This is a genomic window from Micromonospora sp. IBHARD003 (assembly GCF_056106285.1).
On record NZ_JBWBBX010000001.1, the window covers coordinates 3846262 to 3902766 of the forward strand.

Annotated in this window: 53 protein-coding genes, 1 tRNA gene, 1 pseudogene and 1 riboswitch (2 of these 56 cut by a window edge); of the genes and pseudogenes, 25 read left to right on the forward strand and 30 right to left on the reverse strand. The window is 70.7% G+C overall.

Going from position 1 to position 56505, the window contains the following annotated elements:
• The 3 genes in view from ACTWOL_RS17025 to ACTWOL_RS17035 are tightly spaced (at most 52 nt apart) and all read left to right on the forward strand, a layout consistent with a single transcriptional unit that may run on beyond the window.
• Positions 1–525: the 3' portion of a hypothetical protein gene (locus ACTWOL_RS17025; RefSeq protein WP_474297581.1), read on the forward strand. The gene continues 282 nt to the left of window position 1, outside the view; only the last 525 of its 807 coding nucleotides appear in the window; the start codon falls outside the window, past its left edge; its stop codon occupies positions 523–525.
• Positions 526–577: 52 nt separating this feature from the next.
• Positions 578–904, forward strand: coding sequence for a Uma2 family endonuclease (locus ACTWOL_RS17030; protein ID WP_474297582.1), 327 nt, complete (start codon positions 578–580; stop codon positions 902–904).
• Between the two features lie 11 nt (positions 905–915).
• Entirely contained in the window at positions 916–1161 is a 246-nt protein-coding gene (locus ACTWOL_RS17035) for a Uma2 family endonuclease (RefSeq protein WP_474297583.1), read from the forward strand.
• Here the strand turns inward: ACTWOL_RS17035 and ACTWOL_RS17040 are convergent.
• Positions 1142–2155 carry a winged helix-turn-helix domain-containing protein gene (locus ACTWOL_RS17040; RefSeq protein ID WP_474297584.1) on the reverse strand — a complete coding sequence of 338 codons (1014 nt, stop codon included), beginning with the start codon at positions 2153–2155 and terminating at the stop codon, positions 1142–1144. The genes ACTWOL_RS17035 and ACTWOL_RS17040 overlap by 20 nt on opposite strands.
• A gap of 86 nt (positions 2156–2241) precedes the next feature.
• Here ACTWOL_RS17040 and ACTWOL_RS17045 point away from each other — a divergent pair, with 86 nt between their 5' ends.
• From ACTWOL_RS17045 to ACTWOL_RS17060, 4 genes are all read left to right on the forward strand, one after another.
• Positions 2242–3543, forward strand: a complete 1302-nt coding sequence (locus ACTWOL_RS17045; RefSeq protein WP_474297585.1) for an alpha/beta hydrolase family protein — start codon at positions 2242–2244, stop codon at positions 3541–3543.
• A gap of 290 nt (positions 3544–3833) precedes the next feature.
• The gene (locus tag ACTWOL_RS17050) at positions 3834–5807 is read left to right on the forward strand and encodes a PAS domain S-box protein (protein WP_474297586.1); all 1974 of its coding nucleotides are present in this window, start codon (positions 3834–3836) and stop codon (positions 5805–5807) included.
• A 492-nt stretch (positions 5808–6299) separates the two neighbouring features.
• Complete coding sequence (locus tag ACTWOL_RS17055) at positions 6300–7865, forward strand: hypothetical protein (RefSeq protein WP_474297587.1); 1566 nt, start codon at positions 6300–6302, stop codon at positions 7863–7865.
• Positions 7855–9552, forward strand: a complete 1698-nt coding sequence (locus ACTWOL_RS17060) for a hypothetical protein (protein ID WP_474297588.1) — start codon at positions 7855–7857, stop codon at positions 9550–9552. The genes ACTWOL_RS17055 and ACTWOL_RS17060 overlap by 11 nt, the downstream gene beginning before the upstream one ends.
• A 179-nt stretch (positions 9553–9731) precedes the next feature.
• Here the strand turns inward: ACTWOL_RS17060 and groL are convergent, their stop codons facing one another.
• The 4 genes from groL to thrC all read right to left on the reverse strand — a co-directional run bounded on the left by groL (position 9732) and on the right by thrC (position 14022).
• Positions 9732–11354 carry a chaperonin GroEL gene (gene groL, locus ACTWOL_RS17065; protein WP_474297589.1) on the reverse strand — a complete coding sequence of 541 codons (1623 nt, stop codon included), beginning with the start codon at positions 11352–11354 and terminating at the stop codon, positions 9732–9734.
• A 416-nt stretch (positions 11355–11770) separates the two neighbouring features.
• The gene (locus ACTWOL_RS17070) at positions 11771–11974 is read right to left on the reverse strand and encodes a cold-shock protein (RefSeq protein WP_003986833.1); all 204 of its coding nucleotides are present in this window, start codon (positions 11972–11974) and stop codon (positions 11771–11773) included.
• Between the two features lie 495 nt (positions 11975–12469).
• On the reverse strand, positions 12470–12745 hold the full coding sequence (locus ACTWOL_RS17075) for a MoaD/ThiS family protein (RefSeq protein WP_058924632.1): 276 nt from the start codon (positions 12743–12745) through the stop codon (positions 12470–12472).
• Positions 12742–14022: a threonine synthase gene (gene thrC / locus ACTWOL_RS17080; RefSeq protein ID WP_474297590.1), complete on the reverse strand. Its 1281-nt coding sequence runs from the start codon at positions 14020–14022 to the stop codon at positions 12742–12744. Before thrC ends, ACTWOL_RS17075 begins: the two co-directional genes overlap by 4 nt.
• Positions 14023–14039: 17 nt before the next feature.
• Positions 14040–14218, reverse strand: a riboswitch (SAM riboswitch).
• A 120-nt stretch (positions 14219–14338) separates the two neighbouring features.
• Here thrC and ACTWOL_RS17085 point away from each other — a divergent pair.
• The 3 genes from ACTWOL_RS17085 (at position 14339) to ACTWOL_RS17095 (ending at position 17555) form a co-directional block, all read left to right on the forward strand.
• Complete coding sequence (locus ACTWOL_RS17085; protein ID WP_474297591.1) at positions 14339–15292, forward strand: glucosyl-3-phosphoglycerate synthase; 954 nt, start codon at positions 14339–14341, stop codon at positions 15290–15292.
• Positions 15293–15410: 118 nt separating this feature from the next.
• The gene (locus ACTWOL_RS17090) at positions 15411–15971 is read left to right on the forward strand and encodes a hypothetical protein (RefSeq protein ID WP_474297592.1); all 561 of its coding nucleotides are present in this window, start codon (positions 15411–15413) and stop codon (positions 15969–15971) included.
• 81 nt (positions 15972–16052) lie between these two features.
• Entirely contained in the window at positions 16053–17555 is a 1503-nt protein-coding gene (locus ACTWOL_RS17095; protein WP_474297593.1) for an alpha,alpha-trehalose-phosphate synthase (UDP-forming), read from the forward strand.
• Here ACTWOL_RS17095 and otsB read toward each other — a convergent pair.
• Positions 17493–18353, reverse strand: a complete 861-nt coding sequence (gene otsB / locus ACTWOL_RS17100) for a trehalose-phosphatase (protein WP_474297594.1) — start codon at positions 18351–18353, stop codon at positions 17493–17495. The genes ACTWOL_RS17095 and otsB overlap by 63 nt on opposite strands.
• A 9-nt stretch (positions 18354–18362) precedes the next feature.
• Entirely contained in the window at positions 18363–18608 is a 246-nt protein-coding gene (locus ACTWOL_RS17105; RefSeq protein WP_474297595.1) for a DUF3263 domain-containing protein, read from the reverse strand.
• A gap of 151 nt (positions 18609–18759) precedes the next feature.
• Between ACTWOL_RS17105 and ACTWOL_RS17110 the strand changes: the two genes are divergently transcribed.
• The 3 genes from ACTWOL_RS17110 to ACTWOL_RS17120 all read left to right on the forward strand — a co-directional run bounded on the left by ACTWOL_RS17110 (position 18760) and on the right by ACTWOL_RS17120 (position 21941).
• Entirely contained in the window at positions 18760–19752 is a 993-nt protein-coding gene (locus tag ACTWOL_RS17110; protein ID WP_474297596.1) for an ROK family protein, read from the forward strand.
• Positions 19752–20897: an N-acetylglucosamine-6-phosphate deacetylase gene (nagA, locus tag ACTWOL_RS17115; protein ID WP_474297597.1), complete on the forward strand. Its 1146-nt coding sequence runs from the start codon at positions 19752–19754 to the stop codon at positions 20895–20897. The genes ACTWOL_RS17110 and nagA overlap by 1 nt, the downstream gene beginning before the upstream one ends.
• Before the next feature lie 108 nt (positions 20898–21005).
• Positions 21006–21941 (forward strand): 1-phosphofructokinase family hexose kinase, encoded by a 936-nt coding sequence (locus ACTWOL_RS17120; RefSeq protein ID WP_474297598.1) that lies wholly within the window; start codon positions 21006–21008, stop codon positions 21939–21941.
• Between the two features lie 91 nt (positions 21942–22032).
• On the opposite strand, the gene ACTWOL_RS17125 is transcribed toward ACTWOL_RS17120, so the two are convergent.
• Together ACTWOL_RS17125 and cdgB are read right to left on the reverse strand one after the other, a co-directional pair.
• Entirely contained in the window at positions 22033–22995 is a 963-nt protein-coding gene (locus tag ACTWOL_RS17125; protein ID WP_474297599.1) for a carbohydrate-binding protein, read from the reverse strand.
• Between the two features lie 166 nt (positions 22996–23161).
• Positions 23162–24868 carry a diguanylate cyclase CdgB gene (gene cdgB, locus ACTWOL_RS17130; protein WP_474297600.1) on the reverse strand — a complete coding sequence of 569 codons (1707 nt, stop codon included), beginning with the start codon at positions 24866–24868 and terminating at the stop codon, positions 23162–23164.
• A 353-nt stretch (positions 24869–25221) separates the two neighbouring features.
• Between cdgB and ACTWOL_RS17135 the strand changes: the two genes are divergently transcribed.
• Positions 25222–25731 carry a flavin reductase family protein gene (locus ACTWOL_RS17135; RefSeq protein ID WP_474297601.1) on the forward strand — a complete coding sequence of 170 codons (510 nt, stop codon included), beginning with the start codon at positions 25222–25224 and terminating at the stop codon, positions 25729–25731.
• A 70-nt stretch (positions 25732–25801) separates the two neighbouring features.
• Here ACTWOL_RS17135 and arfB read toward each other — a convergent pair whose 3' ends face one another.
• Positions 25802–26227: an alternative ribosome rescue aminoacyl-tRNA hydrolase ArfB gene (gene arfB, locus ACTWOL_RS17140; RefSeq protein WP_474297602.1), complete on the reverse strand. Its 426-nt coding sequence runs from the start codon at positions 26225–26227 to the stop codon at positions 25802–25804.
• A gap of 166 nt (positions 26228–26393) precedes the next feature.
• Here arfB and ACTWOL_RS17145 point away from each other — a divergent pair, with 166 nt between their 5' ends.
• Positions 26394–26969: a TerD family protein gene (locus ACTWOL_RS17145; RefSeq protein WP_474297603.1), complete on the forward strand. Its 576-nt coding sequence runs from the start codon at positions 26394–26396 to the stop codon at positions 26967–26969.
• A 126-nt stretch (positions 26970–27095) separates the two neighbouring features.
• On the opposite strand, the gene ACTWOL_RS17150 is transcribed toward ACTWOL_RS17145, so the two are convergent.
• From ACTWOL_RS17150 to ACTWOL_RS17165, 4 genes are read right to left on the reverse strand one after another with little or no spacing between them, the layout of a single operon-like run.
• On the reverse strand, positions 27096–28514 hold the full coding sequence (locus ACTWOL_RS17150) for a M1 family metallopeptidase (RefSeq protein WP_474297604.1): 1419 nt from the start codon (positions 28512–28514) through the stop codon (positions 27096–27098).
• A gap of 38 nt (positions 28515–28552) precedes the next feature.
• Positions 28553–29665: a 2Fe-2S iron-sulfur cluster-binding protein gene (locus tag ACTWOL_RS17155; RefSeq protein WP_474297605.1), complete on the reverse strand. Its 1113-nt coding sequence runs from the start codon at positions 29663–29665 to the stop codon at positions 28553–28555.
• The gene (locus ACTWOL_RS17160) at positions 29662–31203 is read right to left on the reverse strand and encodes a phytoene desaturase family protein (RefSeq protein ID WP_474297606.1); all 1542 of its coding nucleotides are present in this window, start codon (positions 31201–31203) and stop codon (positions 29662–29664) included. Before ACTWOL_RS17160 ends, ACTWOL_RS17155 begins: the two co-directional genes overlap by 4 nt.
• On the reverse strand, positions 31200–31598 hold the full coding sequence (locus tag ACTWOL_RS17165) for a nuclear transport factor 2 family protein (RefSeq protein WP_474297607.1): 399 nt from the start codon (positions 31596–31598) through the stop codon (positions 31200–31202). The genes ACTWOL_RS17160 and ACTWOL_RS17165 overlap by 4 nt, the downstream gene beginning before the upstream one ends.
• A 157-nt stretch (positions 31599–31755) precedes the next feature.
• Here ACTWOL_RS17165 and ACTWOL_RS17170 point away from each other — a divergent pair, with 157 nt between their 5' ends.
• Positions 31756–32331 (forward strand): PadR family transcriptional regulator, encoded by a 576-nt coding sequence (locus ACTWOL_RS17170; protein ID WP_474297608.1) that lies wholly within the window; start codon positions 31756–31758, stop codon positions 32329–32331.
• Between the two features lie 70 nt (positions 32332–32401).
• Positions 32402–32917 carry a hypothetical protein gene (locus tag ACTWOL_RS17175; RefSeq protein WP_474297609.1) on the forward strand — a complete coding sequence of 172 codons (516 nt, stop codon included), beginning with the start codon at positions 32402–32404 and terminating at the stop codon, positions 32915–32917.
• Between the two features lie 50 nt (positions 32918–32967).
• Here ACTWOL_RS17175 and ACTWOL_RS17180 read toward each other — a convergent pair whose 3' ends face one another.
• A complete protein-coding gene (locus tag ACTWOL_RS17180) occupies positions 32968–33639 on the reverse strand; it encodes a pentapeptide repeat-containing protein (protein WP_474297610.1) in 672 nt (223 codons plus the stop codon).
• Positions 33640–34285: 646 nt separating this feature from the next.
• On the opposite strand from ACTWOL_RS17180, the gene ACTWOL_RS17185 reads away from it, so the two are divergent.
• A complete protein-coding gene (locus tag ACTWOL_RS17185; protein ID WP_474297611.1) occupies positions 34286–35677 on the forward strand; it encodes an NAD(P)/FAD-dependent oxidoreductase in 1392 nt (463 codons plus the stop codon).
• A gap of 39 nt (positions 35678–35716) precedes the next feature.
• Here ACTWOL_RS17185 and ACTWOL_RS17190 read toward each other — a convergent pair whose 3' ends face one another.
• The 6 genes from ACTWOL_RS17190 to ACTWOL_RS17215 all read right to left on the reverse strand — a co-directional run bounded on the left by ACTWOL_RS17190 (position 35717) and on the right by ACTWOL_RS17215 (position 40357).
• Complete coding sequence (locus tag ACTWOL_RS17190; RefSeq protein WP_474297612.1) at positions 35717–36112, reverse strand: GntR family transcriptional regulator; 396 nt, start codon at positions 36110–36112, stop codon at positions 35717–35719.
• Between the two features lie 54 nt (positions 36113–36166).
• A complete protein-coding gene (locus tag ACTWOL_RS17195) occupies positions 36167–37138 on the reverse strand; it encodes a hypothetical protein (RefSeq protein WP_474297613.1) in 972 nt (323 codons plus the stop codon).
• Positions 37135–38079, reverse strand: coding sequence for an ABC transporter ATP-binding protein (locus tag ACTWOL_RS17200; protein WP_474297614.1), 945 nt, complete (start codon positions 38077–38079; stop codon positions 37135–37137). The genes ACTWOL_RS17195 and ACTWOL_RS17200 overlap by 4 nt, the downstream gene beginning before the upstream one ends.
• A gap of 367 nt (positions 38080–38446) precedes the next feature.
• Positions 38447–38520: transfer RNA gene (locus ACTWOL_RS17205), tRNA-Thr, on the reverse strand.
• A 182-nt stretch (positions 38521–38702) separates the two neighbouring features.
• Positions 38703–39941, reverse strand: coding sequence for an RNA polymerase sigma factor (locus ACTWOL_RS17210; protein WP_474301180.1), 1239 nt, complete (start codon positions 39939–39941; stop codon positions 38703–38705).
• A complete protein-coding gene (locus ACTWOL_RS17215; protein ID WP_474297615.1) occupies positions 39941–40357 on the reverse strand; it encodes a YciI family protein in 417 nt (138 codons plus the stop codon). Before ACTWOL_RS17215 ends, ACTWOL_RS17210 begins: the two co-directional genes overlap by 1 nt.
• Before the next feature lie 304 nt (positions 40358–40661).
• Here ACTWOL_RS17215 and ACTWOL_RS17220 point away from each other — a divergent pair, with 304 nt between their 5' ends.
• The 3 genes from ACTWOL_RS17220 (at position 40662) to ACTWOL_RS17230 (ending at position 43228) form a co-directional block, all read left to right on the forward strand.
• Positions 40662–41798 (forward strand): ABC transporter ATP-binding protein, encoded by a 1137-nt coding sequence (locus ACTWOL_RS17220; RefSeq protein ID WP_474297616.1) that lies wholly within the window; start codon positions 40662–40664, stop codon positions 41796–41798.
• A 223-nt stretch (positions 41799–42021) separates the two neighbouring features.
• A complete protein-coding gene (locus ACTWOL_RS17225) occupies positions 42022–42444 on the forward strand; it encodes a hypothetical protein (RefSeq protein ID WP_474297617.1) in 423 nt (140 codons plus the stop codon).
• Positions 42445–42511: 67 nt separating this feature from the next.
• Positions 42512–43228, forward strand: a complete 717-nt coding sequence (locus ACTWOL_RS17230; protein WP_474297618.1) for a nucleotidyltransferase family protein — start codon at positions 42512–42514, stop codon at positions 43226–43228.
• A 209-nt stretch (positions 43229–43437) separates the two neighbouring features.
• Here the strand turns inward: ACTWOL_RS17230 and ACTWOL_RS17235 are convergent, their stop codons facing one another.
• The 7 genes from ACTWOL_RS17235 to ACTWOL_RS17265 form a co-directional block, all read right to left on the reverse strand.
• The gene (locus tag ACTWOL_RS17235) at positions 43438–45357 is read right to left on the reverse strand and encodes a DoxX family membrane protein (protein WP_474297619.1); all 1920 of its coding nucleotides are present in this window, start codon (positions 45355–45357) and stop codon (positions 43438–43440) included.
• Between the two features lie 166 nt (positions 45358–45523).
• On the reverse strand, positions 45524–46474 hold the full coding sequence (rlmB, locus tag ACTWOL_RS17240) for a 23S rRNA (guanosine(2251)-2'-O)-methyltransferase RlmB (RefSeq protein WP_474297620.1): 951 nt from the start codon (positions 46472–46474) through the stop codon (positions 45524–45526).
• A 160-nt stretch (positions 46475–46634) separates the two neighbouring features.
• On the reverse strand, positions 46635–48035 hold the full coding sequence (cysS, locus tag ACTWOL_RS17245; RefSeq protein ID WP_474297621.1) for a cysteine--tRNA ligase: 1401 nt from the start codon (positions 48033–48035) through the stop codon (positions 46635–46637).
• An 84-nt stretch (positions 48036–48119) separates the two neighbouring features.
• Positions 48120–48527 (reverse strand): PPOX class F420-dependent oxidoreductase, encoded by a 408-nt coding sequence (locus tag ACTWOL_RS17250; protein WP_474297622.1) that lies wholly within the window; start codon positions 48525–48527, stop codon positions 48120–48122.
• A 91-nt stretch (positions 48528–48618) separates the two neighbouring features.
• The gene (gene ispF, locus ACTWOL_RS17255; protein ID WP_474301181.1) at positions 48619–49089 is read right to left on the reverse strand and encodes a 2-C-methyl-D-erythritol 2,4-cyclodiphosphate synthase; all 471 of its coding nucleotides are present in this window, start codon (positions 49087–49089) and stop codon (positions 48619–48621) included.
• Between the two features lie 43 nt (positions 49090–49132).
• Positions 49133–49879, reverse strand: a complete 747-nt coding sequence (gene ispD, locus ACTWOL_RS17260; RefSeq protein WP_474297623.1) for a 2-C-methyl-D-erythritol 4-phosphate cytidylyltransferase — start codon at positions 49877–49879, stop codon at positions 49133–49135.
• A gap of 463 nt (positions 49880–50342) precedes the next feature.
• A complete protein-coding gene (locus ACTWOL_RS17265; RefSeq protein WP_017945956.1) occupies positions 50343–50825 on the reverse strand; it encodes a CarD family transcriptional regulator in 483 nt (160 codons plus the stop codon).
• Between the two features lie 741 nt (positions 50826–51566).
• Between ACTWOL_RS17265 and ACTWOL_RS17270 the strand changes: the two genes are divergently transcribed.
• The gene (locus ACTWOL_RS17270) at positions 51567–52268 is read left to right on the forward strand and encodes a hypothetical protein (RefSeq protein WP_474297624.1); all 702 of its coding nucleotides are present in this window, start codon (positions 51567–51569) and stop codon (positions 52266–52268) included.
• 138 nt (positions 52269–52406) lie between these two features.
• On the opposite strand, the gene phoP is transcribed toward ACTWOL_RS17270, so the two are convergent.
• Both phoP and ACTWOL_RS17280 read right to left on the reverse strand, forming a co-directional pair.
• On the reverse strand, positions 52407–53078 hold the full coding sequence (gene phoP / locus ACTWOL_RS17275) for a two-component system response regulator PhoP (RefSeq protein ID WP_472926734.1): 672 nt from the start codon (positions 53076–53078) through the stop codon (positions 52407–52409).
• 119 nt (positions 53079–53197) lie between these two features.
• Positions 53198–54484: pseudogene (locus ACTWOL_RS17280) on the reverse strand (sensor histidine kinase); the annotation flags it as partial.
• Between the two features lie 198 nt (positions 54485–54682).
• On the opposite strand from ACTWOL_RS17280, the gene phoU reads away from it, so the two are divergent.
• The 3 genes from phoU to ACTWOL_RS17295 form a co-directional block, all read left to right on the forward strand.
• Positions 54683–55360 (forward strand): phosphate signaling complex protein PhoU, encoded by a 678-nt coding sequence (phoU, locus tag ACTWOL_RS17285; RefSeq protein WP_474297625.1) that lies wholly within the window; start codon positions 54683–54685, stop codon positions 55358–55360.
• Positions 55361–55666: 306 nt separating this feature from the next.
• The gene (locus ACTWOL_RS17290; protein ID WP_474297626.1) at positions 55667–55837 is read left to right on the forward strand and encodes a hypothetical protein; all 171 of its coding nucleotides are present in this window, start codon (positions 55667–55669) and stop codon (positions 55835–55837) included.
• 411 nt (positions 55838–56248) lie between these two features.
• On the forward strand, positions 56249–56505 hold the 5' portion of the coding sequence (locus ACTWOL_RS17295; RefSeq protein ID WP_474297627.1) for a WxL domain-containing protein. The gene runs 271 nt beyond the window's last position; 257 of the gene's 528 nt are visible here — the first part of the coding sequence; its start codon is at positions 56249–56251; its stop codon lies off the right edge, out of view.

Sequence of the window (56505 nt, forward strand, 5' to 3'; positions counted from 1 at the left end):
TGGTGGTCGCGTACGCCGCGCGACGACGACTGGTGGGCCGCCTTCCGCCGCGGCGACGTTCCCGAGGACCGGCCGCGGCCGACCCGCTCCCGAGCGATGATCCTGCTGGCAGCACTGGGACGCGAGGCACCGGTGATGTCGCTGTCGGCCGTCGAGTGCGCCCGGCTCGCACCGCTGGTCGAGGAGTGGTTCGCGCGGGGCGCCGGTGATCGGGACGTACTGCGCGCCCTGACCGGCGGACTTCCCTCCCCCGTCCACCACCCGGCCGGTCTGGCCCGCCGCCGCCTCATCGACAAGCTTCCGCCCGAACCGGTCCGCACCCCACCGCCGCTGCGCCTCCTGGAATGCGGCAAGTGCGGCGCCCCGGCCCGCGCCGAAACCCTGCGCGGCGGCGACTGCGGGCCCTGCCGCGGCGAGACGGCACCGATACGGCCCGCTGCGCCGCTCTCCCCCACCGAGGTCCACGCCCACATGGCGGAGGTCCGTGCGGCGGCGGGCCGACCACGCGAAGGGAGCTTCACATGAGCGTGCAGGTCATCCGTACGGCAGCAGAGGCCCGATGGAAGCAGGCGGCGCCATGACCCCCAGCACCGCGGACCGACCGGACATGACCGTTGAGGAGTTCGAGGAGCTCGCCCGCAGGGCGCCGGAGACGGTGAGGCTCGAGTTCATCAACGGAAAGCTGAAGGTCAAGCCCGGGCCGGACGGCGACCATGGGTCGATCGTCATGTGGCTACTCCGGCAGTGCATGCATCAGCGCCCCGAGCTCGACCTGTACCCGGGGGTAGGCATCAAAGTACCGACCTGTCGTGCGAGCCGTGCCAGGACGGACGGTGCCCTCGCGCCGTTCGACCACTTCGTGGGCCAGCCCGGGGAGTGGGCGCCTCCCCTGACGGCGTACTGATGGTCGTGGCGGTGACCTCGTTCGATGCCGACGCGGATGCTCGCGACCGCACTGAGAAACGCGACGGTTACGCGGCTGCCGGCATCCCCGTCTACCTCCTCGTGGACCGTGACAACGACACCCTCGTCGTCCACAGCGAGCCGCGGCACGGGACGTACCAGAGCCGGTCCACGTACAAGTACGGCGACACCGTCGCACTCCCCGCGCCCGTCGCCGTCACCCTCGACACCGAGAAGCTCAAGGACTACTCCCGCTGAGGCTCGCCGGCCGCCCGCGCCCCGTACGGCCTTGCACCAGCAGGCTCCCCATCGCCGTGCGGCGGTGCAGGACCGCACGGCCGGCGCGGACCGTGGTGATCAGGCCGGCGCCGCGCAGGGCGGCGGCGTGGGCCGAGGCGGTGGCGTTGCCGACCCCGACACGTCGGGCGATGTCACTGGTCGTGTGCTCATCGGCGAGCAGGAGCAGCATCTCGGCGCGGGTGCGCCCGAGGACCCCGGCCAGCGCGTCGTCGCTTTCGCCGTTGACGTCGGCGGTGTGGGGGGCGAGCGGTAGTCCCGGGCCCGCCGGGTAGGTCAGGGCCACGGTACCGCCCGGCGGGGCGGCGAGGACAGGATGGCCCGTCCGGTGGAAGGTCGGCAGGAGCAGCAGACCCCGGCCCCGGAGGGCGATGTCCTGAGCGACGGGCGTGTCGATCTCCCAGACGCTCCCCCGCACCCGGGTGCCGGGGACGAGCGCGGTGAGCGCATGAGCGATGCCGTGCTCGGCAGCGGTGACGGCGTGCTGGGTGAACTCCCGCTGGTGCAGGTCCTGCACCAGCGACCAGGTGGGTGCCAGGACCGTGTCGAAGGCCGCGCGCTGTGCGCGGCGCAGAAGCCGCCAGGCACCCGGGTGCCCCTGGTGCAGATCGCGGATCCACGGTGGGGGTGGCGCGGTGTGCGGGGCGTACGCCCGCTCGATCTCATGGCGCACCAGGTCCTGGGAGGAGCTCCGGACGGTGTCCAGCCCCTCGGTGAGGTCATCGCTGAAGACATCGAGGAAGACGGGTGCGACCCCGGCCGGGACCAGGTCCCCGAGCGGCCCGGCGGCACCGGGCAACGCGGCGAGGAGCCGTCGTCTCCAGCGGCCGAACAGCAGCTCGTCACCCGGGATGCACAGCTGCGTCAGGGCCGAGTTCAGCTCCTGCAGCGGAGCCGGCCGGGGTGCGAAGCGCACCCGGGCGAAATCATCGGCCGTGAAGTGGATCCGGAGCACTACCCTCCCTGTCGGCGTGGCGCCAGCGTTTCGGGCAGGGCCGAACAGATCGCCGGCGCCCCTTGCCGAACAGCAGCATGCGGGACATGTCCTCTTCATTCATTCAAGAGCCGTCCGGGCCCGCAAGGGGCGAGGGAACCACCGCACATGCCGGAGTCGGGCGGCGCACGGTCGCCAAGTCCGCCGCGCTGGCCGGCGCGTTGCTCGTCACCGGTGGCGTCGGCGGCGCGCACGCGAGGTCGAGCGGCCCGGCACGGGCGGTGCCTCCGGCCGGTGGGATCACCCTGCGGCTTCCTGGTCCGACCGGGCCGCACCGGACCGGTGTCACCGCGCTGTATCTGGTCGACGACACACGACGCGACCCCTGGGACAGCACCCTGCCCGTCCGTGAAGTGATGGTCACGGTGTTCTACCCGGCCCGGTCCGTACGCGGCCGCGCCATCGCGCCGCAGATGACGGCCGGGGCCGCCGCGCTCTTCCCGGACCTCGACGCCGCGTACATCCGCGACCAGTTGCCGAAGGGCGGCGTGAACTGGGCGGCCACCGCGACCCATTCCTTCGTGGATGCGCCCGCGGAGCCCGTACGGCGGCCGGTGCTGCTGTACAGCCCCGGGGCGGGCGATGCCCGGACCATGGGTACGCATCTGGCCGAGGACCTGGCGAGCCACGGGTTCGTGGTGGTGACCGTCGACCATCCCGGTGATGCGGGCGAGGTCGAGTTCCCGGTGCCCCGGAAGGGACGTGAGGAGATCCGTGAGACGGCACTGCGCCCGGATGCGGCCACGGACCCCGGGCTGTTCCGCACCGTGGTCGGGACCCGGATCGCGGACACCCGGTTCGTGCTGGACCAGTTGGAACGGCTGGTCCGGGGGCACGGTGCCGACGCGGCCGGCCGTCCGCTGCCCCAGGACCTCGGGTGTGCGCTGGACCTGCGGAGGGTCGGTATGTACGGCCACTCCGCGGGTGGCACGACGACGGCCCAGGCGATGTACGAGGACCGGCGCATCCGCGCCGCGGTCGATCTGGAGGGCTATCTGGACCTCCCGCCTCAACGCCCTGGTGGTGAGGGGGAGTTGTTTCCGGTCGCCCGGCACGGGGTGGACCGGCCCCTGCTCCTCCTGGGGACCGACGGCTTCCGTGACGCGCGGTTCGACCGGTCCTGGTCGGCCGTGCAGAGGCACTCCGGGGGCTGCGTCCGCCGTCGGCGGCTCGACCGTGCGTCGCACTGGGTGTTCACCGACTACGCCGCTCTGGTGCCCCAGTTGGAGGCGGCGGGGCTGATGACCGCGGATGGCCGGAAGGGCATGGTCGGCACGATCGGTCCGGAGGTGTCGGTGCCGAGGGTGCGTGGCGAGATCCGTGCGTTCCTCGGCAGGGCTCTGATGTGAAGCAGTCCAAGCGATTGCGGCGAGCGCGCTGACGCATCCGCAGCGCGCGACGCGATGTCGACGGCCCTTCCTGCAGCACGTCCCGCACATGCTGGCGTTTTCCGGCCACGCGGACCGGTCGGCCCCCTGAGGTCTCACTCACTGTGCACCCTTCGGCACCTTCTCGGCCAGTGCCGATCAGATTCGGACTCACGGGGGTACGCCCGGACGAAGTGCGCTGAGATGTCCGGATACCGCAGTTCTGGAGTTCTGGACACCGCAGTGGGCAGTATCCGTCGCTGGAGGCACGCATGGAAGGCTTCACCGCCGCAGTCTCATTGGAGTCCGACCTAGGGTCACCGGTGCCCTGCAGGTGCGGCGCGGCGGGGCTCGAGGCTCCGCCGGGATCGGCCGAAGAGCGGTTCCGGGGGCTGCTGGAAGCGGCGCCCGACGCCATGGTGATCGTCGACGACAGCGGAACCATCCGCCTCGTCAACGCCCAGACCGAAGCCCTCTTCGGCTACCAGCGCGAAGAACTCCTCGGCCGCCCCGTCGAAATCCTCGTCCCCCACCGCTTCCGCGACCACCACGCCCACCACCGCAACGGCTACACCGACAACCGCCAGGTCCGCCCCATGGGCGCCGGACTCGAACTCCACGGACTGCGCAAGAACGGCAGCGAGTTCCCCGTCGAGATCAGCCTCAGCCCCCTCGAGACCACCGACGGACTCCTCGTCTCCGCAGCCGTACGCGACGTCAGCGAACGCAAAGCGGCCGAAGAGCGGTTCCGGGGGCTGCTGGAAGCGGCGCCCGACGCCATGGTGATCGTCGACGACAGCGGAACCATCCGCCTCGTCAACGCCCAGACCGAAGCCCTCTTCGGCTACCAGCGCGAAGAACTCCTCGGCCGCCCCGTCGAAATCCTCGTCCCCCACCGCTTCCGCGACCACCACGCCCACCACCGCAACGGCTACACCGACAACCGCCAGGTCCGCCCCATGGGCGCCGGACTCGAACTCCACGGACTGCGCAAGAACGGCAGCGAGTTCCCCGTCGAGATCAGCCTCAGCCCCCTCGAGACCACCGACGGACTCCTCGTCTCCGCAGCCGTACGCGACGTCAGCGAACGCAAAGCGGCGGAGACCCAGTTGACGGCTCTGTACGAGCAGCAGCGGCATGTCGCACTGACCCTCCAGCGCAGTCTCATGGGCACGCCCCCTGCCGTCCCCGGGCTGACGACGGCCAGCCGTTATCTGCCCGCCACCCAGGGCGCGGGCGTCGGCGGTGACTGGTTCGACCTCGTGCCGCTGGGTGCCGGACGGGTCGGGATCCTCATCGGTGATGTGATGGGACGCGGTCTGGAAGCGGCCGCCATCATGGGGCAGTTGCGCTCCGCCGCCCATGCGCTGGCGAAGACGGGTATGCAGCCGCGCCAGCTGATGCAGTCGCTCGACGCGATCGTCGCCGAGCTCGACGGTCCCGACCAACTGGTGACCTGCTGCTATCTGATCGTGGCCCCGGACGCGGGCGAGGTCACCGTGTGCTCGGCCGGCCATCTGCCCGCCCTGGTCGCGGCTCCCGGCGAACCGGTGCGGCTGCTCGACGCGCCGGTGAGCGTCCCGCTGGGTGTCGGGGACCACATCCACCAGCAGACCACCCTCGGGGTCGCCCCCGGATCCAGCCTGGTCCTGTTCACGGACGGGCTGATAGAGACACCGGACGGCGATATCGAGGAGCAGCTCGACGCTCTGATCGCCGCGCTCGACAAGGCCTTCGCGGACACCACCGGCCTGGAGGCGGCCGTCGACGAGGTGCTCGCGTCCGTCCTTCCCTCGACCGAGCACCACCACGACGACGTGACGCTGCTCATCGCCCAGCTGCCCGCCGCCCCGCTCGCCACGGCCGCCACCGATCTCCCGGCGGCACCCGCCTCGGTGGCACAGGCGCGCGCGTTCCTCGCCGCCGCCCTCACTTCGTGGGGCTGTTCCCAATTCGTCGACGACGCACAACTGCTGGTGTCCGAGGTGGTCACCAACGCCATCCGGCACGGTCAGGGGCCGGTGCGCCTGTGTATGCGCCGCAACCGCACCGAGCTCACCGTCGAGGTGAGCGACCACAGCCACCATCTGCCGCAGCCGCGGCTGGCCGCCGCCGACGACGAGTCGGGGCGGGGACTCAGCCTGGTGGACACCCTGGCCGGCAGCTGGGGTGTGCGCCCCAACGAGGAGGGCAAGACGACCTGGTTCACGCTCTCCCTGACCCCCACGGCCCACGCCGCCCGCTGAGAACCGTGCCCGTGCCCCGGCCGGTCCGGCCACCCGCACCCGGTCGGTCCCCCGGCCCGCTCCCGGCCGGGGTCCTGTCCGAACCCTGACCGGACCCTCGGCAGGCCGGCGACCGTCCCTAAGCACTGTGACCGGACCCTCGCCGGTTCACGCCCGAATGTGGCCGGCGCGCATCCGGACCCTTACCGGCCCTCGCCCGGACCCTGACCGATTCACGGTGGCCATCGAACGGTTACCGAACGGTTCATGAACGGCCCCCGACGACGCCCCTGTCGGCGCACCCGTCTATCGTGCGCATCACGCGGTTCGCTTACGACCGCCTTCGACTGCCGTACACCGGCGTCGAACTCTGACCTGTGGGGGGTCCATTCGATGCGCTCTACGCGCACGCTGCCGCATGCCCTGGTGCGTGCGGCGGCCGTTTTCGCATTGTCGGCGGGGGTCTTGGCGCCCGTTTTGACGGCGGCGCCCGCCGCATATGCCGCGGATCCGGTGACCGTCACCCGTACCACCACCACCGACACCGGACAGCTCGACATCGGTCTGCCGTACAACGCGCTGTGGGTGAAGGTGAGCGTCCTCGCCTCCAAGGCGCCGGGGGCGGCCGTGCTCGCGTCCACCGACGAGTTGGCGTGGCACGAGTACGACAGCACCACCCAGAAGCCGGGGGGCTGGCTGACGGATGACGGGATCCGGCTGCCCGAGGGCACGGCGTTCGGGGACTACCCGGTGGCCGTGGACTACCGGATGCCCGGCGGGACCGTGCAGCACTGGACCGGCGGCACGCTCGGCTACCGGCTGCACACGGGCGTCACGAAGCTCGCCTTCGACCGTGAGCAGACGGACTTCGAGCACCGAAGCGCCGTGCTGGCCGGCGCGGCCACCACGTACGACCCGTCGACCGGCGCCCGTACGCCCGCCCGTGCCGGTACCAAGGTGAAGGTCGCGCTCAGGCTCTTCGGCCCGTCCTGGACGGACTCCGAGGCCAACGCGGTCACCGGAGCCGACGGGACGTTCTCGCTGTCCCTGACCCCGAACGCATCGGTCCACAGCGGCACGGCCACCGTGGTCGAGCCGGCCGCCGACACCGATCCGGACGACGGCTTCGCGGTGCCCGAACTTCCCGTCTCCAAGCAGGCGTACCGGATCAGCGCGGACCTGGACAAGCGACGGGTGCACGAGGGCGACTTCGTCACCGTGAAGGGCCGGGCCGAGCGTCTGACCGCGGACGGCTGGAAGCCGTTCGAGGGCGCCGAGGTCGTGTCCACTCCTGACGAGCCGGACAGCTGGAACCACACCGTCAGGCGGCTGATGGGCAGTGGGAAGGTCGCCGCCGACGGCACCTTCTCCTACCGGGCCAAGGCCGCGTTCACGACGCAGGTGTTCACGTATCTGCGGCCGTCCGTGTATCTGGCGGACCTGAAGTCCGACGTCGGCAGCATCGTCGTGCCGAGGAAGTTCACCTTCACCGGGGTGAAGATCGCGCTCGACCCGTACGGGCAGGTCACGGCCACCGGGCGGCTCACGGCCGACTGGTGCTGGGACGAGCGGGTGTATCTGCAGTACTCGGGGGACGGCCGGACCTGGAACACCCTGCGTGCCGGTACCGCCGAGGGCGGCACGGCGGGCTACTGCCCGTTCAGCATCCAAGCCCCCGGCTTCGTCAGCGCGTACTACCGGATCTACCACCCGGAGACGGACACCTTCGTGACACTGGCGACGCCGGCGGTGTACCAGGCCCGGATCCCGACCCGCTTCGCGTCGTTCACCACCACCCCCAGCCGGCCGGCGGTGCGCTCCAAGCTCACGGCCTCCGGCGTCCTCCAGCGGTTCGTGGGCGGCAAGTGGCAGCCGTACGCGGGTGCCAAGGTGATGCTGGTCTTCAAGCCCAAGGGTGAGAGCACCTGGTACTGGGTCACCAAGGGCGCCTCCGGCACGGCGGGCAAGTACAGCCTCAAGGGCACGGTCTACGGGGACGGCAGCTGGGCCATGGTCACCGAGCCGGCCGGCGGCTACTTCGCCGCCGGGACGAAGGAGAGGTACATCGATGCACGCTGACGTCCGCCCCACGCTCACGGGCCCACTGCCCCGTGCGCACCGGCGTGCGCGCGGGCTCTCGCTGGTCGCCACGGCCGCGGCACTGTGCCTCGCCGCCGGGACCGCACCCGCTCTCGCCGCCGACGCCTCCCCCGTGGGTATCGGGGTGGCCAGGACCATGGACGCCCAGCGCGGCGCGTTCTCGGTGAACGCCTGGACCGACGCGGCCGGAGCCGCCGTCACCTCCGTCTCGGCACGGATCCGCGAGGGTGAGACGGTCGTGGCCGAACTGCCCTCGCTGACCGAGCTGGAGTGGCTCAAGGGCACGTACCAGGTGGCGACCGACGCGCCCCTGAAGCTCCAGGAGGACGGCGGCAGCATGCCGCACCTCGGCCGGTACGCGATCGACGTGACCGTCGAGGACTCCAAGGGCAACAGCGCGACCCGCCGCGACGCGGGCACGCTCGACTTCACCCTGCGGCCCGAGCTCACCTTCGAGCTCGGCACGCCGACCTGGCAGGACCGCAACGCCCGGCCGCACGGGACGCTGACCGCGATCCAGCCCGGGTCCGGGGACACGGTGCCGCTGGCCGGCCGGAACGTCGGGATCAGCCGCGCCACGCCGTCGGACGCTCCCGTGAGCACGGTGGTGACCTCCGCGTCCGGCGAATTCACCGGCCCCGCCTACCCGGTGGTCACGATGAACGAGGAGTTCACCGCGCGCTTCGCCGGGGACGGGACCGAGGTCCACGGCAGCCTGACCCGTACCGCCCGGGTGTTCCAGTGGAAGTCGCGCGCGGTGACCGTCACGGCCACCGCCGACAGGACGCGGGCGCTGCCCGGCGAGACCGTCACGGTCACCGGGCGGATGGTGGACGCCGCCGACCCGGCCCAGCCGATCGCCGCCGAGGCCGTGCGGGTCAGCCTGGGCTACGAGGACCGCGGGACGGGCTGGGGCCGTACGGTCACGACCGATACGGACGGCCGCTTCACCGCGAAGCTCACGGCCACCCCGGGCATCCGGCTGAGCGGCTGGACGGCCGCACCGCAGGACGGGTTCCTCAGGGGCTCCGCCGCGGGGCCGCTGGCGATGCCCACCGAGTCCAGGATCGACGGCGTCCAGTCGTCGATCCGGGCCGACGGCCTGGTCACCGTCACCGGCACGTTCCGCAACACCTACGACCGCACGGACTCGTTCGACCTCGAGCCGGTCCAGCTGGAGCACTCGGCGGACGGCAAGACGGGCTGGAAGAAGATCGCCACCGCCACGGCTTCGTCCATGTACCCGCTCTTCACACTGACCGCGGTCAGCACCGGCGGCCACTACCGGGTGCACCACCTCACCAACGACCGGTTCGTGGAGAGCTTCGGCCCGGTGGCGAAGCTGACCCGCACCGCGACCCGGGTGCTGAACGTGAACGCCGCCCCGGAGCCGGTCAAGAAGGGCGCGACGGTCACCGTGACCGGCACGCTCCAGCAGTACACCGCCGGGACGTGGAAGGCGTACCCGGGCCAGCCGGTGCAACTGTGGTTCCGTGCGACGGGCGCGCCACGCTTCTCCCTGGTCCGCTCGGGCAAGACCGACGCCGCCGGAAAGGCCGCGCTCAAGGGCACCGCGGGCAGGGACGGGATCTGGCTGCTCCGCTACTTCGGTGACGCGACGCACTTCAACTCGACGGCCACGGGCGACTTCGTCGACGTGCGCTGAGTGTCCGTGTGCGCTGAGGTCGGCGTGATCGGGCGGTCGCGCTGTCGGGCGTGATCGCGCGATCGCGTCGACGGGCAGCCGCGCCGGCGCGCGGACAACAGGAGAAACACACGAGGGCGGCACCCCCTTGGAGGGGGTGCCGCCCTCGGTATCAGGACGGTCGATCAACCAATGGTCGATCAGAAGTCCATGTCACCGCCCGGCATGCCACCCGGGGCGGCCGCGGCGGCCTTCTCCGGCTTGTCGGCGATGACGGCCTCGGTGGTGAGGAACAGCGCGGCGATGGAGGCGGCGTTCTGCAGCGCGGAACGGGTCACCTTCGCCGGGTCGATGATGCCCTCGGCGACCAGGTCGACGTATTCGCCGGTCGCGGCGTTCAGACCGTGGCCCGGGGTCAGGTTGCGCACCTTCTCCACCACGACACCGCCCTCGAGGCCGGCGTTGACGGCGATCTGCTTCAGCGGGGCCTCGAGCGCCAGCTTGACGGCGGCGGCACCGGTGGCCTCGTCGCCCTCGAGCTCCAGCTTCTCGAAGACCTGGGCGGCCTGCAGCAGGGCCACGCCACCACCGGCGACGATGCCCTCCTCGACGGCGGCCTTCGCGTTGCGGACGGCGTCCTCGATGCGGTGCTTGCGCTCCTTGAGCTCGACCTCGGTCGCGGCACCGGCCTTGATGACGGCCACGCCGCCGGCCAGCTTCGCGAGGCGCTCCTGGAGCTTCTCGCGGTCGTAGTCCGAGTCCGAGTTCTCGATCTCGGCGCGGATCTGGTTGACGCGGCCCTGAACCTGGTCGCTGTCACCGGAACCGTCGACGATCGTGGTCTCGTCCTTGGTGATGACGACCTTGCGGGCGCGGCCGAGCAGGTCCAGACCGGCGTTCTCCAGCTTGAGGCCGACCTCCTCGGAGATGACCGTGCCACCGGTGAGGATGGCGATGTCACCGAGCATGGCCTTGCGGCGGTCGCCGAAGCCCGGGGCCTTGACGGCAACGGACTTGAAGGTGCCGCGGATCTTGTTGACGACCAGGGTCGACAGGGCCTCGCCCTCGACGTCCTCGGCGATGATCAGCAGCGGCTTGCCCGACTGCATGACCTTCTCCAGCAGCGGGAGCAGGTCCTTCACCGAGGAGACCTTGGAGTTGACGATCAGGATGTACGGGTCCTCGAGGGAGGCCTCCATACGCTCCATGTCGGTGGCGAAGTACGCCGAGATGTAGCCCTTGTCGAAGCGCATACCCTCGGTGAGCTCAAGCTCCAGACCGAAGGTCTGGGACTCCTCGACGGTGATGACGCCTTCCTTGCCGACCTTGTCCATCGCCTCGGCGATGAGCTCGCCGATCTGGGTGTCGGCGGCGGAGATGGAGGCGGTGGAGGCGATCTGCTCCTTGGTCTCGACCTCCTTGGCCTGGTCGAGCAGCGCGCCGGAGACGGCCTCGACGGCCTTCTCGATACCGCGCTTCAGAGCCATCGGGTTGGCGCCGGCCGCCACGTTGCGCAGGCCCTCGCGGACGAGCGCCTGGGCGAGGACGGTCGCGGTGGTCGTACCGTCACCGGCGACGTCGTCCGTCTTCTTGGCGACTTCCTTGACCAGCTCGGCGCCGATCTTCTCGTACGGGTCCTCGAGCTCGATCTCCTTGGCGATGGAGACACCATCGTTGGTGATCGTGGGGGCGCCCCACTTCTTCTCGAGGACGACGTTCCGGCCCTTGGGGCCAAGGGTGACCTTGACGGCGTCGGCGAGCTGGTTCATCCCGCGCTCGAGACCGCGCCGTGCCTCCTCGTCGAACGCGATGATCTTGGCCATGTGAAGTGGTCCTCCAGGACTTGGGGGTCCCCCCGTGCCCGCAGGGCTACGGGGGAGGATGCTTCTGGACCGCGCTGGTGCCCGCGACGGACGGCCTGCATGCCTTGCGGTTCCTTGCCCCACACGGCCTGCGGACCTCACCGACCCGGTCCTCGTTGTCACTCTCACTCGGAGAGTGCTAACGCCAATGATTAGCACTCGGACCCCGAGAGTGCAAGCGGCTTCGAAGAAGCCTCGATGAGGGGTGGCGGTCGGCTGGGGCCTCCCCGCCGAAGGCAGGGGAAGGGGTGGACGCAAGCGGCTTCGAAGAAGCCTCCGCACCCCGGCGAAGCCCGGCAGGCCCCTTACCCAGGCAGCACGGAGGGCCCGCACCCCTGGCACGGGCCCTCCGTAGCGTTGCTGCAGTCAGTCGGCGCTCAGCCGGCTACGCGGACCATGTCCGCCTGCGGCCCCTTCTGGCCCTGCGAGATCTCGAACTCGACCCGCTGGCCCTCCTCCAGGGTGCGGTAACCGTCCATCTGGATCGCGCTGTAGTGGACGAAAACATCCGCACCACCGTCGACCGCGATGAAGCCGTACCCCTTCTCCGCGTTGAACCACTTGACGGTGCCCTGAGCCATGCCTAACTCCCCTATTACTGGCCCTTGCACAGGACCGCACTTCGCGGACCCGGGTCAGACCTCGCCCACGAAGATTTCCCGTGCTCTGGAGGCGCGGAAGACCTTCATGAACGGCGCCGGAACGCGTCGACCGCGGCTGAATGTATCTGTCCAACTGCCCTCTGCAACAGGTCAATCGGACGAGAAATCTGAGCATGGCCGATCGGAAATTTCGGCCCAACTCCGAGCAACGCCGGGCAAGTCGGGCCGGGCAAAGCGCACAAAACGCGCAAATAGCTCGAACACTTTGGCTGTTTCTTGTCGCGCGCGGACGCATTCTCATATGCCCGCGGCACAAACAGCGAAGAGGAACGTCCCCAACTCTACCGCGACCGCAACAGCGGAATTGCCCCCTCCGCAGAGCTTGCGGAGGGGACATTCCGGGTGACGGAACGTGCTGGATCCAGGGTCAGTACGGCGCCCGAATACGGACCGAACGGACCACTCGGGCGGGGCTCAGCCGCCGGCGACGGCGGGGATGATCGAGACGCCCGCGCCGTCCGGCGTCGCCGTCTCCAGGCCCTGCTCGAAGCGGACGTCGTCGTCGTTGACGTAGACGTTCACGAAGCGGCGCAGCTTGCCCTGGTCGTCCAGGACGCGGGCGGCGATACCGGTGTGGTTCTTCTCCAGGTCGGCAATGACCTCCGCGAGGGTCGCGCCCTCCGCCGATACCTCGGCCTGACCACCGGTGTAGGTGCGCAGGATGGTGGGGATGCGGACGTTGACGCTCATGCGAGGCCAGCCTCTCGGAAGGAGTCCAGGGTGGGGCGGATGACCGCGGTCATTCCCGTCGTGGGGGCCACCGCGTCCAGGGTCTTCAGGCCGTCACCCGTGTTGACGACCACGGTCGTGAGGGACGGGTCGATGACTCCGGCCTCGATCAGCTTCTTCGCCACGCCGAGGGTGGTCCCGCCGGCGGTCTCGGTGAAGATGCCCTCGGTGCGGGCCAGCAGCTTGATCGCGTCCACGATCTGCTCGTCCGTGACGTCCTCGACGGCACCGCCCGTGCGACGGCAGATGTCCAGGACGTAAGGGCCGTCGGCCGGGTTGCCGATCGCCAGGGACTTGGCGATCGTGTCGGGCTTCTGCGGCCGTACGACGTCGTGGCCCGCCTTGAAGGCCACGGACACCGGGGAGCAGCCCTCGGCCTGGGCGCCGAAGATCTTGTAGGGCCTGTCCTCGACGAGGCCCAGCTTGATCAGCTCCTGCAGCCCCTTGTCGATCTTGGTGAGCTGGGAGCCGGAGGCGATGGGGATGACGAGCTGGTCGGGGAGCCGCCAGCCGAGCTGCTCGCAGATCTCGTACGCCAGCGTCTTGGAGCCCTCGGCGTAGTACGGGCGGAGATTGACGTTGACGAAGCCCCAGCCCTCGCCCGCCGGGTCGCCGATGAGCTCGGAGCAGAAGCGGTTGACTTCGTCGTAGTTGCCCTCGATCCCGATGAGCTCCCCGCCGTAGACCGCGGCCATGACGACCTTGCCCTGCTCCAGGTCGTGCGGGATGAACACGCAGGACTTGAAGCCGGCGCGGGCGGCGGCGGCGCCGACGGCGCCCGCGAGGTTGCCGGTGGAGGAGCAGGAGAGGGTGGTGAAGCCGAAGGCGCGGGCGGCCTCGATGGCCTGTGCGACGACGCGGTCCTTGAAGGAGTGCGTGGGGTTGCCGGAGTCGTCCTTCACGTAGAGACCACCGGTGACACCCAGCTCACGCGCGAGGTTGTCGGCCTTGACGAGCTTGGTCCAGCCCGGGTTCAGATTGGGCTTGTCCGCCACGTCGGCGGGGACGGGGAGCAGCGGCGCGTAGCGCCAGAGGCTGTCCGGTCCGTTCTCGATCCGCTTGCGCAGGCCTTCCGGGTCACCGGTCGGCAGGTCGTACGCCACTTCGAGCGGTCCGAAACACAGCTGGCAGGCGAAGACGGGACCGAGGGGGACGATCTCACCGCACTCACGACAGGAGAGGCCGGACGCGGAGCCCAGATCGACGGTGTCGGCGGTGGCAGTGGTCTGTGCAGCCATGGAGGCGAGGCCCTTTCTCCTCATCTTCCTCACGGCGCGTTTCGCCGTGAGACGGATTTGGCACCTTCCCTAGCCGGGAGCCTCGCGCCGCGCGCCGAGAGCGACGCAGCGTCGATGTGCGGCTTGCGCCGCGTGGCCGACTGGAGGGTTGCCGGGGCTTCAACGGGCCGTATCCCTCTGCCCCTCTGGATGAGCGGTATGTGATTGTCGGCGTGACGACCCCCGGCATGCGATGGTCGTCCGCGTTGTTCAAGACTGTAACCGAACCCCCGGACCGCTGAGACGGCCGTCCGATCTGCGAGATGGAGATCATCACGTGCTGGAAGAGGTGGAGCGCTGGCTGGCCCGGCGGTCCTGGTCCGTGTCGGACCGCCCGCTCGACCGGCTCGTCGCCGCGAAGCGTGCGGCCAGGCACGGCGGCACGGTCAGCGTGGTACTCCCGGCCCTGAACGAGGAGGGGACGGTCGGCGAGATCGTCACCGTGATCCGGCGCGAGCTGATGACGGACGAGGTGCCGCTGGTCGACGAGCTCGTGGTGGTGGATTCGGGCTCGACGGACCGTACGTCCGAGGTGGCGGCGAAGGCGGGCGCACGCGTGGAGCACCGCGACGCGATACTGCCGCGGATCCCGGCGCTGCCGGGCAAGGGTGAGGTGCTCTGGCGTTCGCTGCTGGCGACCAGCGGGGACATCGTCTGCTTCGTGGACGCGGATCTGCGGGAGTTCTCGGCCGACTTCGTCTCCGGGATCATCGGCCCGCTGCTGACCGAGCCCGACGTGCAGTTCGTGAAGGCGATGTACGACCGGCCGCTCGGGGACGCTCCCGACCAGGGCGGGAGGGTGACCGAACTGGTGGCCAGGCCGCTGCTCAATCTGCACTGGCCGCAGCTGGCCGGGTTCGTCCAGCCGCTCGGCGGGGAGTACGCGGCCCGGCGCTCGCTGCTGGAGCGGCTGCCGTTCCCCGTGGGGTACGGCGTGGAGCTCGGGCTGCTGGTGGACGCACTGCACACGGTCGGCCTGGACGCGCTGGCGCAGGTGGACGTGGGCGTACGGCGGCACCGTCACCAGGACGGCCGGGCGCTCGGACGCATGGCGGCCGCGATCTACCGCACGGCCCAACTGCGCCTGTCACGGGGCCATTTGGTGCGTCCCGCACTGACCCAGTTCGAGCGTGGGGAGAACGGTTTCGTGCCGCGGACCCATGAGGTGGACACGGAGGAGCGGCCCCCGATGACGGAGATCGCGGAGTACACGGCGCACCGGGCGGCGTGAGGGAACGCGCATGGGCCGTCCGTGACACCGGCGGGCCGCAGGGCGCGGCGCTGCGCACCACAGTCGATCGGATTGTCTACCTTTCCGGTGTATGGGCTATGTGAGACATAAGAGGGCTTTGCCCGGACACCCCCATTCTTCGCTCGTCAGCGGGCTTTCTTCGCTCGTCAGCGGGGCGCTGGTGGCTCTCGCCGCCGTCCTCGTCTGCGCCTCGGCCGTGATACTGGCCCCCGGCCGGGCGGCCGCCGACACCGCGGCCCGCCAGGAACGGCATCGCTCCGGCGCACCGGCCGCGCCGTACGTCGAATCGCTCGGCGGCCGCTCCCCCTCCGCGACCGGTACCGTCCTGGCCGTCGCCGGGGCGGCGCACGAGGACGGGCGGGCAGGGCATCCGGCCGCCTCCGGACTCTTCAGAGTGGTTCCCGAGACCGCCGGCGGGGGCACGGACCGCTCCACGGGCACCGCCGGATCCACCGGGTCCGCCGGGTCCGTGTCCGAGGCCGTGGCCGACAGCCACACCCCCGCCGGCACCCACCGGGCCCGCGAAGGCGCGGGCGAGATCGCCGCGACCGACAGCAGGGCCGAACGGCTGTGGCTGCTGGGCGGTGTCGCCGTGGCCCTCACCGGCACGGGGGTGATCGCACTGGCCGCGACCCGCGGCCGGCGCCGGGACCCCTGAACGAGTGAGCGTACGGCCGGACTCCGCCGACGGAGTCCGGCCGTACGTTTGAGCGGATACGCCACGGGCTAGGTTGGCGACATGGTCTCCGAGCGCGCGGCGCAGGTACTCGTCGCCTCCAACCGCGGTCCGGTCACATACGCCTTCCGGGAGGACGGCACGCTGGACGCCCGGCGCGGTGGCGGCGGTCTGGTCTCCGGACTGTCGGCCATCGGCCCCGACGCGGGCGCCCTGTGGGTGTGCGCCGCACTGGGCGACGGCGACCGCGAGGCGGTGCGCCGAGGCGTCGCCGAGCCGGGCGTACTGATGCTGGACATCGACGCCGCCGTGCAGTCGGACGCGTACAACGGGATCGCGAACTCGGTCCTGTGGTTCGTCCACCACATGCTGTACCAGACGCCGCTGGAGCCGGTCTTCGACAAGGAGTTCCGGCGGCAGTGGATCGCCTACGAGGGCTACAACCTCGCCTTCGCGCAGGCCCTGGCCGAGATGTCGGCGCCGGGCGCGGCGGTGCTGGTGCAGGACTACCACCTGGCGCTGGTGCCGGGGATGCTCCGGGATCTGCGCCCCGACCTGCGTATCGGCCACTTCTCGCACACGCCGTGGGCGCCGCCCGAGTACTTCCGGATGCTGCCCGACGACATCGCCGAGCAGCTGCTGCTGGGCATGCTCGGGGCGAACCGGCTGGGCTTTCTGACCCGGCGCTGGCTCACCGCCTTCCAGAGCTGCTGCACGGCCGTCCTCACGGACCACGACGTGGCCACCTACTGGCCCAAGGACGATCAGCCGCACCTGGAGTACCGGCTGCCCGGGCACCGCCGCCGGCGGACCATGCTCGGGGTGCACGGGCTCGGGGCGGACGCCGACTTCCTGCGGGAGAGGTCGCGGCAGGCGGACGTCGACGAGCGGATGGCGGCGCTGCGCGAGCAGGTCGGCGGGGACGGCAGCCGCAGGACGATCGTCCGGGTCGACCGCACCGAGCTGTCGAAGAACATCGTGCGCGGGCTGCTGGCCTACCGGACGCTGCTGGAGGAGCACCCCGAGTGGCACGAACGGGTGGTGCACATCGCCTTCGCCTATCCGTCGCGGCAGGACCTCCCGGTCTACCGCGACTACACGGCCGAGGTCTCACGGGTCGCCGAAGAGATCAACGCCGAGTACGGCACCCCGGATTGGACACCGGTGATCCTGCACGTCAAGGACGACTTCGCGCGCTCGCTGGCCGCGTACCGGCTGGCGGACGTCGCCCTCGTCAACCCGATCCGGGACGGGATGAACCTCGTCGCCAAGGAGGTCCCGGTGGTCTCGGACGCGGGCTGTGCGCTGGTGCTGTCGCGGGACGCGGGCGCGTACACGGAGCTCCGTGACGACGCGCTGGGAGTGAACCCGTTCGACGTCACCGGCACCGCCGACGCGCTCCACCGGGGGCTGACGATGCCCGTGGCGGAGCGGGCCGAGCGCAGCAAGCGGCTGGCCGCCGCCGCGACGGCACTGCCGCCTCAGCAGTGGTTCCTCGACCAGCTACGGGAGCTGGAGGCGCTCGGCGAGGGCGGCGAGGTAGCCGACGACGGCGGCAGGGCCTGACAGCAGCACGTCCGCGCGCTCGGCCAGTTCGGGGACCCCGGTCCCGCTGCACAGCAGCAGTCCGGGCACCCCCTCGGAGCGGAGCTTGTCGACGGCGGAGTAGGCGGCGAGGTCACCGAGGTCGTCTCCCGCGTACAGCACGGCTCCCGCCTGCTTCTCGCGTACGTACTCGGCGAGGGCGACGCCCTTGTCGACCCCCGGCGGGCGCACCTCCAGCACCAGCCGGCCGGGCTCGACGATCAGCCCGTGGCGGGCCGCCAGCGCGGCGATCGGCTCGCGCAGGGCCTCGAAGGCGGCCTCGGGGTCCTCGGCACGGCGGGTGTGGACGGCGACCGCGCGTCCCTTCTCCTCGATCCAGGTGCCCTTCCAGGCGCCGACCTCGTCGAGCACACCGGGCAGCTCCGCCCGGACGGCGTCGATGCCGGGGTGCGGGGCGGGGGCATGGACCTCGCCGCTGGCCGCGTCCCAGCGCTCGACGCCGTAGTGGCCGAGCACGACGAGGTGCTCGAGACCGGGGACTCCGGCGAAGCCGCCGTACCGCACGGCGACACCCGCCGGGCGTCCGGTCAGTACGGCCACGGACGCGACGTGCGGCGCGAGCGCGGCGATGGCGGGGACGGCACCGGGGTGGGCGCGGGCCTGCTCCGGATCGGGCACGATCTCGGCGAGGGTCCCGTCGAAGTCCAGCGCGACGAGCGTGTCCTCGGGCCTGTCGAGAATGGCGGCGAGCCCTTCCCGTCCGGCGGGCGTGCGGGGCTCCGGCAGTGCGTCGTGCGAGGCGTGCGAGTGGCTGCCCATGGTCCGACCCTAGCGGCGCTGTCGCCTCGCGTCCCGGACTCGGCGCAGCCGGTTGACGGTGACGGGGTCGTGCGCGAGCGCGCGGGGGTCGTCCAGGAGCGCGTTCAGGAGTTGGTAGTAGCGGGTCGGTGAGATCCCGAGCCGCTCCCGTATCGCCCGCTCCTTGGCCCCGGGGCCGGCCCAGTCGGCCCGCTCCACCCCGAGCACGGCCAGATCCCGCTCGGAGAGCGCGGAGAGTTCGTCGCCATCGGTCATACGAGCAACCTAATGCGCCGGGCGGGGGGCGGGTGGGGGCGGGCGGAGTTGTCCGTCCGTGCGGGTGCCGTGGCCCTGTGCGGCGGAGCCCGGCTCCGCCAACCGGGAAGTGGACTAGACCTTTCTGGGGTCCGCGCGCGAGACTGTACTCGTGAGACACGTCATCGCCCTCGATGTGGGCGGCACCGGGATGAAGGCCGCCCTCGTAGGGGCGGACGGGGCCCTGCTCCACGAGGCACGCCGGCCGACCGGCCGGGACCGCGGCCCCGACGCGGTCGTCGCGGCGATCCTCGGCTTCGCCGCCGAGCTGCTCGCCCACGGCGAGGAGCGGTACGGCAGCGGCGCCCTCGCGGCGGGCGTCGCCGTGCCCGGGATCGTCGACACGGCGGACGGCCTCGCCGTCTACTCCGCCAACCTCGGCTGGCGTGACGTCCCCCTGCGCGACCTGCTCGCCGAACGGCTCGGTGGTGTCCCCGTCGCCCTCGGCCACGACGTCCGCACCGGCGGCCTCGCCGAGGGACGGATCGGCGCGGGACGCGGCGCCGACCGCTTCCTGTTCATCGCCCTGGGCACGGGCATCGCCGGGGCCATCGGCATCGGCGGGGCCGTCGAGGCCGGAGCGCACGGATACGCGGGCGAGATCGGTCATGTGATCGTGCGGCCCGGCGGCCACCGGTGCGGCTGCGGACAACGCGGCTGCCTGGAGACCCTCGCCTCGGCCGCCGCCGTCTCCCGGGACTGGGCCGCGGCGAGCGGGGACGCCGGCGCTGACGCCGCCGACTGCGCCAGGGCCGTCGTGTCCGGCGACCCACGCGCCGTACGCGTCTGGCAGCAGGCGGTCGACGCGCTCGCCGACGGTCTGGTCACCGCGCTCACCCTGCTGGACCCCGGCACCCTGATCATCGGTGGCGGTCTGGCCGGGGCCGGAGAAACCTTGTTCACACCCCTGCGGGAGGCAGTGGAGGCACGGCTCACCTTCCAGAAGCCGCCCGCGATCGTTCCGGCGGCCCTCGGGGACACGGCGGGCTGTGTGGGAGCGGGACTCCTCGCCTGGGACCTGCTCACCGACCGCACCGGCGCCGCGGACCCCACCGAACCCGCCGAGCCCGCCGAACCCCCCACGACGACGGAGGTAACCGCCTGATGGCCGACCGGATGGTTCTCACTGGCGCCCGGGTGGTGCTGCCCACCGGGATCGCCGAGAACGGACGGGTGATCGTCGACGGGACCCGGATCGCCGGGCACGCCCCCGCCGGCACACCCCCCACCGACCTCTCCGGCCACTGGCTGGTCCCCGGTTTCGTGGACATGCACAACCACGGCGGCGGCGGTGCCTCCTTCACCTCCGGCAGCGCCGACGACGTCCTCACCGGTGTGCGGACCCACCGGCGGCACGGCACCACCACCATGGTCGCCTCCACCGTCACCGGCGACATGGACTTCCTGACCCACCGCGCCGGCTTCCTGTCCGAGCTGGTCGAACAGGGCGACCTCGCGGGTATCCACTTCGAGGGCCCGTTCATCTCCCCCTGCCGCAAGGGCGCGCACAGCGAGGAGCTGCTGCGCGACCCCGATCCGGCGGACGTGCGCAAGCTGCTCGACGCGGCGCGCGGCACGGCGAAGATGGTCACCCTCGCCACCGAACTGCCCGGCGGCATCGAGTCCGTACGGCTGCTCGCCGAGCACGGGGTGATCGCGGCGATCGGGCACACGGACGCCACCTACGAACAGACCGTCGAGGCCATCGACGCGGGCGCGACAGTGGCGACGCACTTGTTCAACGCGATGCCCGCGCTCGGGCACCGGGCGCCCGGACCGGTCGCCGCTCTGCTCGAGGACGAGCGGATCACGGTCGAGCTGATCAACGACGGGACGCATCTGCACCCGGCGGCGCTGGAGCTTGCCTTCCACCGCGCGGGGCCGGACCGGGTCGCGTTCATCACCGACGCGATGGACGCGGCGGGCTTCGGCGACGGCGTCTACCACCTCGGGCCGCTGGAGGTCGAGGTCAACGACGGAGTCGCACGGCTGGTGGAGGGCGGTTCGATCGCCGGGTCCACGCTGACCCTGGACACCGCGTTCCGGCGGGCGGCGGCCGTCGACCGGCTGCCCGTCGAGGACATCGTGCAGGCGGTCTCGGCCAATCCGGCGCGGCTGCTCGGCGTATACGACAGGGTCGGCTCGCTGGAGCCGGGCAAGGACGCGGACCTGGTGGTGCTGGACGCCGACTTCGTCCTCAAGGGCGTGATGCGCAAGGGCGCATGGGTGGTCGAGCCGGGCGTTTCCTGACGCCCCGCGCCCGGAGGGAAGGCGGTTGGCCGGACGGGGTCTGGGCCTGCCGCCTTCTTTTTGGCATGATCGGGGCCCGTCCAGCCATGGCAAGCGCAGTCTCCGGGGGTGTCAGAAGTGATTCTGACGGTCACATTGAACACCGCCCTGGACCTCACCCACCGGGTCCCCGCGCTCGTCCCGGGCGCCTCCCACCGGGTCAGCGAGGCCGTCGTGCGCCCCGGCGGCAAGGGCCTCAACGTCGCACGCGTCCTGGCCACCCTCGGACACGAGGCGGTCGTCACGGGCTTCGCGGGCGGCCCGACCGGTGCGGTGCTGCGCGAACTGCTCGCCGGGCTTCCGGTACGCGACGCGCTCGTCCCGGTCGCGGGGAACACCCGTCGCACCCTTGCCGTCGTGGACACGGCGACCGGCGACACCACCCAGCTGAACGAGCCGGGCCCGCAGGTCACCGGCGACGAGTGGGCCGCCTTTCTCGTCTCGTACGAGAGGCTCCTGAGCGACGCCGACGCCGTCGCCCTGTGCGGCAGCCTGCCCCCCGGCATCCATGTCGGCGCCTACGCCGAACTGGTCCGCCGGGCACGCGCGGCCGGCGTTCCCACCCTGCTGGACACCAGCGGCGAACCCCTGCGCCGGGGCATCGCCGCCCGCCCCGATCTCCTCAAGCCGAACGCCGACGAACTCGCCCAGCTCACCGGCTCCCGCGAACCCGTGCGCGCCACCCACGCCGCACGGCGCCGCGGCGCCCGCACGGTGGTCTCCTCGCTCGGCCCGGACGGTGTACTCGCCGCCACCCCCGACGGCAGCTGGCGGGCCGCCCCGCCCGCGAAGGTCCTCGGCAACCCGACCGGCGCGGGCGACTCGGCCGTCGCCGGACTGCTCTCCGGCCTGGTGGAGTCCCTGCCCTGGCCCGACCGGCTGGCCCGCGCGGTGGCACTGGCCACGGCGACGGTGCTGGCACCGGCCGCGGGGGACTTCGACCGGGACACCTACGAGGACCTGCTGCCGAAGATCGCCGTGACGGAACTCCTGCCGGCGGCCTGAACGGCTCCTCCGGCATGACCCATTTCCACCCATGCGAAGGGCCGCCACCCCGGAGGGTGACGGCCCGCGTCGTGCCATGGGTACGAGATCCCTAATCGGGGTTCCTGGCCTCGCCCTGCTTCAGCGAGACCTGGTCGAGGAGGGCCTCGCACGAGTCCCCCTGCTCACAGGAGATCTTCAGGGTGTTGGTGCCCTTCTTGAGGTTGACGTAGGAGAAAGTGCGGGTCCAGCCCTTCTCCCAGTCGCCCTCCTTCGCACGGCTGAAGTTGGACATGTTGATGGAGCGCGGCTGCTCGGTGTTGACGGTGAGCGAGGTCTTCGCGTCCTTGCCCGGCACGCTGTAGGTGACGAACAGCGTGTACTTGCCGTCGGCCGGGACGTCCACCGACCAGCTGGCCGATCCGCCCACACCGTTGAACTGCACGTACGCGCCGTTCGTGCCCTTCGCGCCCTTGATGTCGGTGCCCAGCTGCGCCGGCGGCCCGAGCTGGAGCGTCGCCGCGTCCTGCTTCGGGAGCTTGGTGGCCGGGGGCTTCTCGCCGCCGCCCTTGGTCGGCTTCTCGCTCGGCTTCACCTGGCCCGCGGGAGCACCGCTGCCGGAGTTCTGCCGGCCCTTGTCGTCATCGCCACTCGTGATGAGCGCCACACCGATACCGATGACGACGACCGCGACGACGGCCACGGCACCGATGATCAGTCCCCGGGTGTTGGGGCCACGGCCGCGGCCACCGACGTCCTGGCCCATGTCGGGGACCTGACGGGTGGGGGCACCACCGGGATAGGTCTCCGGTGCCGCGTACTGGGGGCTCGGCTGCTGCGCGTACTGCTGTCCGTACGACTGCTGCGGCGGGACCTGCCCGTACTGGCGCTCGCCAACCGTTCTGACCTGGTTGTACGACGTTCTGGGCACACCGGGCTGCGCGGTCGGACCGGGGTAGCCGTAGCCGCCCTGGCGAGGAGGTGCGGCGCCGGTACGCTGCTGCCCGTCCGCGTACAGATAGCCGAACGGATCGTCGTCCTCAGGCGTGCTCGCGCCGTTGTTCCCGGCCGTCATCCCTGGGTCACTCCTATCCATGCTCGCCAGCCGTCGCCGACCGGCCGAGCCTACCCCGTCCTCGTCACTCCAAGGACGGACCACAGCCCCGGCCGGTTCCACTCCGGGACCTTCAGCCTGTCGTCCGGATCACAGCGACTCGCGTGCCCGTTCCGCACAAGGCTGTCTAACCGGCACGGCGGTGCACCTTGGCGCGCGATCTCTTCTCGATGTACATCCGCTGGTCGGCGGACTGCAGCACTTCCTCGACGGACATACCGCACACCGCCCAGCCGATGCCGAAGCTCGCCCCGACCCGGACCGCCCTCCCGTCGACCCGGATCGGCGGGATGATCGCGTTACGGAGCCGTACGGCGAGGTCGGCGGCGTCGGCCGCGCCGAGGCCGTCGGCGAGGACGACGAATTCGTCACCCCCGAGCCGGGCGACGGTGTCCCCGTCGCGCACGCCGGTCGTGAGCCGGCGTGCGACCTCGATGAGCACGGCGTCGCCGGTGTTGTGCCCGAACCGGTCGTTGATCGACTTGAAGCCGTCCAGATCGCAGAAGAGGACGGCCAGGCCCTTGGTGCCGTCGTCGTGCTCGCCGTGCGGTGCGACGGCATGCACATGGGGGTCGTAAGCCCCGCCGGGTGCCTGGACCTCGAAGTTGAAGCCGTCGCGGTGGAACCCGCGGTCGCCCGCGGGCCCTTCGTCGTAGCCGCCCGCGCCGTAGCCGGGCACATATCCGGTCTGCCCGGGGTGCTGGCCGTAGGCGGCGTCCAGCGCCTCCACCGGACCGGAACGCGGCGTCTGGGGCCGCTCGCAGATCCGGGCGCTGAGCCGGGCGCGCAGCTCCGCGTTGTTCGGCAGGCCGGTCAGTGCGTCATGGCTGGCCCGGTGCGCGAGCTGCAACTCGTGCCGCTTGCGCTCCTCGATGTCCTCGACGTGGGTGAGCAGGAAGCGGGGTCCGTCGGCGGTGTCGGCGACGACGGAGTTGCGCAGCGAGACCCAGACGTACGTCCCGTCGCGCCGCCCGAGCCGCAGCTCGGCACGGCCGCCCTCGGCCGAGGTCCGCAGCAGCATGCCGACGTCGTCCGGATGGACCAGGTCGGCGAAGGAGTAGCGGCGCATCGCGGAGGCGGGCCGGCCGAGCAGCCGGCACAGGGCGTCGTTGGTGCGCAGCAGCCGCCCGTGCTGGTCGCCGCCCATCTCGGCGATGGCCATGCCGCTCGGCGCGTACTCGAAGGCCTGCCGGAAGGATTCCTCGCTGGCGCGCAGGGCCTGCTGTTCCCGCTCCAGGCGGACCAGTGCGCGCTGCATGTTTGCTCGGAGCCGGGCATTGCTGATCGCAATCGCGGACTGCGACGCGTACATCTGGAGCGCTTCCTGGCCCCAGGCGCCCGGACGGCGGCCGTTGCGGGGTTTGTCGACCGAGATCACGCCGAGGAGCTCCCCTCCGCCACCCGAGGCGTACATGGGCGCGTAGAGCCTGTCCTGGGGGTGCCACTCGTCCTCGAAGCGAGGTTCGGGCCCTTCGGTGTACCACTGCGGAACGTCGTCCTCCAGGAGCACCCAGCCCTCGGTGTGCGGTATGAACCGGAGCTCACCCCAGGCCTCGCCCATGGACAGCCTGCGCTCCCAGGAGGCACGGGAGCCGACACGGCCGGTGATCAGGGCCTCGGCCGCGGAGTTACCCGCGAAGGCGGCGACGACGAGATGCCCGTCGGGGCGCACGAGATTGACACACGCCAGCTCGTAGCCGAGTCCGGCGACAATGCCGTCGGCAACGGTCTGCAGCGTGTCCGCCAGACTGCGGGCCGTATTGAGCTCGGCCACGACCTGATGCAGCTGCCGCAGGGTCGCAAGACGGACGTACGGCTCCGACTCGGTCTCCATCGCTCGCTCTCCCCGAGACCTCGACAGCTAACGTGACTCCAGGCTTCTCATCGGTCCTCTCGATACTCTGTCCCCGCCACTGAATCACAGCGCGCTGCCCACTCGGTACACAGGGTCAACAAATACCGCCCTCTGTGACTCAAGTCACATTAGATGAAGAAGGGTCAGATCGGGTGACGGGCGGCCATGTGTGATTCTTGAACGCAAATCCGAAACGGTTCCCGGGACCGTGGTCCTAGGTCCTGGCTCGTCCCATGGCCCGATGTGGCCGCGACGGGGACGAGGTTAGCGTTCCGGGTGTGCTCCCGACGACTGCAGTCCCCCGCGACAAGGCCATCCCCCATGCTGAGGGGGTGAGCAACGACGAGTTCCGCGCCGCCATGTCCCGCCTGGCGGCGGGCGTGGTGCTGGTGACGGCACACGAGCCCGAGCTGAGCGAGGACGGTCCGCGCGGCGACGACGTGGGCATGACGGCGACCGCGTTCGTGTCGGTGTCGCTGGACCCGCCGCTGGTCATGGTGAGTCTGCGCAACGGCTCGCGCATGGACGACCTGCTGGCGGAACAGCCCCTGTGGGGCGTCTCGCTGCTCTCGGAGAACCAGCGCCAGATCGCGGGCCGGTTCGCGATGAAGGGACGGATCAGCGACCGGCTGCTGTTCGAGGACATCCCCTGGACGCGCGGCGAGGTGTGCGGCGCGCCGCTGGTGGAGGGCGCGCTGGCCGTGCTCGAGTGCCGCACGGAACAGCGGGTGGAAGCCGGAGACCACACACTCGTCATCGGCCGTGTACTCAAGGCGGGGCTGCCGGGCGGGGACGGCGGCCCGCTGACGTACTTCCGCGGCCGCTACCGCCACCTGGGCTGAAGCGGGTCCGCCACGGCAGGGACGGGTGAACCACGGGTCCACCACGGCGGGGACGGGCTGCCCGCTTCCGTCACCAATCGCGGCCGCTGCGGCCGCGCTTCGTCTCCGCCCGCTGCTTCTTCTCCCGCAGACGGCGCTCGTTGATACCCCGGGGGATCTTCGTGGCGCGGCGTGGACGCGGCGGCGGCGCCGAGGCCTCGGCCAGCAGCGCGGCCAGCCGCACCGCCGCCGCCTCGCGGTTGCGCCACTGGGAGCGGTGCTCCGACGCCCGTACGGTGACCACGCCGTCGTGCAGCCGGGAAGCGAGACGCTCCAGGGCACGCGCCTTCCAGACCTCGGGCAGCGCCTGCGTCGCCGCGAGGTCGAAGCGCAGCTCCACCTGCGAGTCGCTCGTGTTGACGTGCTGGCCACCCGGGCCCGACGAACGGGAGAAACGCCACATGAGCTCGGCCTCCGGGAGGGAGACCGAGCCGCGAATGAGATAGGGCCCGGACATGCATCCCATGGTCGCGCCCGTGAGCGACGCCCGTCACCTTCTTTTCTCCTGGAACCTCGCCGTGCTTCGTCTGCGTTATGGAAGGTGACGGTAGCTTCGGGGGCACATCGCACCACCGCACCCGAAGCCCGACCGCACCACACTCGACCAGGAAAGGGACATCCCCATGGCTGTAAGCCTGTCCAAGGGCGGCAACGTCTCGCTCACCAAGGAGGCACCGGGCCTGACCGCCATCACGGTGGGCCTCGGCTGGGACGTCCGTACCACCACCGGCACCGACTTCGACCTCGACGCCTCGGCGATCGCGGTCAACACCGGCGGGAAGGTCGTCTCCGACGGCCACTTCGTCTTCTTCAACAACAAGTCCACGCCGGACCAGACCATCGTCCACACCGGTGACAACCGCACGGGTGAGGGCGGCGGCGACGACGAGCAGATCAACGTCAACCTGCAGGGCCTGCCGGCCGACGTCGAGCGCATCGTCTTCCCGGTCTCCATCTACGACGCCGAGACCCGCACCCAGAACTTCGGCCAGGTGCGCAACGCGTACATCCGCATCGTCAACCAGGCCGGCGGCAGCGAGATCGCCCGCTACGACCTGAGCGAGGACGCCGCGACGGAGACCGCGATGGTCTTCGGCGAGCTCTACCGCAACGGCGCCGAGTGGAAGTTCCGCGCGGTCGGCCAGGGTTACGCCTCGGGCCTCGTGGGCATCGCCCAGGACTTCGGCGTCAACGTCTGACGCACGGCTCCTTCGCGGACACCGACGCCCGGCCGGGGTCTTCCGGCCGGGCGTCGTCCGTATACGGGCAGCGGGACGGAGCCGGAGAGCCGTACCGCCGGACAGCCGGACAGCCCGGACGACTCCTCAGGGCTTCTCGGGCTTGTCCTTGCCGTACAGCCAGGTGTCCCACAGGGCCGTCAGGTCCTTGCCCGACTTCTTCTCCACGTACGCGGTGAACTCGTCGGTGGTGGCGTTGCCGTGGCGGTGCTCCTTCGCCCAGCCCTGCACGATCTCGTAGAACTTCTCGTCGCCCACCGCCTGGCGGACCTTGTGCAGCACCATCGCGCCCCGGCCGTACACCGGATCGGCGAGGAAGTGCTCGGTGTCCGGCTGCCGCGTCGGCGGGAACTCCCAGTTCGCTTCCGTGTCGTAGGCCTCCCGGAAGCTCTCGCTCGCCGGGACGTTCTCGAAGTCCTCGGCGTACAGCCACTGCGCATAGGTCGCGAAGCCCTCGCTCAGCCACACGTCCTGCCAGGTCCTGGGCGTGACGGAGTTGCCGAACCACTGGTGGGCGATCTCGTGGACGAGGGTCTCGGTGTCGAAGGAGTCCTCCGGGAAGAAGGGACGGCCCTGGGTCTCCAGGGCGTAGCCGGCGTCGTGGGCACGGTCGACGATCGCGCCGGTGGAGGAGAAGGGATAGGGGCCGAAGTTGTACACGGCCCAGTCCATGAGCTCGGGGATGCGTGCCAGCAGCTTGGCGGCGCGTGGCGCCACGGTCCTGTCCACGGCCGTGTAGACGGGCACGCCCCCGTCCGCCGGACGGGCCGACTTGGTGTCGTATTCACCGACGGCGACGGTGGCGAGATAGCTCGCCATGGGCTGCGCGGAGCGCCAGACGAAGGTGGTCCGCGCGCCGTCGGCTGTGGCCCGCCGCGAGCGCAGTTCCCCGTTGGAGACGGCCGTGAGCCCCTTGGGGACGGTGACGGTGATGTCGTACGTCGCCTTGTCGCTCGGGTGGTGGTTGCCCGGGAACCACGCCATCGATCCCGTCGGCTGGCCGAGTGCGACCGCGCCGTCCGCTGTCTTCAGCCAGCCTTCCTTGGACTTGTCGGGGTCGGTGATGGTGAGCGGAGTACCCGAGTAGCGCACGACGGTACGGAAGGTGCTGCCCTTGCCGATCTCCTCGCGCGGACGCAGGGTCAGCTCGTCGTCCGCCCGGTTCACGGCGGCGGGGGCCCCGTCGACGGTCGCGCTCCGGACGGTCATGCCGTGGAAGTCGAGGTTGAAGGCGCTCAGGTCCTGGGTGGCGCGTGCGGTGATCGTCGTCGTGCCCGACAGCTTGTTCGTCTTCGGGTCGTAGTCGAGTGCGAGCTCATAGTGACGCGCGTCGTAGCCGCCGTTGCCGAGCCGGGGGAAGTTCGGGTCGCCCGCACCTGCGCCACCCGTCTTCCCCGCGCTCCCCGCCCCCGAGCTCTGGGCCGCGGTGCAGGCCGTGCCGCCGAGGGCGATCAGGGCGACGACCGGAGCGGCGGCACGGAGGAGGGATCGCTGATACGGAGACACACCAGCAATCCTATGCCGGGAATATCCCATTCCTCTCGTCAGATCTCGATCTCCACGTCCGTCAGGGGATAGGCGACGCAGCTGTGCGTGTAACCGAAGCGCTCGTCGGCCATCCGGAGCCGGGCCTCCTGTGCCGTGTGCACCTCCCCGCCGACGACACGGACCACGCACATGCCGCACTCGCCGGAGCGGCACGCGGCCTCGGGGCGCACACCGTGGTCCTCCAGGGCATCGAGCAGCGGCCGGTTGCGTGGCGTGCGAAAGCGGGTACCTCCGGCCGAGACCACCACCTCCTCCGTGCCGTCGACGTCGGCCGGCCAGTGCGGCTGGGCCTCGGGGCGGGCCGGTGCACCGTTGGCCTCGAAGCGGATCCGGCGGCGGGGATGGCCGAGCAGTGAGAGCTGTTCGAGCACGTACGGATACATCGCCTGCGGCCCGCAGACGTACACCATCCGCTCCCCCAGTGGACCGGCCAGTTCGCTGATCGTTCCCGCCGTGAGCAGACCGCCGATCACGTGGTCCACGCGGATCCGGTCGGGGTGTGCGGCGGCGAGGGCGTCGAGTTCGTCGCGGAAGAGGACATCGCCGGCGTCGCGCGAGCCGTACACCAGGTGGAGTCGGCGCGGCAGAGCATGGTCGGCGATGTCGCGCAGCATGCTCATCGCGGGGACCACGCCCGAGCCTCCGGCGAGGAACACGAGATCGTCGCCGTGGAACAGCGGGTTGTGGTGGAAGGTACCCAGGGGGCCGGTGGTGGTGAGCCGGTCGCCGACGGCGAGGGTGTCGACGAGCAGGTTGCCGATCCTGCCCCCGGCGACGCGCCGTACGGTCAGGTCGTAGTGCCCGGTGTCCGCGGGGCTGGAGGCGATGGCGTACGGCCGGCTCGTCCCGTCGGTGAAGACGTTGACGTACTGCCCGGCGAGGAACGGCGGCAGGGGCAGGCCGTCCGGGCGCCGGAGACGGAACGTCCGGGTGCTGGCCGTCTCGGTGCGCACGGCTCCGACGACGAGCTCGAGCCGCTTCGGGTGGTAGCGCTCGACGACCGGCGTCCGGGGCGCAGGTTCGTCGGGGTCCGGCCGACAGGCGCGCCGGTCGATCTCGGCCCGGATGGCGTCATGGCCGTCGTAGAGCTCGGCAATGGGGTGTTTCATGTGCAGGCCCTCCCGCGCTCCTGGACCCTTGTGCTGCGGCCACCGCCGCGGTGGCCCGTGGTCTCGAGCAGCCGGCGGGCAACGGCCGCACCGGACTGCAGGGTCGGCTGGAACCCGCCCATGCCCACCCAGGCACCGGCCAGATGCAGGCCGGGCACATGGCTCTCCACCCCGCTGCCGCCGCCACGGAACAGCCAGCTCTCGGTGGCGTCCTGCTCATAGCCGTAGAACGCACCGCCGGGGTGGCCCAGATAGCGCTCCATGGTCAGCGGGGTGGCGACGTCCACCTCCTCGATCGCGTCCCGTACGCCCGGGGTCACGGTCTCCAGGAGGTCCAGCAGGCCCTCGGCGTAGGCGAATTTGGCACGTGCGTACTCGGCGGGCGGCAGGGCCTGCCAGGCGTCGGCGTACTGCAGCGTCATCAGGCTGACATGGCTCGCCCCCGGCGGTGCGAAGCCGATCGGTTCCACGTCGTACGAGGACGCGACGATCCCCCGCACCGGGTCGAGGCCGCGCATGGAGGCGAACGTGCGGTCGTCGTCCATGTCGGCGTTCACGAAGGTGGTGCTCGCGGTGAAGCCGAGTTCGGCGGGGGTCGCGTCCAGCCCCATGTGCAGGACGAAACCGGAGGTTCCGGTGCGCCGGCCGCGCAGCTCACGGGCGGCGGCGGAGGGGACGGGCAGTCCTTCGAGCATGGCGTAGGTCGCGGGCAGCGAGGCGTTGGACACGACATCCGGGGCGGTCACCCGCTCGCCGGTGTCCAGCCTGACGCCCGCGACGCGGCCGCCGCGGGTGCGGACTGCCAGGACCGCGGTGCTGAAGCGGACCTCACCGCCCGCGCGCAGGAAGGAGTCGAGCAGGGCCCGGGAGAGCATCTGCGAACCGCCGCGGATGTGCCAGGGCTTGAACTCGAGGTAGGCGAACAGGACGAGGGCCAAATCCTGGAACGGCAGCCGGGACGGGGGCAGTCCGAGATAGCCCCAGTAGGCACCGAGCACGGACTTGAGGCGGTCGTCGTCGAAGTGGTCGTCGAGCACGTCCTTGAAAGGACGCAGGCCCTGGCGGAACAGCAGCGGGTCGATCTGCTCGGCGGGCGTCCCGTTCATGGCCGCGACCTGCCAGAACGTCACATCGCGCAGCAGCGCGAAGAACTTCTCGATGCGGGCGCGGTTGCCGGGGAAGGCCGCTTCGAGCGCTTCCGCCGCACCCGCCCAGTCCGCGGGCAGGGTCACGTCGTACAGGCCGGGCACCACGGCGCGGTACAGGTCGCGCTCCTCGACGAACTCCAGCCGGTCGGCGACGCCCAGCTCGGCGAGCAGCCCGCGCAGTGAGAACGCCTGGCCTTCCGCGCCGATCCCGGACAGCTGGTGCAGGGCGACCTCGAACTCGTACCGGCCGCGGCGGAAGGAGGTCGCACAGCCGCCCGGCACGTTGTGGCGCTCGACCAGGAGCGTACGGGCGCCCGCGCGCTGGAGGGTGACGGCCGCGGTCAGGCCCGCGTTGCCGGCGCCGATGACGACCGCGTCGAAGTCGTTCACGACTGTGCCGCCGCGGCCTGCCGGCCGATCTCCTCGAACCGGGCGCCCATGGCCTGCGAGAGCGCCTGGGCGGCGGACAGCGGCCGGACCATGACCATGAAGTCGTCGATGAGGCCGTCGTCGTCGATGTGCAGGAAGTCGCAGCCGTTGATCTCACGGTCGCCGACGCGGGCGGTGAAGACGAGCGCGTGGTCGCGTCCGTCGGCACCGCTGATCTCGCGTACGTAGCGGAAGTCCTCGAAGACCTGGGAGACCGCGGCCAGGATCGCGGCGGTCATCGCCTTGCCGTGGTACGGGCGGAAGGCGACGGGGCTGGTGAAGACGACGTTCTCGGCGAGCAGCGCGGCGACGGCGCCGTGGTCGCCGGCCTCGACGGCTTTGCGGAACGGATGCATGACCGATCCCTCCGGTGGAGTGGGGCCCGGGAGCCGGACCCGCGAGCGGGGTCCGGGGAGCCGGACTGGCTGTGCCTCCGGCCCCACTGACCCATGAATACTCACTTTGTTGAGTAGGTGCGGATGAGAGTAATCACTTCGGTGTTAGCGTGTCCAGGTGTCTCTCAAGTACGCGGTACTCGCCGCCCTCCTGGAGGGCGAGGCGTCCGGCTACGACCTGGCCAAGATCTTCGACGTGTCCGTGGCCAACTTCTGGTCCGCGACGCCGCAGCAGCTGTACCGGGAGCTGGACCGGCTCGCCGCCGACGGGCTGATCGCGGCACGCGTCGTCCAGCAGGAACGCCGCCCCAACAAGCGGATGTTCACCCTCACCGAGGCCGGGCAGGCCGAACTGCGCACCTTCACCGCGACCCCGCCCCGCCCCACGACGATCCGCGACGAACTCCTGGTGAAGATCCAGGCCGTCGACGAGGCGGACCCGGACACCACCCGCGCGCTCGTCGGGGAACGCCTGGAGTGGGCCCGCGGCAAGCTCGCCCGCTACGAGCGCCTGCGCGACTTCCTGCTGAACGGTCGCAGCGAGGACGAGTACCTGAGCACCGCGGACCGCGTCGGCCCGTATCTCACGCTGATGCGCGGACGCGCCTTCGAGGAAGAGAACATCCGCTGGTGCGAACAGGTCCTCGGAATCCTGGCCCGCAGGCACGAGGCGTCCACCGGGCGCCCGGCCTGACCGGACCTCCCGGCCGGGTCCGTGGCACCTGGCATGACGGCCGGGCAGCCGCGCATGACACCATCAAGGCGTGCTCGACATCGGCTACTCGCTCTCCCGCCGCTTCCCGGATCCCCCGCAGACCGACTACAGGCGCGCGGACGTGCACACCCTGCGGCACGACCTGTTCTGCGGAGACGTCTACCTCGCGGACACCGAGGCGGACCGCGAGGTGTCCACAGCCTGGGGATGGGTTCCGGTGCTCGACTTCGCCTGGGCCCTGTGCGACATCGTGGAGCAGCTCGACCACGACCCCCTCGGCAGCCGCGCCTCCCGGCCCCAGTACGCCGAACTGGACTTCACCGAGTCGGCCGACCGCATGCTCTTCGAGCGCCGCTTCGGCTGGGTGGACGTCGAAGCCGACTGGATGCCCGGCGACGAACCGCCCCTCACCTTCGGCCACACCGAACTGCGCCGCGAGGCACGCGACTTCCTGCACGACCTGATCGCCGACCTCACCGACATGCACGACGGCCTCGGCGACAACCCCGTCGTCTGGGATCTGCAGACCCGCTTCCCCCGCACCCCGGAGCGCGCCCCCCGCTGAACCGCCGGGCCCGGCCCGCACACGTCTCGGCCGCCCACCGGACGCTGCGCTCAGCCCTCCACCCGCAGCCCGATCTGCGCCGCCAGCGCCGGTGCCAGATCGAGCAGCTGGGGCCCGCTGATCACCGCACCGGACAGCCGGTCCACCCCCCGCGCGATATCCAGCTCGGCCGCCTGCCGAAGATCCACATCCTGCATCCGCACATCGCTGAAATCCGCCCGCCGCAGAGCACAGTCCAGGAACTCCACACGCACCAGCTCCGCCGCCCCGAAGTCGGGCTCGGACAGGACACACCCCTCGAACACGACGTCCTTCAGTCGGGCCCCGCGCAGATTCAGATAGTCGAACTTCCCTCCCCGCACCACCACACGCTCCAGCACCGCGCCGTGCAGCTGCACCCCGCCCATCCGCGCTTCCACGACCTCCACATCCCGCAGCGACGCCCCCGCGAGATCGGTGCCCACACCCCGCACACCCGTCAGCACCGAGTCGATGAACCGGGCACCGGTCAGCGAGGCCTCGTCCAGCACACACTCACGCAGCGCACAGTCCAGGAACCGCGCGCCGGCCCCCTCCTGGCCGGACAGATCGAGCCCCGCCAGCTCCAGTCCGTCATAGTCCCCGTCGGGCTCCAGCCCGTCCGCGTACGCCCGCAGCGGCGGCAGCCGTACCCCGGGCCGGCGAGCCGCGGCCACCTGTGACTTCCTCGTCCTGTGCGCCATGGGCCCATGGTGACGCACAGCACTGACAAGCGGCCCCGGGCCGCATGCCCCGTCCCCCGGACCACGACCCTGGGACCAGCCGACGACAGGGGCGGCTATCCGCGCCCCGGCCCGCCCCTGTACGACTCGTTCCTCAACACATCGCCTAGATCGCCCAGGGACTCGTCCGACAAATCGTCGTACGCGTCCTCACCAGGCGCCTCCCCGGACGTCTCCCGCGCCCCCGGACGCGTCCCGCCACCCCGCTCACCAGGCGAAGCGGCCCCACCGGAGGACCCGCGATCCGCCGTCCCCGCACGGCGCCGCCTCTCCTCCTCCAGATGCCGCTTCTCCTCTTCCAGATGCTTCCGGATCTGTTCGGGCTTGTCTCCGAGCTGGTCCATGACCATCTCCCTCGTCAGCGCCCCCACCCCCCGGTCACGCGGCCAGACTCACACAGCCCCGCCCGGCCCGCACCCGGAAGCCGCCCCGAGCCCTATGAACGCCGACAGGAACACCGGTCCACCCCGCCCGATCAAGGACACGACCAGCGCTTTCGGCATGTCGACCACGACCGGACCGTACCGCTCGCACATCGCCAAAAACGATCCCGCGCAGTAACGTCCGCCACACACGCACCACACCACCGGGCATCGGCAGGGAACACATGAGCACCGTCAACGGCGGCATATCGTTCTGGTACGCACAGGAAGGCGTCCCCGCCCCCCGGGAGCCCCTGCCCGGCGACACCACCGCCGACATCTGCATCGTCGGCGGCGGATACACCGGCCTATGGACCGCCTACTACCTCAAAAAGGCCGTCCCGTTCCTCAACATCACCCTTCTCGAGGCCAAGTTCTGCGGCTACGGCGCCTCCGGACGCAACGGCGGCTGGCTCTACAACGGCATCGCAGGCCGCGACCGCTACGCCCGACTCCACGGCCACGACGCCGCCGTACGCCTCCAGCAGGCCATGAACGACACCGTCACCGAAGTCGTCGACACCGCCCGCGACGAACACATCGACGCCGACATCCACCACGGCGGCGTCCTCGAGGTCGCCTACACCCCCGCCCAGCTCGCCCGGCTCAGAAACTTCCACACCGTCGAAATCGCCTTCGGTGAAAAAGACCGCGAACTCCACGGCGCCCGTGCCACCGCCGAACGCATCCGCGTCGCCGGAGCCGTCGGCTCCAGCTGGACCCCACACGGCGCCCGCCTCCACCCGGTCAAACTCGTCAAAGGACTCGCCGCCACCGTCGAAGCCCTCGGTGTGACGATCCACGAATCAACACCGGTCACCGAAATCAAACCCAAACACGCCGTCACCCCCTACGGCACCGTCCGGGCCCCCTACATACTGCGCTGCACCGAAGGCTTCACCGCCTCCCTCGCGCACCAGCGCCGCACCTGGCTCCCCATGAACTCCTCCATGATCGCCACGGAGCCGCTCCCGGCCGACGTCTGGGACACCATCGGCTGGGAAGGCCGCGAAGCACTCGGCGACATGGCCCACGCGTACATGTACGCCCAACGCACCGCCGACAACCGCATCGCCATCGGCGGCCGCGGCGTCCCCTACCGCTACGGCTCACGCACCGACAACGACGGCACCACCCAGCCCGCCACGATCGACGCCCTGCGCGCCATCCTGACGCGCTTCTTCCCCCAGCTCGCCGGCGTCCACATCGACCACGCCTGGTCCGGAGTCCTCGGCGTACCCCGCGACTGGTGCGCCACCGTCACCCTCGACCGCTCCACCGGTCTCGGCTGGGCCGGCGGCTACGTCGGCTCCGGCGTCGCCACCGCCAACCTCGCCGCCCGCACCCTGCGCGACCTCATCCAGCAGGACTCCGGCCAGGCGGGCCCCACGGACCTGACCGCCCTCCCCTGGGTCAACCACAGGGTCCGCAAATGGGAGCCGGAGCCCTTCCGCTGGCTCGGCGTCCACACCCTCTACGCGGCCTACCGCTCCGCCGACCGCCGCGAACTCGCGGGCCGCAGCACGGAGACGGACCGCGTCGCGGCACTCGCGAACCGGATCTCGGGCCGCCACTGAAACAGGCGGCCCGATCGGCGAACCAAGGCCCGTCCAGGGTCAGTCCGCCGTATCGGCCGGGTAGTCGGCCTCGAACGCGGAGCGGAACAACGCGGTGACGTCCTGTCCGCTCAGGCCCTCGGCATGCGCCTGACGCATCCATTCGGTGAGGGCCGCGCGCAGGGGCGAGTCAGGGCCGGACTGCGGCTGGGCGAGGGAGCGGGTGATGAACGTGCCCGCTCCCTGGCGCACCTCGGCCAGGCCCGCGCGTTCGAGTTCGCGGTAGGCCTTGAGGGTGGTGTTCGGGTTCACCTTGGTGGTCGCGGCGACCTGGGCGGCGGTGGGCAGTCGATCGCCCTCCACCAACGCCCCCATACGCAAAGCCTGTTCGACCTGACGGACGATCTGGAGATACGTCGCCACTCCGCTGCGCCGGTCGATGCGGAACACGACCACGGACCTCACCTTACGCTCGTTTGACGACACTTTACGTAGGGAACGTGGTGCGCCCTACAGAGGCCGCCGGGAGACCCGCCACAGCGTGATCGCCACGAGGATCGCAGTTCCGGCGAGCAGCACACCTGCTCCGGTCCACTGCATGGCCGCCATCTGGTCGTAACCGAGGTACTCGATGGCGTAGTTGACGATGCCCTTCTCCTTTTCGCAGGCGATCGCGGCCTGCTCGGTCGCCTTGGCACAGGTGCCATAGCCGAAGAGGTCTCCGTCAGCGGTCGCGACCCAGTTGTCCAGCTCGTAGTAGGCACCCAGATGACCGGGCACGCTGTCGGCCAGCGGAAAAGTGACCAAACGGGAAGCGGCCAGGTGCGGGCGCAGTTCGTCCCAGGCGGCCATGGTGGCCAGGGAGAAGACGAACGTGACCACCATGGCGCCGAGCACGCGGCGGATCAGCGCTCCGAACGTGATGCCCGCGGCGGTCAGGAAGAGGGTGAGTGCGGGCAGCACGGGGCCGGTGTTGTCGAAAACCGCCCCGTCGTACCACTGGTTGGGGAAGACCGAGCGGTGCGGCTCCCACCACCAGGTGAACAGAGCCGAGAGCAGCAGACTGGGGGCCAGGGCCATCGAGAAGCACAACGTGAGCTTGGCGATCAGCCACCGGCTGCGGGACACGGACTGGGTGGTGACCAGCCGCACCGTGCCGCTCTCCTGATCGCCCGCGATCAGCGGCGCCCCGAGGAAGACGGCGAGGACGAAGGGCAGGCCGCCGAGGGCGAGAACGATGTAGGAATAGACCTTGCTGCCCGTGATCGACGGTTCGGCGTCCTTCGCCGGCCAGCCGGCCGCGTCGAGCAACTGGATGAACTCGCTGCGCTCGTACACGATCAGGGCCGAGCACAGGAGCATCACGGCGAGGACGCAGTACAGCGCGGCGCGGTGCTGGCGTACCACGACCCAGGCCAGGCCGCGGAACACCCTTGGCCGGGAGCGGAGTTCGGTGGTGGTGCGGGTCAGGGTGGTGCTCATGCGGTCCTGGTCCCTTCGGCCTCGATGTCTGCGCCGGGTGTGTAGAGCGGGGGTGCGTCCGGTGCGCGGAGATGGGCGAGCAGCACTTCTTCCAGGCTCGGTTCGGAGATCTGCCAGTCGCCGTCGACCGGGCCGTCCCGCCGCACCAGCGCCTGGAACTGCCGGCCCTGGACACGCTTCTCGATCACCGTGTGGCGGGTGAGTGCGGCCGGGAGGGAACCGTCCTGGGTCACCCCGGTCACCACGGAGTGGGCCGGGACCAGCGCATCGGCGTCACCGGCCAGCCGGATCCGCCCTTCGGACAGGACGAGCAGGTAGTCGCACATGTCCTCCAGCTCGGCGAGCATGTGCGAGGACATCACCACCGTCGTCCCGCGCTCGACGGCCTCCGACATCAGCAGCGAGCTCATCTCGTCGCGGGCCAGCGGGTCGAGGTCGGACATCGGCTCGTCCAGGAGCAGCAGGTCGGGCCGCTTCCCGAAAGCGAGGGCGAAGGCGACACGGGTGCGCTGACCACCGGAGAGCGTACCGATCCGGGCGGACAGCGAGACATTGCCCGAGCGCACGATCCGCTCGGCCGCCGCCATATCCCACCCGGGGTTGAGCTCACTCCCCAGGCGCAGGGTGTCCGCCACGGTGAACCGCTTGAACAGGGGTTTGTCCTGCCCGAGGAACGCGAACTTGGGCATCACGGCCGGGTCGTCGACGGATGCGCCGAAGATGCGCAATTCGCCTTCAGTCGGCTGTACCTGACGGGTCGCCAGCCCGAGCAGCGTGCTCTTGCCCGCGCCGTTGGGCCCTACGAGGCCGCAGATCCGACCGGCCGGCAGCCGGAAGGAGCAGTCGCGCAGGGCCCAGCCGCGACGGTAGCGCTTGCCCAGACCCCGGGCCTCCAGCGCCCAGGCGCCAGAGGTCCCGATCGCAGTGTTGGTGTCTGCCACGCACCTCGCCTCAATTCCATTAGTCAATTAATGGAATCATGGTGTCCTGGGGAAGCGGGTGTCAAGGGACCCCTGCCGCGCCCGAAACGGCTCCGGCGGAACGGGACACGAAGCGAGGCCGGGCGGTCTGGGCACGGCAGCGCGGAGGACGGGACGGTCCCGTACGCGAAGGCAGGACGGGACGGTCCCATACACGAAGGAAGGAAACGGCGGCACTCCGGCAAACGCCTCCGGCATACCGGGGGCGGCCGAGGCCAGAACGGGGGGCCGGACTGCGGACGGCCGGGCAACGCGCACCCACCTCGGCGCCGTGTCCACCGAACAAGAAACCCCCACCACGGAGAAGACCGAGGCGGGGGTATCACCGAGCCCCCTGTCGGATTCGAACCGACGACCTACGCATTACAAGTGCGTTGCTCTGGCCAGCTGAGCTAAGGAGGCATCGCGCATTTTGCTGCCGTACGCGAAGGCTCCCCCACTGTACACAGCCGCCAATTGCCCCGACCACGAGATTCGTGATCTTCCGCCCATGCGTTCGCCGGGAGTACTGACGTGCTGTTTCCGATGATCGACTCGCGGGGGGACGATGGCGGAGAGCGTTACCGGGGTGCAGGCCGTGCGGCTCAGGGAAGAGCTCTGCGGGCGTTGAGCCGGGCGGCCTGGCGCGTCAGGTGGTCGCGCTCGGCGAGGTTGGGGGCCTTGTGGGCCGCCTCGGCGTACAGCCGTGCCGCCGTCGCCAGGTCGCCGTCGCGCTCGTGGAGGTACGCCGCCACCGCGGCACGGCGGGGCAAGGGGTTTTCCCTGCTCGAAGAGCTTGGAAAAGAGGCGTCCAGCGCCGCGAGTGCCGCCAGGCCGGCGCGCGGTCCGTCGGCCTCCCCGACGGCGACCGCGCGGTTGAGCCGGACGACCGGGCTGTCGGTCAGGCGCGTGAGCTCGTCGTACCACTCGAGGATCTGCACCCAGTCGGTCTCCTCGGCGGTGGGCGCGTCGGCGTGAAGTGCCGCGATGGCGGCCTGAGCCTGGAACTCGCCCAGCCGGTCGCGAGCCAGGGCCGCCTGGAGGATCCCCACGCCCTCGGCGATCAACGCAGTGTCCCACCGGCCGCGGTCCTGCTCGGCGAGCGGCACCAGGCTGCCGTCGGACGCGGTCCGGGCGGCACGCCGGGCGTGGTGGAGCAGCATGAGAGCGAGCAGCCCGGCCACCTCGGGGTGGTCGATGCGGGCCGCCAGCTGCCGGGTGAGCCGGATGGCCTCGGCGGCGAGGTCGACGTCGCCGGAGTAGCCCTCGTTGAAGACGAGATAGAGGACGCGCAGCACGTTGGCGACGTCGCCGGGCCGGTCGAACCTTCCCCGAGCTCTTCGAGCAGGGGAGACCCCATGGCCGGAGAGGGTGCGCTTGGCCCGGCTGATCCGCTGCGCCATGGTCGCCTCGGGCACCAGGTAGGCCTCGGCGATCTGGCGGGTGGTCAGCCCGCCGACGGCACGCAGCGTGAGCGCGACCGCCGATGCCGGGGTCAACGATGGGTGGGCGCACAGGAAGTAGAGCTGGAGCGTGTCGTCCACCGCGGACACCGGCCCGGGCGCAGGCTCCCCCTCGACGCGGTCCTCACGCCGGCGGCGGGCGGTGTCGGCGCGCGTCGCGTCGAGGTACTTGCGCCAGGCCACCGTGACCAGCCAGCCCTTGGCATCCCGCAGGGGGTCTCCCTTGATCGAAGAGCTTGGGGAGGGGTCGGCCGTCCACACCCGGAGCGCCTCGACCAGAGCGTCCTGCACGGCGTCCTCGGCCGCCGCGAAGTCGGCTCCACGGCGGACGAGGACGGTGATCACGCTCGGCGTGAGGCTCCTGAGCAGGACCTCGTCCATCAGTGAGGGCACTCCGTGATGGTGGGCGGCGCGGTCAGGAACGGGCGCACCTCCAGCCACTCGTGGATCGGCTTGCCGCCCGCCCCGGGGGCCGCCGACAGCTCTCCGGCCAGCTCGACGGCGCGCTCGTAGCTGTCGACGTCGATGATCATCCAGCCGGCGACGAGGTCCTTGGTCTCCGCGAACGGTCCGTCGGTGACCGGCGGCCGCCCCTCACCGTCGTAGCGGACCCACGCTCCCTCGGGGGCGAGCGCCTGACCGTCGACGAACTCGCCCGTCTTCTCCAGCCGGGCCGCGAAGTCGTTCATGTACCGCACATGGGCCGAGATCTCCTCCGGGCTCCACTGGTCCATCGGCACGTCGTTGACCGCAGCCGGGGCGCCCCGGTAGTGCTTGAGCAGCAGGTACTTGGCCATCGTGGTTCTCCTCGGTGCTCGTGCGACCCATTGTGGTCGCGTTCACCCCTGGGACGGAGCCGGACGCAGGTTCTCGACATCGCCGCCCGGTCTTTTTCGGGCTCTCACGGAACGGCACTGCCACCCGGGACCGTGCCGGTGAAGCTGATCGCGACCCGGGAAAGGCAACCGCTCTGCCTCCGGCTACTGACAGAACCGAAATCGCCAGGTAGCGTCACCTGGAAGTTCACCCTGGTGGACTAGACCCATCCTTCCTTTACTCGGATCGTCCGGCACGTTCCTGCCGGTGAGGGGACCTATCACCATGGCCACTGTCACCTTTGACAAGGCATCCCGGATCTACCCGGGCTCCACCAAGCCCGCCGTCGACGCGCTCGACATCGAGATCGCGGACGGCGAGTTCCTCGTTCTGGTCGGCCCCTCGGGCTGCGGAAAGTCGACCTCCCTGCGCATGCTCGCGGGCCTCGAGGACGTCAACGGCGGAGCCATTCGCATCGGTGACCGCGATGTCACCCACCTCCCGCCGAAGGACCGGGACATCGCCATGGTGTTCCAGAACTACGCGCTCTACCCGCATATGTCCGTCGCCGACAACATGGGCTTCGCGCTCAAGATCGCCGGCGTCGACAAGGCCACCATCCGGCAGAAGGTCGAGGAGGCGGCGAAGATCCTCGACCTGACCGAGTACCTGGACCGCAAGCCCAAGGCGCTGTCCGGTGGCCAGCGGCAGCGGGTGGCGATGGGGCGCGCGATCGTGCGCGAGCCGCAGGTGTTCCTCATGGACGAGCCCCTGTCGAACCTGGACGCGAAGCTGCGCGTGTCGACGCGTACGCAGATCGCGTCGCTGCAGCGCCGCCTCGGGATCACCACGGTGTACGTGACGCACGACCAGGTCGAAGCCATGACGATGGGCGACCGGGTGGCGGTGCTGAAGGACGGTCTGCTGCAGCAGGTCGACACGCCCCGGAACATGTACGACCGTCCGGCGAACCTGTTCGTCGCGGGCTTCATCGGCTCGCCGGCCATGAACCTGGTCGAGGTGCCGATCGCCGACGGCGGTGTGCGGTTCGGGAACAGCGTCGTGCCCGTCTCGCGCGAGGCGCTGTCCGCGGCCGCGGACAAGGGCGACCGGACCGTGACGGTCGGTGTGCGGCCCGAGCACTTCGACGTGGTGGAGCTGAACGGCGACGCGGCCCAGTCGCTGACGAAGGACTCCGCGGACGCGCCGGCCGGTCTGGCCGTGACCGTGAACGTCGTCGAGGAGCTCGGCGCGGACGGCTATGTGTACGGGTCCGCGCAGGTGGGCGGCGAGTTGAAGGACCTGGTGGTCCGGGTGAACGGGCGGCACGTGCCGGAGAAGGGTTCCGAGCTGCACGTGGTTCCGCGGCCGGGTGAGATCCATGTCTTCTCGACGTCGACGGGTGAGCGTCTCAGCGACTGACGCTGTGCGCCCCGGCCCGCGCGGCCGGGGCGCGGCCAGTGCCTTGGGTGAACGGTCCCCTCGCTTCGGCGAGGGGACCGTTCACGCATGCCAGTAAATACCCTGGCAGATCGGACAGTTCGCCCCTGCGCGTCAACACCCGATTCGAAATATGCACTCGAACGATCCCTCGCAAGGGTGACCAAATGTCGCCATATCACTACTGCCCGCTACGCTCGCCTGCGTGACCCACTCAGCCCGCCGTATCGGCCGCACTCTCGCCCTCGTCCTGCCCGTCGTCCTGGTGCTCTCCGGAACTCTCGCGGTCACCAGCGTCCCGTGGGCCGGGCGCACCACCGAGTCGCGGATGCTCACCGCGTCGTCGGAGAACGTATCGGTCAGTTCCAGGTCCCGCGCCCCGCAGGACGTTCTGCGCGACAAGCTGCTCGCCGAGCTGCAGGAGAAAGACCCTGACACCGCGCTGACCCACCTCCAGCGTGAGGTCGAGGAGCGGCCCTCGCTCGCCAGTCACTGCATGACCATTGCCAGGGAGCTCGGCCGCGCGGCGGTGGAGCACTACGGTCCGGCGCGCGCGCAGTCGTACTCCCGGCCCGTGTGCGACACCTCGTTCGCCGCCGGTGTCTTCCAGCAGGCGCAGGGCAGCTGACGCGGCCGGCCGCCCTGTTCACGGGACCCGGCGAAGAGATCCACAAGGCACCGCATATCGTGCCGGTATGCATGTGTATCCGACGCAGGCCGTGGTCCTGGCGGGCGGCCAGGGCTCGCGACTGCGCCCCTACACCGACGACCGCCCCAAGCCGATGGTCGAGATTCCCGGTACCGGGATTCCGATCATCGGCCATCAGCTTGCCTGGCTGGCCGAAGAGGGCGTGACCGACGTGGTGGTCTCCTGCGGGCATCTCGCCGAAGTGCTCCAGGAGTGGCTGGACAGCGCCGTGCTGCCGGTGCGTGTCACCACCGTCGTCGAGGAGGAGCCGCTGGGCCGGGGTGGCGGCCTCAAGTACGCGGCCAAGAGCCTTCCGCACCCCGACGAGCCCTGGTACGCGACCAACGGCGACATCTGGACCCGCTTCTCGCTGCGCGAGATGGCCGCGTTCCATGCCGAGCGGGACGCCGCGGCGACGCTTGCCCTCGCCCGTCCCCGGATTCCTTGGGGTGCCGTGGAGACCGACGAGTTCGGGCACGTGCTCGACTTCATCGAGTCGCCGCCGTCGCCGTATCTCATCAACGCGGGTGTGTACGTGTTCTCGCCGGAGTTCACGGATCTGCTTCCGGACCGGGGCGATCACGAGCGCACGACGTTTCCGAGGCTGGCGCGGGAGCGTGCGCTGGCCGGGTTCCCGCTGCCGCAGGGGGCGTACTGGCGGGCCATCGACACCGCGAAGGACCTCACGGAGGCCGCGAAGGAGCTGGCGGCGCACGCGTCCTGAGACGCGCCCCTTCACCGCACACCCCTTCACTGCACACCTCATGAGTGCGCACCTCTTGAGTGCGCACCCGCCCGTCCTGTGCCACATCCTGAGCGACAGCCGTCCATTTGCGCCCGGGGCCCGAGCGGCCCCGGGCGTCGGCATGCCGCGTCCGTACACCACCGGCACAGAGCCGGCGCACTCCCTGCCGGTGGCCGGGGCCGAGGGCGTCAGCCCAGGAGGCCGCCGATCGGGTTGTGGTTGCCTCCGCCGTTCCCGCCGCCGGTGCCACCGCCACGGGCGGGTCCGTCACCGGGACCGCCGCCCGTGTTGCCACCGCCTCCAGAGCCGCTTCCGCCGGGCCCGGAACCACCACCCGTCGAGGGGACCGAGCTTCCGGACGGGGGCTCGGCCGGCTGCGACTCGTCCGAAGACTGCCCCTGGCGGCCCGCGCCCTGCGATTCGGTGGGGGTGCCTTCCTGTCCGGTGCCCTCGGTCTCCCTGACGGCCTCGGACGGCTCGGTCTCATCGGCCGCGGGGCTGCCCGTCTCGCCCTTGGCCCGTTCGGGCCGCCGCTCGGCCTTGTGGGACGGGCTGCGCTCGCCCGATTCCCTGGGCAGCGGGGAGCCGGGGAGGTGGTTGGTGGGGTCCGCGTTCGGGCCGGGTACGGTCACCAGCTCCGTGGAGCGCACGGCACCGCCCAGGATCGAGCCGACCAGCAGTGTCAGCCCGACGACGACGGCGGCGAGCACCCCACCGCGCCGGAGCACCCGGCGGCGCAGATCCCTCAGCTCGGAGCGCGGGCCGAGCTTGCGCCAGGCTTCGCCGGCGAGACGTCCGTCGACGGAGTAGACGGGGGCGCCGGCGATGATCAGCGGGGACCAGGCGGCGAGGTTCATGATGTCCGGTGCGTCGTAGACCGGGGCGTTACGCCAGCTCACCGTCATGATCAGTGCCGCGGAGAGCAGGGTGCCGACGACGGCGGCGACGCGCTGCCAGAGTCCGAGCACGGTGAGCACGCCCACGACGACCTGGAGAAACGCCACGGTGAGGCCCGCGCCGACCGGGTGCGAGAGGGCGAAGTCACGCAACGGCTCGGCGAGCGCCCAGGGGTCCAGCGAGTGCAGCCACTTGACCATGGAGCCGCGCTCGCCGCCGTCGAAGTAGACGGGGTCGCAGAGCTTGCCCATGCCTGCGTAGATCGAGATGAAGCCGAGGAACACCCGGAGCGGAAGCAGGACCACGCCGAGGTTCATCCGGCGACCCGGGTAGTAGGCGTGGCGCACACCGGCGTCCGCTGCGGTCCCTCGCCGGGGGAGGGGCGGGCCGGCGAAGTCGGGCTCCTCCTCGGCTTCCTGGCCGTACGGCTCGTACGCGTCGTAGGCGCCCTCGGGGCGCCGCATCGGCGGCAGGAGCGGGCCCTGGCCGCCCGTGGCGGGCAGGGGCCTGGTCTCGTCGCCCGAGCCCCCGGCGAGGCCGACCCGTGGGATGACCTGGGTGGCTCCGCCGGTGAGATCGGTCGGGGCGTAGTCCGTCCCCGCGTAGTCCGTGCCCGCGTAGTCCGTGCCCGCGTAGTCCGTCCTGCCGAACTCGTCGGTCCTGCCGAACTCGGACCGTCCGAAGTCCGACCGTCCGAAGTCGGAACGGTCGTAGTCGGCACGGTCGTAGTCAGAACGGCCGTAGTCGGGCCGGTCGAACTCGGAGCGGCCGAAGTCGGATCCACCGAGGTCGGAACGGCCGTAGTCCGCCCCGCCGTAGCCCCGCTCGTCGTAACCGGACCCTGGGTAGCCCGTCCCGCCGAAGGCGCCCGCGCAGCCACCCGCATGCGTGTCCGTGTGCGTGTCCGTGTGCGCGGAACCGGAATTGCGCACGGCCTGCAGGAGACCGGTCGCGCCGGGGTCACCCGGAGCGGATCTCCCGCTCCACACAACGGGCGTACGACGGCGCGTCGTCGTGCCGGTGCCACCGACCGCGGGGATCCTGGCGGTGTCGGCCATCGCACGCGCACCGCGCGTGGCATGGCTCTGTCCGAGCTTCACCCGGAAGCTGGCGTGGTTCACGATGACCTGCGCGGGATCGCAGTTCACCTTGACCATGCTCAAGGGCGTCTCGTCGAACCCGGGCCGGGGCGTTCTGGTGTCCACACTCATCTAACCGAGTGACTTGTCGTTAGGACACTGCCTTGACGGCTCCGGAATGTCCGAGGCCCGTCAAGATCGCCCCATAACCCCAGGCCCGGGAACCCGCGTTCGACCGCGGAACGCCCGTGGCCCGCTTCGGCGAAGCGCACGAAGGGCGTTCGTACGTTCCCGCCGGTCAGCCCCTGCGGCGCGCCGCCTCGTACAGCACCACGCCTGCCGCGACGCCCGCGTTGAGGGACTCCGCGCCGCCCGGCATCGGGATGCGCACCCGGAAGTCGCAGGTCTCGCCGACGAGCCGGGACAGTCCCTTGCCCTCGCTGCCGACGACGATGACGACCGGGCCGCCCAGCGCCTCGAGGTCGCCGATCTCCATCTCGCCGTCCGCGGCGAGACCGACGACGGTGATGCCGGCCTTCTGGTACGCCTCGAGGGCCCGGGTGAGGTTGGTGGCGCGGGCGACCGGGGTGCGGGCCGCGGTGCCGGCGGACGTCTTCCAGGCGCCGGCGGTCATGCCCGCCGCGCGGCGCTCCGGTACGACGACTCCGTGTCCGCCGAAGGCGGCGACGGAGCGGACGACCGCGCCGAGGTTGCGCGGGTCGGTGACACCGTCGAGTGCGACGATCAGCGGGTCCTCACCGTCGTCGAAGGCGGCGGCGGCGAGGTCCTCGGGGTGGGCGTACTCGTAGGGCGGGACCTGCAGGACGAGGCCCTGGTGGTTCAGGCCGCCGGTCATCCGGTCCAGCTCGGCGCGCGGCGCCTCCATCAGGTGGATGTTGCCGCGCTGCCCGGCGAGCTGCAGGGCCTCACGGACCCGCTCGTCGTTGTCGATGAACTGCTGGACGTACAGCGTCGTCGCGGGCACGCCGTCGCGCAGTGCCTCGAAGACGGGGTTGCGGCCGACGACCATCTCCGACGAGCCCTTGCCGCCTCGGCGGGCGACGGGCCGGCGCTGGGCCTGCTTGGCCTTCGCGTTGGCGACCCGGTTCTTCGCATGACCCTTGCGCGCGGAAGCGGGCGGGGTCGGGCCCTTGCCCTCGAGGCCGCGGCGCCGCTTGCCACCGCTGCCGACCGTCGCGCCCTTCTTGTTGGACGTGCGACGGTTCCTGCGCTGGCTGTTCCCGGCCATGACTACCTGTTTCCCTGGATCTCGCGCGCTGTCGCGTGCTTGCCCGCGCCTTCGCGTGGCCACGTCTATGCGCGTCTGCGTCTTCTTCGTGCGTGTATCTCGTGCGTGTGTACGTAACAAAGTGTGCCGCCCGGAGCCCCGGGCGGCACACCGTCGCTGGTCAGCGCGGTCCGAGCGTCCAGCGCGGGCCGTCAGGACCGTCCTCGATGACGAGCCCGGACTGGCCCAGCTGGTCGCGGATCGCGTCGGCCGTGACCCAGTCCTTGCGCGCCCTGGCCGACTCGCGCTGCTGCAGTACGAGGCGTACGAGCGTGTCGACGACACCGTGCAGGTCCTCGCCTCGGTCCGCCTCGCCCGCCCAGTGCGGGTCCAGCGGATCGAGGCCGAGGACGCCGAGCATGGCCCGGACCTCGGCCGCACGTGCGACGGCGGCGTCCTTGTCGTCGGCGGCCAGTGCCGAGTTGCCCTGCCGCACCGTGGTGTGGATGATCGCGAGCGCCTGCGGCACCCCGAGGTCGTCGTCCATGGCCTCCGCGAAGGAGAGCGGCACCTCGGCGGCGGGCTCGACGACGCCCCCCGCCTTCTCGGTGACCCGCTGGACGAAGCCCTCGATGCGCGCGAACGCCGACTCGGCCTCGCGCAGGGCCTCCTCGCTGTACTCGATCATCGAGCGGTAGTGCGGGGTGCCCAGGTAGTAGCGCAGCACGATGGGCCGCCACTGCTTGACCATCTCGCTCACCAGCACCGAGTTGCCCAGCGACTTCGACATCTTCTCGCCGCTGAGGGTCACCCAGGCGTTGTGCACCCAGTAGGTGGCGAAGTCGTCGCCGAAGGCCTTGGCCTGCGCGATCTCGTTCTCGTGGTGGGGGAAGACCAGGTCGATCCCGCCGCCGTGGATGTCGAAGGCGCTGCCCAGGTACTTGTGCGCCATGGCCGAGCACTCGAGGTGCCAGCCCGGACGCCCCCGGCCCCAGGGGGTCTCCCAGGACGGCTCGCCGGGCTTGGCGGCCTTCCACATGGCGAAGTCCCGCGGGTCACGCTTGCCGGTCTCGCCCTCGCCGGACGGCTGGAGCAGATCGTCGAGGTCCTGGTTGGACAGTTCGAGATAGCCGGGGAAGGAGCGCACGTCGAAGTAGACGTTGCCGTCGGCCGCGTAGGCGTGGCCGCGCTCGATGAGGCCGCGCATCATCTCGACCATCTCGGTGACATGGCCGGTGGCGCGCGGCTCGACGGTGGGCGGCAGGCAGCCGAGGACGTCGTAGCCCCTGTTGAAGGCGCGCTCGTTCTCGTAACCGATCGCCCACCAGGGCCGGTTCTGGAGAGCCGCCTTGGCGATGATCTTGTCGTCGATGTCCGTCACGTTGCGCACGAACATGACGTCGTAGCCGCGGTATTGGAACCAGCGGCGCATGATGTCGAAGTTCAGCCCCGACCTGATGTGCCCGATGTGCGGGGCGGACTGCACGGTGGCGCCACAGAGGTAGATCGAGACACAGCCCGGCGTGAGCGGGACGAAGTCGCGGATCTGCCGGGCGTTGGTGTCGTACAGCCGAATAGTCACCACTCAAGAGTAGTGGCACGGCAGTGGTGCCCCGCGCCCCTCGGGGGCGCGGGGCCGGATTGTGACCACGGTGCCGCGGGCGGCTCAGGCGAGGGCGCCGACGACCTTGCGCGGGGTGATCCGGACGACCACGCGGGGCGCGTCCTCACCCGACGCCGGGTTGAACTCGGCATACGGCTTGCCGGTGTACTTGATGGACAGGTCGTTGATCAGCTCCTGGCCGCCCTCGCCGGTGAGGGCGGCCGTGCCGCGGATCTCGCCGTAGGTGTACGGCTCGTCGAAGGGCTGGACGAGCACGGTCACCCGGGGGTCGCGCCGCATGTTCTGCTCCTTGCGGCGTCCGACGGTGGTGGAGACCAGCAGGTCGTCGCCGTCGCGCTTCACCCAGACGGGAGACACCTGCGGGCTTCCGTCGGGCTGGATGGTGGCGAGGTTCACGAACTGGGGCCGGTCGAGCAGTGCCTTGAGCTTGTCGCTGAGCGAGGCGGTCACGCTGCTGTCCTCCTGAAACTCGGTGCACGCGGTGCGCAGAAATCCTCATGCGTCACCACCGCGTCTACCCCACCCGCCGCCCCGCACCTCGTCAGGACGCGCGGAAGACGAGCGCCGTGGCGATCGCTGCCAGCCCTTCGGCCCTGCCGGTGAGCCCGAGACCGTCGGTGGTGGTTCCGGAGACGGAGACCGGCGCGCCGGCCGCGGCGCTCAGCGCCTTCTGAGCCTCGTCGCGGCGCTTGCCGATCTTCGGTCGTACGCCGACGACCTGGACGGCGATGTTCCCGATCTCGTAGCCCTCGGCACGGACGATCCGGGCGGCCTCCGTGAGCAGGGCGAACCCGGACGCGCCGGACCACTCGGGTCGTCCGGTGCCGAAGTGGGCGCCGAGGTCTCCGGCACCGGCCGCCGAGAACAGCGCGTCGCAGGCGGCATGGGCGGCCACGTCTCCGTCCGAGTGCCCGGCGAGGCCGTCCTCGCCGGGCCACAGGAGACCCGCGCACCACAGTTCGCGGCCGGGCTCGAAGGCATGGACGTCGGTGCCGATGCCGATGCGGGGCATCGCCGTCACGGCGGACACGTCGGTCGCGGGGGTCAGGGGGGTCTCAGAAGCCATCGTTGGCCCTCCTGCGGGCGAGTACGGCCTCGGCGAGGACGAGGTCGAGCGGCCGGGTCACCTTGAACGCCTCCTCGTGCCCGGGGACGACCACGACGGGCACTCCGAGCCGCTCGACCATCCCGGCGTCGTCGGTGGCGCCCTCACCGGACACGGTGAAGGTCTCGTGGGCGCGGACGAGCGTGTCGCGGTCGAAGCCCTGGGGGGTCTGCACGGCACGCAGCACGGCCCGCTCCGGGGTCGCGACTACCGGCTCCGGCCGGCCCTTCTCACGCGGTTCGACCTGCTTGACGGTGTCGGCGACCGGCAGTGCGGGCACGACGGCCGGAGCGCCTTCCCGTACGGCCTCGATCACCGCGTCCACGGTGTCGACGGGGACGAGCGGGCGGGCCGCGTCGTGCACCAGGACCGTGGTGATCGCCTCGGGCAGGGCGGCGAGGCCGAGGCGCACGGACTCCTGGCGGGTTTCGCCGCCCGGCACGACCAGATAGTCGGTCCTCTCGGGCAGCGCGTGCGCGTCGAGCAGGTTCTTGACGTCGGCGGCTCCGTCCGGCGGAGCGACCACGACGACGAGCGCGACCGCTCTGGCGGCGGCCATGGCCCGTACGGCGTGGATCAGCATGGGGGTGCCGTTGAGTGCGCGGAGCGCCTTGGGGGCGCCTGGGCCGAGCCGAACACCCCGGCCTGCCGCGGGGATCACCGCGGCGGTGCGGCCGGGGCGTGTGGGGTCTGACATCGGTTCCACTCCGGTGGTCGGGGACGCCCCCGATTTGGCATGACCAGGACCTAGGTGGGCGCGGTCAGGTTTGTGTCCTCGGCCGATGTGGGTATGGCCTGGGCGTACGCCCCAACCGTAGGTTGGGGACTGCCGGCCACGACGCTCGACCGGACCCTTCCGTGACGACTGGTCGAGCGTGCTGCGCCGGTCACCCGGGCCCGGAATGCCGGGCCCACGCCATGGCTCGGGGACGGACGGGGGAAGTCGGGGCTATCAGGGCTACTCGTACTCGGGGATTACAGGGGACGCTGGGCAGGGACGGCGCGCGGGACGTGCGGGGCGATGCGGGTACGCCGGGATTGATCTTACGAACATGCCGCAGTGCCCGGCGACACAACTCGTCAGTTGGTCAGCGGGCACCGCGGCATTTAGTTCCGCACCGTGGACGCTTGGCGCGTCGAAGCGCCGACGCCGTCGGGCGTCAGGACGCGAGGACCTCGTCGAGCAGGGCCTCGGCCTTGTCCTCGTTCGTGTTTTCCGCGAGGGCGAGTTCGCTCACGAGGATCTGGCGTGCCTTGGCGAGCATGCGCTTCTCTCCTGCGGAGAGACCGCGCTCGCGCTCACGACGCCACAGGTCACGCACTACTTCGGCGACCTTGATGACATCGCCCGAGGCGAGCTTCTCGAGATTTGCCTTGTAGCGACGGGACCAGTTCGTGGGCTCCTCGGCATACGGCGCACGCAGTACGTCGAAGACCCGGTCAAGCCCGTCCTGACCGACTACGTCACGCACACCAACGAGATCCGCATTGTCCGCCGGCACACGAACCGTCAGGTCGCCCTGAGCGACCTTGAGCACCAAGTAGGTCTTGTCCACGCCTTTGATCTGGCGAGTTTCGATGGCCTCGATCAGCGCGGCCCCGTGATGGGGATAGACCACGGTGTCGCCAACCTTGAACGTCATGTGACAGGTACCCCTTCCGTGGCTATCCAGGGTAACACGAGAACGGCTTCTTCTGAATGGCGTTTTCGCAGGTCAGGGCATATCTCGGGGCTTGACAACAGCAACCCGGACGTGCTGCGGACACCTTCCGGAAGGGGGTATTCGCAGGTGGGAGCGGCTGCACAGGCACGTAGAAACAGGCACGTTACACACACCGCAACCCCCGCCCAAGCGGACGAACGTCCCGGTTTGCCTGGTTCCCGGCGGCCTACTTCCCGTACTCCGTTCGAGGTCCGGTCACCCGGCCGGTGGGACGCGCCGAAGGAATCCGGAATTGATCACCATTGATCACCAACGGATGCCTCAGGGGGTGCCCCGGGGAGTTTTCCGCAAGGAATGTGTGATGGCCTGCGGAATTGATCACAGGCCTAATGTGAACAGCAGACCAAAATCCCGCGCGGGGAGCCTGTGGGCCCTCGCGCGAGAGTCTGGGATCCCTGGGTTCTCGCGAGGCGCGGTGGCCTCGTCGGGGGTGTGGGCTCGTCCTCTTCCGCCTCTTCAGGGACGTCACCGGGACCTCACGGAACCTCGTCGGGACGGGGGCGGAGCCGTATCGGGAACGGAGCGGGGCCGCATCAGGGGCGGGTCGGGTGCGGGACGCCGACCACGGCTCGGTAACCTAAGCCCGCTGTGCGACCCGCACCACCCGTAAGACCTGTAAGAGCTTCAGTCAGTCCGTACCTCCAAGGAGTTGCCGCCGCCGTGAGCCTCCCCCAAAAGTCGCCCGGGGGCGCCCGCAGCCTTCGGCGCGGCGCCATCGCCGCCGCTGCCCTCGTGATCTCGGTCGCCTCGCTCACCGCCTGCGGCGCGGGCAGCAACGCCCAGACGCTGGAGATCCAGCCGGACAACGCCGCCACGTCGGTCGGCGACATCAAGATCCAGAACGCGACGGTGATCACCCAGCCCGATCCGAAGGCGGAGGGGCAGGCGGTCGTCTCGGCGACGTTGTTCAACAACGGCACCAAGGAGCAGACCCTCGACTCCATCACCCTGCCCGGCACCAGCGCGAGCGTGAAGCTGAGCCCGGCCAAGGGCGGCGGCTCGGTCACCGTGCCGGCCAACGGTTCGGTGATCCTCGGCGGCGAGGACAACCCGTCCGCGGTCATCGAGAACGGCCGTGAGGCCGGCAAGGACGGCGAGGCACAGAAGGTCGTCTTCCGCTTCAGCGAGACGGGCGACGTCGCCCTCGACGTCTTCGTCGTACCGGCGGCCGGCTACTACGCGGACTACGGCCCGTCCAGCATCCCGCAGCCCCCGGCCAAGCCGGCATCTCCGGCGGCCAAGCCGAGCGGCAGCCCCTCCGCCCCGGCGGGCGGGCACGGCGCCGAGGCCGAAGGTGCCGACGGCGGCGAGCAGGACGGCGCGCCGGAGTCCTCCGCGGCCTCCGAGGGCGCGGGGCACTGACGCCCGCGGGCGCGGGGCACTGCGGGCACCGTCTGCGGCGTCCGCACCCCGCCACGCACAGCACGTACACAGGGCGGCGCCCCACCGGAACGTATCGGTGGGGCGCCGCCCTGTGTGGTGCCGTGTGTCCGGACCGGCCTACGGCTCGAACTTGTAGCCGAGGCCACGGACCGTGACCAGGTAGCGCGGGGCACCCGGGTCGGGTTCGATCTTGGCGCGCAGTCGCTTGACGTGGACGTCGAGCGTCTTGGTGTCGCCCACATAGTCCGCGCCCCAGACGCGGTCGATCAGCTGCATACGGGTCAGCACCCGGCCCGCGTTGCGCAGCAGCATCTCCAGGAGGTCGAACTCCTTGAGCGGCAGGTCGACCTTGCCGCCGGCGACGGTGACCACATGGCGGTCGACGTCCATCCGGACCGGACCGGCCTCGAGCGCCGCCGGGGCGACCTCCTCCGGCTCACCGCGGCGCCGCAGCACCGCACGGATGCGGGCGACCAGCTCCCGCGAGGAGAAGGGCTTCGTCACATAGTCGTCGGCTCCTATCTCCAGGCCGACGACCTTGTCGATCTCGCTGTCCTTCGCGGTCACCATGATCACGGGGACGTTGGACCGGCCACGCAGCTGGCGGCAGACCTCCGTGCCGGGCAGTCCCGGCAGCATCAGGTCGAGGAGGACGAGGTCGGCGCCGTTGCGCTCGAACTCGTCGAGCCCCTCGGGCCCGGTGGTCGCCACGGCGACCTCGAAGCCCTCCTTGCGGAGCATGTAGGAAAGAGCGTCGCTGAAGGACTCCTCGTCCTCGACGACAAGCACTCGGGTCACGGAAGGACCTCCGGGGCAGGCAGTGATGCGCGTGTGGTGGTCCTGGTATCCGGACCGGGGCGGGGGTCGGGCCCGGGACCACGGTGGGAGCCGTGATCACGAGCGGAGCGGGGCGCGGAATCGGGGGCGGGGGCAGGTTCGTCAGCGGGTGCGAGACCGGGCACGGAAGCCGGATCCGGCTCGTATGGGCCGTCGACGTCATCGGCGTGGTCGTCGACGCGGCTCCGCGAGCGGTCACGGTTCCGGACGGACCCGGCCTCGGGCAGCCGCAGGGTGAAGGTGGAGCCCTGGCCTTCGGTGCTCCACACCGTGACCTCACCACCGTGCGAGGCGGCCACGTGCTTGACGATGGCCAGCCCCAGACCCGTACCGCCGGTCGCCCGGGAGCGGGCGGGGTCGACGCGGTAGAAGCGCTCGAAGATGCGCTCGCGGTCCTTCTCGGAGATGCCGATGCCCTGGTCGGTGACGGCGATCTCGATCGCGTCCCCGCCGGATGCGGGCACCCGGCGCGCGGCGATGCCGACACGGGTGCGGGCCGGGGAGTAGTTGACGGCGTTCTCGACGAGGTTGCCGAGGGCCGCGGCGAGCTGGCCGCGGTTGCCCCAGACGTACAGGTCGGCGGCGCCGCCGGCGGCCATCGTGATCTGCTTGGTGGAGGCGGTGTGCCGGGAGCGGTCAATGGCCTCGGCGACCAGCTCGTCCACCCGTACGGGCTCGGCGTCCTCCAGCGGGTTGTCGTTCTGCACCCGCGAGAGGTCGATGAGCTCCTGTACGAGGTTGGTGAGGCGCGTCGCCTCGATCTGCATCCGGCCCGCGAAGCGGGTGACCGCCTCCGGGTCGTCGGAGGCGTCCATGACCGCCTCGGAGAGCAGCGAGAGCGCGCCGACGGGCGTCTTGAGCTCATGGCTGACGTTCGCGACGAAGTCCCGTCGCACCGCTTCGATACGGCGCGCCTCGGTGAGGTCCTCGACCAGGAGCAGCACCAGGCGGGAGCCGAGCGGTGCGACCCGGGCGGAGACGGCGAGGGCCTCGCCTCGTCCGGTGCCGCGCCGCGGCAGGTCCAGCTCGACCTGGCGTATCTCACCGTCGCGCCGTGTGTCACGGGCCATGTGCAGCATGGGCTCCACGGCCAGCTTTCCGCCTCTGACCAGGCCGAGCGCATAAGCGGCCGAGCTGGCCTTGACCACGGAGTCGCTCTCGTCGAGGACGACCGCCGATGACCGCAGCACGGACAGCACCGTGTCGACGCCGGGCGGAAGCGCGGCGTCCGTATGCAGGGATGTGCGGGTGGGCCTTGCCTGGTCGCGCTCGCTCCAGCGGAACGCCAGCATGGCGATCACGCCGGTGCACACCCCGGCGATCGCGGCCAATGCGGCGACCGCCGCGTTCACGTCCATGCCACCCAGGTTATGCGCGCCTCCGGACTCTCTCCCAGCCATCCGGGTGGCACCTCGGACACTCGTCGCCCAGAGTTCACTGAGGAGAAAGTGACGGTTCACTTGAGGGGGAGGGACCGGACGCGTACGAGGGCGAACGTGGGAGCGTGGGAGTCTCAGCCCACCCGGACTTCGTTCGTATCAAGAGAGGGACTTCCCATGCGGGACGCGTACCACGAGGAACTGGACTCGATCGGCGAAGGCCTGGTCGAGATGGCCCGGCTGGTCGGATCGGCGATCGGGCGCGCCACCACGGCCATGCTCGACGCCGACCTGAAGCTCGCGGAGAGCGTGATCGCCGCCGACCAGAAGGTCGACGATCTGCAGCACGACCTGGAGGCCCGCGCCATAGCCCTGCTGGCCCGCCAGCAGCCCGTCGCCACCGATCTGCGGATCGTGGTGACCTCGCTGCGGATGAGCGCCGACCTGGAGCGTTCCGGGGATCTCGCCCAGCACGTGGCCAAGCTGGCCCGGCTGCGCTTCCCCAATTCCGCCGTCCCCCGGGACCTGCACGCCACGATGCTGGAGATGGGCCAGCTCGCCCAGCGTCTGATGGCCAAGGCCGCCGAGGTCATCATCACGAAGGACGTCGACCTGGCGCTGCAGCTGGAGACGGACGACGACGAGATGGACCTGCTGCACCGGACCCTGTTCCAGCACCTGATCGACGACCGCTGGAAGCACGGCATCGAGACGGCGGTCGACGTGACCCTGCTGGGCCGCTACTACGAGCGTTTCGCCGACCACGCGGTGTCGGTCGCCAAGCGCGTCGTCTACCTGGTGACGGGTGAGCACGCCGACGAGCTGCAGTCGGAGACGACGGTCGAGGGCGCTTAGGGGACTTCTGACGGATCTCCGCGGCGTCGCGACGCCCGGCACGCACACTCGCCGCACCGGCCGAAAGCCCAAGTACGTCCAGTACGAGGGCTCCCAGCCGGCACGCCGAGAGCACGCACCAGACGCCGCTCCTTCCCCCACGGAGATCCATCAGAAACCCCCAAGGGCCTGTCCGGGCGAGGGCGTACACGCCCTGCCGCCGTGGCCCGCCGCGACCGCGGCACTCCCGTGCGCCGTTGATGCGCCCGGCCCGGTGGGCATGCAATGGGGTATGGCGACAGGAGTACGCCCATGAGGAGGGACCCCATGTCCGATCCGACTTCCCCCACGACCGACGCCCGGCAGCAGAACGTCTCCCTTGACGTGTTGCCGCCGTCCCGCCGGCTGCCCGTCATCGGCGCCTGCGGCTGCGGCTCGGGCTGCGGCTGCGGCTGCCAGTCCGGCGGGCCGTGCCAGTGCGGAGGCTGCTGCGGCTGACGAGCGGCCGCCGTGCGCGGCGGTGGCGGTGAACGGTGACGTGGAACGGTGAGGTGCCGTCCACCGCGGCAGCCGCACAGGGCGGCAGGGCGGGACACAGCGCACTACGCGAAGGGCCCCGCGTCGGGGCCCTTCGTGCGTACGACGGCTTCCCCGGTTCTCCGTCTCACCGCGGCTGCGGGGAGCTCGAACACCGCCTGGCCTGCCAGCGGTTGAGGCCTGGGTGTCCTGGGCGTGCGCCGCTCTCCGTCGTCACCGGCAGCGCTCGAAACCTCCCCAAGAGGGTGAAGTTCCGCGGCCGCGCTTCGCGTCGGGGAGCGAGATGATCATGCCGTGCATAACCTGCGCTCAGGCAACCGCTCTGTGTCGTGTTGCCCACCACCCCCCCGTGAATTGAGCGAGGTCGTGACGGTGAGAAGAAGTCTTGTCATCAGCCCCTTGATTGCCGGTGCGGCAGCGGCGGCGCTGGCCGTTCCGGTGCCTGCTTCGGCAGCGGACACCCCGGTGACCGTCCAGGTCACCTCGGGCACGCTCAACATCGCTGTCCCGACCGGTCCGGTGAATCTCGGCACCGTCGCGGTCAGCAGCAGCCCGCAGCAGGTCAGCAGCCAGCTCGGCAATGTGACCGTGACGGACGGTCGCGGCGGTACGGCCGGCTGGACGGCCTC

Excerpts from the sequence above, each read along its gene's own strand:
- ACTWOL_RS17030 (WP_474297582.1), top strand. The coding sequence starts at position 578 with ATGACCCCCAGCACCGCGGACCGACCGGACATGACCGTTGAGGAGTTC.
- ACTWOL_RS17045 (WP_474297585.1), top strand. The coding sequence starts at position 2,242 with ATGTCCTCTTCATTCATTCAAGAGCCGTCCGGGCCCGCAAGGGGCGAG.
- ACTWOL_RS17050 (WP_474297586.1), top strand. The coding sequence starts at position 3,834 with ATGGAAGGCTTCACCGCCGCAGTCTCATTGGAGTCCGACCTAGGGTCA.
- ACTWOL_RS17060 (WP_474297588.1), top strand. The coding sequence starts at position 7,855 with ATGCACGCTGACGTCCGCCCCACGCTCACGGGCCCACTGCCCCGTGCG.
- groL (WP_474297589.1), bottom strand. The coding sequence starts at position 11,354 with ATGGCCAAGATCATCGCGTTCGACGAGGAGGCACGGCGCGGTCTCGAG.
- ACTWOL_RS17070 (WP_003986833.1), bottom strand. The coding sequence starts at position 11,974 with ATGGCTCAGGGCACCGTCAAGTGGTTCAACGCGGAGAAGGGGTACGGC.
- ACTWOL_RS17075 (WP_058924632.1), bottom strand. The coding sequence starts at position 12,745 with ATGAGCGTCAACGTCCGCATCCCCACCATCCTGCGCACCTACACCGGT.
- thrC (WP_474297590.1), bottom strand. The coding sequence starts at position 14,022 with ATGGCTGCACAGACCACTGCCACCGCCGACACCGTCGATCTGGGCTCC.
- ACTWOL_RS17095 (WP_474297593.1), top strand. The coding sequence starts at position 16,053 with ATGGTCTCCGAGCGCGCGGCGCAGGTACTCGTCGCCTCCAACCGCGGT.
- otsB (WP_474297594.1), bottom strand. The coding sequence starts at position 18,353 with ATGGGCAGCCACTCGCACGCCTCGCACGACGCACTGCCGGAGCCCCGC.
- ACTWOL_RS17105 (WP_474297595.1), bottom strand. The coding sequence starts at position 18,608 with ATGACCGATGGCGACGAACTCTCCGCGCTCTCCGAGCGGGATCTGGCC.
- nagA (WP_474297597.1), top strand. The coding sequence starts at position 19,752 with ATGGCCGACCGGATGGTTCTCACTGGCGCCCGGGTGGTGCTGCCCACC.
- ACTWOL_RS17125 (WP_474297599.1), bottom strand. The coding sequence starts at position 22,995 with ATGACGGCCGGGAACAACGGCGCGAGCACGCCTGAGGACGACGATCCG.
- cdgB (WP_474297600.1), bottom strand. The coding sequence starts at position 24,868 with ATGGAGACCGAGTCGGAGCCGTACGTCCGTCTTGCGACCCTGCGGCAG.
- arfB (WP_474297602.1), bottom strand. The coding sequence starts at position 26,227 with ATGTCCGGGCCCTATCTCATTCGCGGCTCGGTCTCCCTCCCGGAGGCC.
- ACTWOL_RS17145 (WP_474297603.1), top strand. The coding sequence starts at position 26,394 with ATGGCTGTAAGCCTGTCCAAGGGCGGCAACGTCTCGCTCACCAAGGAG.
- ACTWOL_RS17155 (WP_474297605.1), bottom strand. The coding sequence starts at position 29,665 with ATGAAACACCCCATTGCCGAGCTCTACGACGGCCATGACGCCATCCGG.
- ACTWOL_RS17165 (WP_474297607.1), bottom strand. The coding sequence starts at position 31,598 with ATGCATCCGTTCCGCAAAGCCGTCGAGGCCGGCGACCACGGCGCCGTC.
- ACTWOL_RS17180 (WP_474297610.1), bottom strand. The coding sequence starts at position 33,639 with ATGGCGCACAGGACGAGGAAGTCACAGGTGGCCGCGGCTCGCCGGCCC.
- ACTWOL_RS17185 (WP_474297611.1), top strand. The coding sequence starts at position 34,286 with ATGAGCACCGTCAACGGCGGCATATCGTTCTGGTACGCACAGGAAGGC.
- ACTWOL_RS17195 (WP_474297613.1), bottom strand. The coding sequence starts at position 37,138 with ATGAGCACCACCCTGACCCGCACCACCACCGAACTCCGCTCCCGGCCA.
- ACTWOL_RS17210 (WP_474301180.1), bottom strand. The coding sequence starts at position 39,941 with ATGGACGAGGTCCTGCTCAGGAGCCTCACGCCGAGCGTGATCACCGTC.
- ACTWOL_RS17215 (WP_474297615.1), bottom strand. The coding sequence starts at position 40,357 with ATGGCCAAGTACCTGCTGCTCAAGCACTACCGGGGCGCCCCGGCTGCG.
- ACTWOL_RS17220 (WP_474297616.1), top strand. The coding sequence starts at position 40,662 with ATGGCCACTGTCACCTTTGACAAGGCATCCCGGATCTACCCGGGCTCC.
- ACTWOL_RS17230 (WP_474297618.1), top strand. The coding sequence starts at position 42,512 with ATGCATGTGTATCCGACGCAGGCCGTGGTCCTGGCGGGCGGCCAGGGC.
- ACTWOL_RS17235 (WP_474297619.1), bottom strand. The coding sequence starts at position 45,357 with ATGAGTGTGGACACCAGAACGCCCCGGCCCGGGTTCGACGAGACGCCC.
- rlmB (WP_474297620.1), bottom strand. The coding sequence starts at position 46,474 with ATGGCCGGGAACAGCCAGCGCAGGAACCGTCGCACGTCCAACAAGAAG.
- ispF (WP_474301181.1), bottom strand. The coding sequence starts at position 49,089 with ATGCCCCGCATCGGCATCGGCACCGACGTCCATGCCTTCGAGCCCGGC.
- ispD (WP_474297623.1), bottom strand. The coding sequence starts at position 49,879 with ATGTCAGACCCCACACGCCCCGGCCGCACCGCCGCGGTGATCCCCGCG.
- ACTWOL_RS17265 (WP_017945956.1), bottom strand. The coding sequence starts at position 50,825 with ATGACGTTCAAGGTTGGCGACACCGTGGTCTATCCCCATCACGGGGCC.
- phoU (WP_474297625.1), top strand. The coding sequence starts at position 54,683 with ATGCGGGACGCGTACCACGAGGAACTGGACTCGATCGGCGAAGGCCTG.
- ACTWOL_RS17290 (WP_474297626.1), top strand. The coding sequence starts at position 55,667 with ATGTCCGATCCGACTTCCCCCACGACCGACGCCCGGCAGCAGAACGTC.